Source organism: Longimicrobiaceae bacterium, assembly GCA_035936415.1.
Taxonomy (GTDB): Bacteria; Gemmatimonadota; Gemmatimonadetes; order Longimicrobiales; family Longimicrobiaceae; genus JAFAYN01.
In genome coordinates, this window is the sequence record DASYWD010000226.1 from 1 (window position 1) to 49,013 (window position 49,013).

Genomic DNA, 49,013 nt, shown 5'->3' on the forward strand with positions numbered 1-49,013 from the left:
GCCCACCACCCCCGCACCTCCCGGCAGCCCCGACCCGGCTACGGTGACCGTGAACGTGGGGGACCACTCCTTCTCGCCGTCGGCGGTCACCATCGCGGTGGGAGGGACGGTCACCTGGAACATGGGCGACGACGAGCACGACATCACCTGGGACGGCCCCGCGCCCCCGGGCGGGAACGTCCCCAGGACGGACCGGGGCGTCTCGGTGTCGCGCACCTTCCCCACCCCGGGCACCTACACCTACCGGTGCGCCCGGCACGAGAGCAAGGGAAAGACCGGGACGGTGGTGGTCACCGGCGGCACGCCTCCCGCCAACCCGCCGGCGAACCCGCCCACCACTCCGCCGCCCGCGAGCGTGACCGTCACCACGCCCGGGACCTCCTTCAGCCCCGCGGAGGTGACGGTCGCGGCGGGGACCACGGTGACGTGGCAGATCGGCGGGGCCACGCACAACGTCACTTTCCAGGGCACCGCCCCTCCGGGCGGGAGTATCCCCGACACCCGCGCGGGGACCTCCGTTTCGCGAACCTTCGGCACGGCCGGGAGCTACCCGTACGTCTGCACCCGGCACAGCGGGATGACCGGGCGCGTGGTGGTCCAGTGACCCGCGTCGCGGCGGCGCACGCCCACACCCACTCCAACACCAGCACGGAGGGATGAACGCATGCAGATGATCGGATGGACGCTGATGGCCGGGCTCCTCCTCCCCTTCCCCGTGGCATTCACGCGGATGCTGGCGCCGGAGCCCGCCCCCGCCGTGCACGAGGTCCGCATGGTCCAGGAGGGGAGCGCCTACCGCTTCGTCCCCGCGAAGCTCACGGTGAAGCAGGGCGACCGGGTGAAGTTCGTGATGGTCTCGGGAGGGCCGCACAACGTGGCCTTCGACGCGGAGAAGATCCCCGACCCGGCCGAGCGCGCGCTCGCGGCCGGGATGCCGGAAACCATGTCGCCGCTGGCCGGGCCGCTCCTCACCAAGCCGGGGGAGAGCTACACCGTCTCCTTCGCGAACGTCGCCCCCGGGACCTACCCCTTCTACTGCATGCCGCACATGGCGATGGGGATGCGGGGAACGGTGACCGTCCAATGAGGGCGTGGCGGAGCCGTTCCCGGGCGGGGCTCTGCGCGCTGGCGCTCGCGGCGGGGACGCCCGCGGGCGCGGCGGGGGCCCAGTCGCTGCTGGACCGCCCGCCCAACCTGTCGGGAGCGTGGGTGGGGACGAGCGGGACGCTGTACTTCAACTTCATGCACCGCTTCACCGCGAGCGCCTCGCCGGAGCGGAAGGTGTCCAACACCCCCACCTTCACGGTGGCGGCGGGGCTTCCCTCCCGCACCCTGCTGGGGGTGCACTACGCCACCAACTCGGTGCTGGCGCCGCGCTACCCCAACGAGTGGGAGTTCTTCGCGCGGCACCGCCTCTTCTCACAGGACGACGGGGCGCCGCTGGACGTGGCCGGACAGGTGGGCTACAACCTGGCGGCCGAGGGGGTGGACGGGGAGGTGTCGCTGGCGCGGCGGCTGGGGCCGCTCCGGGTGATCGGCGCGGCGCGGGTCATGTCGGACCCGTTCGAGACCGGGAACACGCGCTTCGCCGCGGCGGGGGGAGCCACCTTCCGCCTGGGGCGGTGGTGGGCGGTGGCGGGGGACGCGGCCACGCTGCTGAACCGGGAGGAGGGGGAGGAGATGGCCTGGAGCGCGGGCCTCCACCTGGCGATCCCGCACACCCCGCACAGCCTCTCCGTGCATGCGTCCAACACCTACACGACCACGCTGCAGGGGATCTCGCGCGGGGGCGAACGGGTCCGCTACGGCTTCGAGTTCACGGTGCCGCTGACGCTGCGGCGCTGGTTCGGGAGCGGCGGCGGGGTGGCCGCCGTGCCGCCGCCTACGGAGGCCGTGCCCGCCGCGGCTGCCACGCCGTCGGCGGAGGCTCCCGCGGCCGGGGGGGCGCTGGTCCGGGCGGGGATGCGGGGCTTCGCGTACACGCCCGCGCGCATCGAGGTGGCGGCGGGCACCACGGTGGAGTGGAAGAACGAGGACCCCATGGCCCACACCGTCACCGCGACCGACGGCGGCTTCGACTCCGGCCTGATCGAGCCCGGCGCCACCTGGCGCCGCACCTTCGACACGCCGGGCACCTACCCCTTCTCCTGCACCCCGCACCCCTTCATGAAGGGGACGGTGGTGGTCCGGGCGCCATGAGAAACAGACCGATCCTCCGCCTCCTGGGCCTGGCGCTCGCCTCGGGCGCCGCGCTCTCCGGGTGCTTCTCCGAGCGGAGCGCCATCACCGAAACGCCCCCGGGCCAGGACCTGTGCGCCTCGCCCACGGCGTCCACCGTGCAGATCCGCAACTTCGCCTTCGGGGGCGGGGAGATCCGCGTGAGCCGGGGGACGCGGGTGACCTGGGTGAACTGCGACACCGAGGCGCACACCAGCACCTCGGACGCCTCCGGGTGGGACTCGGGGCTGCTGGTGCCGAAGGCCACCTACTCGCGCACCTTCGACCAGGCGGGCCGGTTCGCCTACCACTGCGAGCCGCACCCGTTCATGAAGGGGACCGTCGTGGTGGAGTGACGGGGAGCCGACCGGCGGCTCGCGCCCGCGTGCGCACCCGGGGCCTCAGCCGCCGGGCGGGGCCGCGGAATCGAAGAAGAGCCTGGCCAGAAGCGCCTTGCGCCCCCGCGCGCCGACCTTGTCGCCGGCATGGTTCAGGTGGTGCTGAACGGTGTGGACGGACAGGCCGAGCCGTGCGGCGATCTGCTTGGTCGAGTCGCCGCGGGCGGCACGCAGGACCACCTCGCGCTCCCTCGGGGTGAGGCCGTACCGCTGCGCCAGGATCGGCACGGGGTCGCGCGGCGTGGCCGGCTCGATCACCACCACCGTCGCGGATTCGCCGGATTCGTCCGGCTCCGCACGCGAGGCCCGCAGCGCGTACCAGAGCCCGGAGCGGCCCTGCGTGCGGAGCCCCGTGCTCAGGGGGAGCGGGTCCGCCGTGCACGCCCGTTCGGCCCGCAGCTGCGCCAGGACGCTGACGACGGCGCTCGGAAGCGTCTCCGCGGGGTGGCCGACGTCGGCGAGGTCACCCAGCTGCGCCGACGCGGGCCCGCTGCGGAGCACGATGCGGCTCCGGCCGTCCAGCACGATCACGCCCGGCCCGGAGCCCTCCGCCGCGCCCGCGCCCTCCCTCGCCGCCTCGATCGCGGCGGCGGCCTTCAGCCCCCGCGCGACGTGGGGCGCGACGGCGCGGAGGAAGCGCGCCTCCCTCTCACCGAACGACCTGGAGGACGGCTCACGGAACAGGCACCACGACCCCCACATCTCCTCTTCGACGCACAGGGCGGCGTGGAGCGTGTGCTCCAGCCCCTCCGCCCGGAGCAGCTCCATGGACGGCTCGGAGCTGTGCAGCGACGTGGTCAGGCCGGAGCGGGCCAGGTCGATGAATTCGGCGATCTCGGAGGGGTAGACCTCCTCGATGTAGCTCTGCAGGTAGCGCCCCGACAGCCGTTCCGCCCAGCCGTGGGTGAAGAGCCCCGTATCCGGATCGTGGGCCATGAGCCCGTACGCTTCGGCGGGCACGATCGCGGCCGCGCGCCGCCCCACCTCCTGGCGCAGCGTCACCGAGTCCAGCCCCGCATAGCAGGCCCGCTTGATCGAGCGGAGCGTCTCGCGCTCCGCCCGCGTGGTCAGTCGAACGGCTGGTGTCACGGCTCCCCCTGGAAATGGCGATACCCCGGCACGCCGTCCCACCGCATCGTCTATGGGAGCTCGACGGCCGGTGCGGGCCGCCTCCCCTCCCCGCCCCCCCGAGCAATGATGCCGGGGCCGGTTCGTCGCGCAAGCTTTTCGTTCGCGCACCGGGGAGCCCGGAGACGCCGGACCGCCTACGCGAGGAGTGAGAAAGATGACCCAGCAGGATCAAGCCACGAACACGGAGGGATCGCGGACCTGCTCGCCGAGCGGCCGCAGACCGCGGCCGAGCTGGCCTCCCGGACGGACACGCATGCGCTGTCGCTGTACCGGGTGCTCCGCATGCTGGCGGGCGTCGGGATCTTCGCGGAGCGTCCCGACGGGACCTTCGAGCTCACCCCGACCGCCGCGCTGCTCCGGAGCGACGTGCCGGACTCCATGCGCGACATCACCCGGATGATGGGCGGAGAGTGGCACTGGCGCATGTACGGCGAGCTGATGCACAGCGTCCGGACCGGCGGAACGGCGGTCCGGAAGGCGTACGGCATGGAGATCTTCGAGCTGCTGGAACGGGATCCGGCGGCCGGCGAGCTCTTCAACCGCGCCATGACGAGCAACTCCTGGGCTGCGGTGCCGGCGGTCGTCGGGGGCTACGACTTCTCCCGCTTCCGGCGGGTGGTCGACGTGGCCGGCGGCCAAGGGATCCTGCTCGCCGGGATCCTGAAGGCGAACCCCGGGGCGCAGGGCGTCCTGTTCGACCTCCCTCCGGTGGTCGGGGGCGCGGGCGAGCTGCTCGGCAGGGAGGGGGTGGCCGACCGGGTGGAGCTGGTGTCGGGGGACTTCTTCGAGTCCGTTCCACCGGGCGCGGACGCCTACGTGCTCAAGCACGTCGTCCACGACTGGGACGACGAGCGCAGCATCCGGATCCTGCGGAACGTGGCCTCGGCCATGGATGAGAACGGAAGGGTGCTGATCGTCGAGATGGTCGTTCCCGTGGGGAACGAGCCGAGCCCCTCCAAGCTCCTGGACGTGCAGATGCTGATGGGAACCGGCGGCAGGGAGCGCACGGAGGAGGAGTACCGGGCGCTGCTGGAGGCGTCCGGGCTGCGGCTGACGAGAACGGTTCCGACCAGGTCGCCGCTGAGCGTGATCGAGGCTCAAGCTATGTGAGGAGGCCACATCCCTGGTTGTGCAGTGATGCGATTCGCCTGACAGTCGTGCCCGCCGGGGAGTAGAGCGAGCCGCTTGGAGGCTCCACGGTTGACGGGATGGAGGGGTGGGGCAGGCTGTAGTGTCGTACGGCGATAGCTTGTCAGAAGCTATCGCGCTCAGAACTCCAATTCGACTCGATTCTCTCAATCAGCAGGGTGTCATTGATGATCTCCCTGATTGGCGCCTTCTCTTGCTCAGCTGTGAGTTCATCCACAGACCACTCTGTCTCCCCGTCCCAAAGCCACCAGCGCACTCTCCCCGTATATGGATCCTGCACGCCATCTCGAAAGATCGGGAACGCTGCCGCATGCTCGGCTACAGGCACGTTGCTCACGATCTGCACAATGCCGCGGTTCCAAGCGGCCTGGAGTGGGAAGAAGGTTGAAAACTGCGGGTGCTCCTCGGCTAAAGCATGGAAATTTGCAGGTCGTTCACTATGAAGACCACGAAGAACGCGCAGAAGCGCACCAAATTGCGGGTGCTTGTGCGTGTACTGCGCATAGGCCAGCCCCTTTCGAGTGGTAATCTCGACGATGTCGCCGATCCTTACTGTCCCTGCCATGCCGTGTTTGCTCGCTTGGATGAATTGCACCTCCGGAAGCGCCGAAAGCGGGACGAGGCCGAAACCTCGTTCCGCTCCCGTTGCGTCGCGCGTCGAGTAATCTTGAAGGGAGCCTACTCCGTCGGACGTGGCTGAGTCTGGCGCAAGTCGTTCAACCAGCTGCGGAAGTCCTCCTCCCCGTATAGGTATGGACGATCCGTGCTGATTGTATCAGCGCCAGAAAGGCGATCAAGCACGTCCCACACTGCCTCGTCCGAAACGTGCGGATCGTCCATCGCGACCCATTGTGCAGCCCACATACTGATTTCTTCCCGTGAAGCGCGACCTGCAATCAGCTCGAACAGCCGCTGTTCAACTTCTGCTCGGCTTGGGAGTGGCCTTTCGCTAGAACGTTCCAATGTACCTTCCTCCCTCGTCGAACATGTAGTGAATTCGGGATTGGATAGGCCGCACGATGCGTACGCGGCCCGCAGCATCCAAAGTCTCGTGCCATGTCCTCATCGCACCCGTGACGGGGTTCCATTCCCTCGCCTTCCGTCTCCCGATCATGGTGCCCTGCTCTTGCGCGGGGCTCAGCCGCCCATAGTAGCGAATGCGACCATTCTGAAGTACTCTGGAACCACCCTTCCCGTACTTGGCCAAGAGGCGCAAATGCATTGCGACGCGCGGCCCCTCCTGGTCCGATCCAATCCGGGAACGTAGCCGCGACGGTGCAGCGGTTTGGATCAGCCTCGGGGTGCCCGCATATCGAGCTATCTCCGAACATGGCATCGGACCAGAACTCGGAAGAGGTAGCGTTCCTCAGCACTTCCGCCTGCATATCGCGGAACATCTTCTGGAATGCTTCCCAGTCCCTCTCCAGCGCAGCTCCGGCGGACTGCAGGCCCCAAGGCATCTCGGCGCGGTCGTGGAACGGGCACGCAACCGTGTGCACACCTCTGCCCGTACTCCCAACTCCCACACACAGCCCGAAGGGATCGGTGAAGTTGACCGGATCGTTGCCCGCGTAGGCGTACGGGTTGATCCCTCCTTCCAGCCCGATCGGGTCCTCGCTGATGAACCGCGCCAGCGCGGGATCGTAGTAGCGCGCACGGTAGTAGTACAGCCCGGTCTCCGCATCGTACTCCCGGGCGGTGAAGCGCAATGGGTTCTGCACCTGCTCGCGTACGACCTCGGCCTCGCCGAAGGGGCTGTAGCGGTACTGGTTGACCAGCGCCCCCGTGCTGTCGATCAGCCCCGCCACGTGCCCCGGGACTTCGGTCAGGTAGTAGTAGCGCTCACCGCCGCGCTCCATCAGGTAGGGCCGGTTCACCCCCGGGTAGAAGGCGTACCAAGCCCGCACCGCACCTGCGCCGTCCAGTTCCAGCACCGCCTGCTGCCCGTCGTACACGTAGCCCACCGTGCCCCCGTCCGTGCTCTTGCGCACCCGGCGGAGGCAACTGTCAGGGGAACATTATCACTGTACAGGTGGGGAAATCGGGCTGACTTCCCCACCCACACCAGGCATCTATCTCATGTGCCCCACCAAACGCGGGAGTACTGCATATCTAGGTTCCAAGTAGCTCTGCCAACTCCTCCGCTTCAAGAACGTAGCCCTCTGTACCATCTGAGAAGGGGACGTATCGGACAGGTGCGACTGGCTGGATCTGCCTCTCGCCATACGTCATGCGGTTGAGCCATACTGTACATGGCTGAGAGACGTTAACCGCTGTGAGCGCATCCCAGGCGAGACCACCACTTTCCTGGGTGAGCTCATGTACACTGAACGCCACCTCATACAAAAACGGGCCGTAGAAAGCTAACGTAGCGCGATCTGATGGATGTAGCTGACCAGCGCGCAAAACCACCTCTGCGGTTCTTGCGCGAAAAATCGTCACATCGCGTCCTGCCTCGTTCGTCGCCTTCGCCTCAAAGACGTCATAGGCGGCGTCTACTCCCTGTGCAGAATCCAGCACCTGCATTGCTTCGTCATGCGTCGATAGCAGACAGCGGTAGATGGTGCTCATGGTACTCGCACAATTCCATTGATAGGGATGTTCCGACCGGCACTGAAGATTTGGAACCAGTCTGCCTGGCTCGCCCTTTGAAGAGCCTCAGATGGAACGTTGAAGTCCACCCTTATGTTGCCGGTTCCCCCGGGCTTCGGGGCACCCACGGCTGTCACGTACGTTCTTCCGTTTGCCCCGACCTGCAGGGTGCCCGTCTGCCTCATAGCTCTAAACTCGGCCTCACTCATCCAACGGCTGACGCGAGTTTCACCAGCGGCAGGTGCGAACCAGGGCCGCCCACCAGCACTAGTCGCTGCGACAGTGCCTCCGCCACTGCGCACTGTTCCGAATCTGCTCGCGGTCCCAGCAGTACCTGCTACCAGCGAGAACTTTCCAATCCACCATCCGAAACTCCCTCCAGGCGGCGGGTCGGCGAGAGGGTCGGAGATAGCAACATTGTATCCCTCCCACCATGCTAACATCAACGCCTGGAAGTGCTTTGCAAACTCTTCCCAGTCCCGCTCCAGCGCAGCTCCGGCGGACTGCAGGCCCCAGGGGATCTCGGCGCGGTCGTGGAACGGGCACGCAACCGTGTGCACACCTCTGCCCGTACTCCCAACTCCCACACACAGCCCGAAGGGATCGGTGAAGTTGACCGGATCGTTGCCCGCGTAGGCGTACGGGTTGATTCCTCCTTCCAGCCCGATCGGGTCCTCGCTGATGAACCGCGCCAGCGCGGGGTCGTAGTAGCGGGCTCGGTAGTAGTACAGCCCGGTCTCCGCGTCGTACTCCCGTGCGGTGAAGCGCAGCGGGTTCTCCACCTGCTCGCGCACGACCTCCGCCTCGCCGAAGGGGCTGTAGCGGTACTGGTTGACCAGCGCCCCCGTGCTGTCGATCAGCCCCGCTACGTGCCCCGGGACTTCGGTCAGGGAGTAGAACCGCTTGCCGCCGCGCTCCATCAGGTAGGCCCAGTCCACCGGAACCGACCGCCAGTTTGCCATTTGAGGGGCAGCATGGTACACGAGTCCGGCCTCGTTTGGCCGGACCCGCGTATTCCCATAGTCAGCGCTGGATCAGTTCGTCAGGGGCAATAATCACGAAGCCACCATGGCCTCCAGTCTGCCCCGGAGCTCTGCCAGACGGCTGATCTCCCGCGAATCCCAGCCCCGGGCTGCACATTCCTCAAGTATTGTGGTAGCCACATTCAGCAACGCCCTCGCCATGGCTTCGGGTGCTACAAAGCTTTCGTGCATGACCCTGCCTTGGGTACCATTCCTACATTGCACTGCCCAAAGCGCCTCCGATCTCGGCAGCACATCCATCCAGAACGGGCCGTCCATAAATCTCAATCGGACGGATGATTTCTCGCGTGAGAGGAGGTTGAGGACTACCTCTAGCCACCATGTCAAGAGAGTGACGACCGAGTCCGACCAGTGCTGTTCTGGGAATGCACTCTCGCCAATCCTTGCGTGGATTCGGCCACTCACTTGACCGTATGCGGATCGCTCCAAGGATGACCGGTCAGTTACAAAGTTGATGTCTGCTTGCTCGTCGTGTGGTAGCCTGGTCATGTGCGTCCTTTCTACCATACGGGGTATGCGGTCTCGATTCTCTTCGTTGCCCTATTGATCCACATCTGGATCGTGAGGCCACCATATTCGCCTTGCAACAGCACCCTTTCTCCCTGGGATGCGAGCTTGTCTCCTGCGTTTCGGTATGCCTGCCTTACTACTCGTTCCACTGCTCTCGCGGACATCCCTGCTGGGAACAATGTCTTCAGTGGGCTTACCCGGCTCCCTCCCGCCATATGACCGGAAGTGATGTGCTCCATGTCGATACTGATCTTTCGCCAGCCTGGAAGGTTAATGGCTTTCGTCGCACGAGTGGCCTGAACCAAGCCCCTCGACGCCCCTCCCGGTCCGATCCAATCCGCGAACGTAGCCGCGACAACACAGCGGTTCGGATCAGCATTGGGGTGTCCGCATACCGAGCTACCTCCTAATGTGGCATCCGACCAGAACTCGGACGAGCCGGCGTTCCTCAGCACTTCCGCCTGCATGTCGCGGAACATCTTCTGGAATGCTTCCCAGTCCCTCTCCAGCGCAGCTCCGGCGGACTGCAGGCCCCAGGGGATCTCGGCGCGGTCGTGGAACGGGCACGCAACCGTGTGCACACCTCTGCCCGTACTCCCAACTCCCACACACAGCCCGAACGGATCGGTGAAGTTGACCGGGTCGTTGCCCGCGTAGGCGTACGGGTTGATTCCTCCTTCCAGCCCGATCGGGTCCTCGCTGATGAACCGCGCCAGAGCGGGATCGTAGTAGCGCGCACGGTAGTAGTACAGCCCCGTCTCCGGATCGTACTCCCGTGCGGTGAAGCGTAGCGGGTTCTCCACCTGCTTGCGCATGTACATCGAATGGCTCGCCCTGTCTGGGCGAGCCATTCGGAATAGTAAGCTCCTGCGCGCTTACTGCTGAAGGTCCACGATTGTGGTAGTGCCGTCTGGTCCAACCCTTACGGTTCCACTACCTCCTAAGCCGAGCTCTGTGGGTGAAAAGGTGACCAGATGGTCCTCTCCATCTCGACTGTAGTCTGATACCGTGATGGGATACCCGGGAGTTCGGGCTACGAAAGCTCCCCATGCGACAATCACAGCCCACGCACTGTCGCCGCGGGGTGGCGACTGCAGGACCATGTTCTCTACACGTGCCACACCGGTATCGACCTCTGGAGACGGTTCACGCCCGCAAGCAGTCGTGACGGCTCCCATCCCAATCAAGACGATTGCCGCACGAGAGAGCCACTGGATCGCGGAACTGCACGTGTTCCTCATCAATCCTATCCTTCTTATCGTGGACAGTTGTAGATCGGGCCACCGGGTAAGGCCCACGAGATGCTGTCTGGTCCGAAGGCCATTATCCCCTTGTTGGTGGCACGGGCCCAAGCTGTATCGTTTACGCTGAGGCTTTGTCCGGGTACACCGGGAGCCCTGCGATACAGATGCGAATGCACCAGCCACGTGGCGCCGCCTGGCGGCTCACCAGGAGCCATTCGCACATCGGTCAATCCGGGAGCCGAGGGAGCAATCTTGTATCCGCCCTTCGGTGTGGGAATCAGCCAATTTCCCTGCTCCCGCCTTTCGTGCCAAACACGTCCCGACCGGACCGCCCGCGCGTACGCGTCGCTCCCTGCCGCTCTGACAAACGGGTTGTTGATGATTGAGGACGCTGAGCATACGCCAAGAGGCTGCTCTTGTTGCTGCGCCTGCCCCTGAAGCCGATCCCTCTCGGAATCCAGCCCTTGCTCAGCGGGTCGAGGGTCACAGTACAGGAACTCACGGGTCTGGTAAGTATACTGGTCGATGATCCTTCCGCCACGTCGAGTGGTAACCCTCCAAGTCGTCACGAGATAGTAGCATTCTGGAGTCAGGCCACTGGGGTCCGTGCGGTTGACCGGGTCATTCGCGGCATACGCGTACGGGTTGATCCCCCCTTCCAGCCTGATTGGGTCCTCGCTGATGAAGCGCGCCAGAGCAGGATCGTAGTAGCGGGCCCGGTAATAATACAGCCCCGTCTCCGCATCGTACTCCCGGGCGGTGAAGCGCAGCGGGTTCTGCACCTGCTCGCGCACGACCTCCGCCTCGCCGAAGGGGCTGTAGCGGTACTGGTTGACCAGCACCCCCGTGCTGTCGATCAGCCCCGCCACGTGCCCCGGGACTTCGGTCAGGTAGTAGTAGCGTGCGCCGCCGCGCTCCATCAGGTAGGGCCGGTCCACCCCCGGATAGAAGGCATACCACGCCCGTACCGCGCCTGCGCCGTCCAGCTCCAGCACCGCCTGCTGCCCGTCGTACACGTAGCCCGCCGTGCCCGCGTCCGTGCTCTTGCGCACCCGGCGGCCGAGCCCATCATAGCCGAAGCGGACGGTTTCCGCCACACCGGAGCGGGTGGTGCGCACACTGTCCAGCTGCCCCAGCGAGCTCCAGAAGAAGCGCTGCTCGAAGCCCGGCCTGTACTTGCGGGTGACGTTGCCGTCCGCGTCGTACTCCAGCGAGTCGCCCCGCACGTAGCGGAGGCGGTTGCCCGGCTCCACGGCGCCTGCCCCGTCGATGCGGTTCCCCACCGCGTCGTAGGCGTACGTCCGGGTCCGGAGCGTGTCCTGCGTACCGCCGGTGCACAGCTCCGCGTACGACGGATCCCACACGCAGCTCTCCGGGTGATCGAGGAGGTCCACGTGCCCCTTCAGGCGCCCGACCGGATCGTAGCGGTACTCCCGCACGGTGTCGCCCACCGCGCTCCTGCGCTCCAGCACGCGGCGGAGGGGGTCGTGCCGGTACAGCACCCCCGCGGCCTGGTTCAGCGCCACGTCCCGGTAGCGGATGCTCCCCACCGTCCCGGTGGCCGGGTACGACACGTCGACGGTGTCCCCCGTGGGGAGCCGGAACTGGATCGGCTGCCGGTTCGCGTTGTAGCCGATCCGGGTCTCGGAGCCCGAAGCGCTGATCCGATCCAGGCGGTTTACGTCGTCGTAGACGTAATCCACCGACCGGAACGTGGCGTACTCCTCGCCCGGAACGAACAGCAGCACTCCGCCCCGGCGCCCGCGCGAGTCATAGCTTGTCCGCACCGTGTACTTCTTCCCGCTCCGCACCGCGATCTCGTGCGTCACCCGGCCGATCGTGTCCGTGCGGACGGTGTCGATGCTCTCCTCGTTGCTCACCACCACGAAGAAGCCGGCCGGATCGTAGGTGTACCGGGTGCGCTTGCCGTCGGCCCGGCGCTCCTCCAGGCGGTTGAACGCGTCGTAGGAGAACTCCACCGTCTGGCCGCGGCGGTTCGTGTAGGTGCGCACGTTGCCGCTCACGTCGTACGTGGTGTGCTCGCGCGAGCCGCGGGGGTCCACCTGCGCGGTGTCCCATCCCAGCACGTTCTGCTCGAACCCGTACGTCTGCCCCCGGGCGTCACGGACGGCGGTGAGGAAGAGCGGGTCGTACGTGAAGCTCGTGCTGTCCATGAGCGCGTTGACCGAGGCTCTGACGCGGTTCAGGACGTCGTACCGCACCGCGCTCACGTGGTCCAGCGGGTCCCGCGTGGTGGCGAGACGGCCGAACGAGTCGTACGTGAACGCGGTCCTCCCCACCGCGGACCGTACCGAATCGGTGTTCATCCACGCGTTGCCGTCGTAGAAGAACTCGGACCGGTTCTCTTCGGGATCGGTGAGCGTTCTCACCCGCCCGCGCGCGTCGTAGGTGTAGCTGGTCTTCGCCCTGCCTGAGCCCCAGACCAGGGTGCTGTCCACGAGCCCGCGGGAGTTGTAGAAGATCCGGGTAGCCGGAACGCTTCCCCACGCGTAGTGCACCTGGTTGAAGCGGAGGTCGTAGTCGTAGTTGACCGTGTACCCCGTGTTCCGGCCGTGCACCTTGACGAGGTTGGGACCGCTCCAGGTGTAGCTGGTGGTGTCCCCCTTGGGTGTGACCGCCAGCGTGTCCTGGCCTAGTTCGTTGCGCAGCACGGTTCCGATTCGCCCCTCCCGGTCGCGGTACCGCGCCACCGCGCCCCAGCGGTCGAGCACGAAGGTGGCCGAGTCGCCCCGGGGCTCCATGATCCGGGCCCATACGTCATTCGGCAGGAGGCGTCGCGCAGGGTTCAGGAAGGCCCCCTTGCCCGGCTCCGGGAGCATCACCGCTTCCGGCGAGCGGAACCGGGTCTCTGGACGCACCTGCTGCCCCTCCGCGGTGATCTGGGGCGGCGTCAGCGTGGCGAGCTTGCCCGCCGCGTCGTACGTGTAGCTCCATCCGCTCCCGTTCCGGTCCCACTGCGCGCGCATCCGGTGCCGGGCGTCGTAGTGGGCCCGGAGCGCGGCAATTCCGTCCGGCTCCGTGATCCGCACCAGGTCGCCCGCCGCATCCACCTGGAACAGCGTGGCCCTCCCCGTGGGATCCTGGATGCGGGACAGCCTGCCCTTTCCGTCGTACCCGAAGGTGATGGACCTCCCCGCGGGATCCTGGACCGACTCCAGCAGGCCCGAGGTGGTCCAGAAGAGAGCGGTCCGGTTGCCGAGACGGTCCGAAGCTGAAGAGAGCAGCCCGCCGGCTGAAAAGTGGAGATAGGATCCGTCCAGGTAGGTCCGCGTGTACTGGCCGCCCTCGTACCTGAGGGTGGAAAAATCCCCCGCCGGCGAGGTGTAGGTGCACCGCTGCTGCCCGTGCGGATCGGTGTCGCAGGAAGCGACCGCGAAGTACGCGGCCGAGCCGTCGCCTCCGGTGACCACGACGCCCTCCCCCTGCGGGTGGAGGCGCTGCACCCCGGCCAGGCTCCACCCCGCTCCGAAGGGGCTCCGGCGCTCGTTCACCACGAGCACCCGCACGGAATGCCGGGTCTCCAGGGACTGCCTGCCCCACCAGCTGCGGACCACGACCGTGTACGTATGCGCCCCGGTCGTGAGTGCGCCGGCGTCCCAGTGGGCGGCCAGGCGCATGGTCCCGTTCCCGCCGACGTAGAAGTTCTCCTGGGTCCCATTGTCGAGCCACACCGGACGGCCGGCCGCGTCCCGGATCGAGATGGAAACCATCTCCGGCGGCGTGGCCGAGTAGTCCACCGCGTCGACCTGCACGAAGGCCATAGGGGAAGCCTGGCTGCCCGCGTAGAGCAGGGTCGCCGAGCGTGGCACGTCCAGCGTCACGTATGCCGCGGTGCCGTAGCTCGCGCCCGCCTCGAACGCGCTCGCAGCGGTCCAGCTCTCGTTGTGGGGCAGCGCGCTCACGACCGGCGCCACGCGGTCACCGAGGTAGCGCAGGTACGTCACCGTGCTTGTGCTGCAGTTCCCCGCCAGGTCGCAGATCCGCGCCGCCAGCTCGTTGGACCCCGGGGCCAGATTCACCGTGTCGGCGGACTCGGCGCTACCGCTCGTCTCCCCGGCGGTGTAGCTGAAGCTCTCCGTGAGGTCCTGACCGTTCAGGTGGATCGTGCGGCCGTCTCCATTCAGGCCCTGGTCGTCCGCCCAGTCGATCCTGACCGCGAGCGTCGAATCAGGGTACGTGCCCCCGGCCGGTGTGAACGTCGCCTTCGGCGGGGACGTGTCGCTGGTGTACACCGCCTGCACCGTGGTGCACTTCCCCGCCAGGTCGCAGATGGAGGCGGTCAGGGTGTTCCTCCCGACCGCGAGGATGACCGTGTCCTCCGACAGGCCGGCGGTCGCCGATCCGCTGTAGGTGAAGCTCCCTGTGACGTCGATGCCGTTCAGCTTCACGGAGCGGCGGCTCCCGTCCAGCCCCTTGTCGTCGCGCCAGGAGATCGTCACCGGAAGGTGCGAGCTCGTGTATGTTCCCCCCGGCGGCTGGATCTCGATCGTGGGCGGCGAGACGTCCGCGTCGGGATCGTAGGTGTAGACCTCGGTGCGTTCAGCGCAGTTCTCCGCCCGGTCGCAGATCCTCGTCCAGAAGGAGTTGGTGCCCAGGTTCAGGGTAATGCTGCCCACGGAAGCGGCGTAATCCTGGCACCCCGCCTTCGTGCCTCGACCGATTGCGAAGCGGAAGCTCACGTCATGGCCGTTCAGCTGCACCTGGAACGTACCTAGGTCGAGAAGGTCGTTCTCGCACACCTCGGTCCTCACCTCCAGGTCCGCCGAGGTGCGGGTGCTCGTTCCCGGCGTGATCGAGATGTACGGGGGAGTCACGTCGGTGCACTCGCTGCCGCTGCACTGTGCCGCCGCATCCGGTGCAACGCCCGGTGGAGAGCAGATGCCGAGGACGACGGCCGCCATGCCCGCCACCCATCGCAGTAACCGCTTGTTCATTGGAAGTCATCGAAAGGGTTAAAAGACAAGCCCCGCGCCCGGGCACTGTGCCGGGCCGGGGCCTCTCCGGGCCGTTCTCGTGTCGTGGTGCCCCGAAGGGCGGGTACTTCATGCCGTACTGGAACGCACCCGGCGGGATCAGCTCCCGTTCACGTGCGCCACGTGCTCCAGCCTGCGCGCGGCCTCCCCGGTGAAGGCGCCGGTGGGGTTCCAGCGCTTCTGCATCCAGGGGTGGAGCACGGCGTACCCCAGGAAAAGCACCAGCTCGAAGGTGTGCTCCACCCACCCCGCGATCCTGCCCGTGAGCTCGGGCGTGGCTTCCGCGATTCCGTGGTTCACCAGCGCGGCCATGACGAAGCTCGCCAGGATGGCGGCGAGCCGTGCCCGAATTGCTTTCATTCCGACCTCCTTGCCGTATGGTTCTGGGCGACCGTGTGGTCGAGCCACTTCCCGAGGTGCTCCAGCGACGCCGTCTGCGCCGCCTGGATCTCGCTCACGGATTCCAGCTTGTCGGTGATGCGCTCCAGCGGCCGGATGACCTGCTCCGCGATCCGCTCCCACTGGTATTTCTGCTCCGCCTGGACATTGACCGACCGGTCACGCGCCTCGTCGGCGGCCTCGCGCACCTGCAGGTAGAGGCTCTGCAGGGCGTTCAGCCGGTCACCGAAACCGTCGAGGTCCTGCCGGGTGGCGAACGTACGCCGCAGGCGCTCCACGAGGGCCAGCAGGAGGACGCTCACCATCAACCCGCTCCCCGCGATGGCCGGCCAGTCGAGGGTGAGGACTGCGTTGCTGCTCACGAACACGTTCCTTGTTCAGGGTTGCCGTCCACTCGTGCTGACCTGCCCTGCGGGAGCCCTCGGCAGACCGCCACGGGTGCGGGAGAACAGAGGCCCCGTGCTCGGGCGCTGTGCCGAGCCGGGGCCTCTGTCGGCCGTTGTCGCGAATGTCTACCGCACCTGCTTCCTGCCGCTACCTGCTTCAGTTCAGGAGTCCGGCTCCCCGGCCCAGCGGTGGCCGATCAGGACGTCTTCCTCGACCACGTCGGCGCTGGTCACCTCGGCCATCGGGATCCGGAGCGCCTGCGCGGTTGCGGCCCGCGTCACCTTCCCCGTGGCGTCCATCACCGGGGTGGCTCGCCGCCGCGCCTCCTCCAGCACCGACAGCGCGCCGGCAGGGTCAGCGGGCTGGCCGGAGGTCCTCCCCGTCGCCGGGACGCGGGCTCCGAGCTTCGCGGCCACGGCGGTCTCGCAGCCGGAGCGCAGGTTGCTCCCATCCAGCGAGCGGTACACGCGGGCCTGGTAGAACCGGGCCCTGTGCTCCGGCGGCAGCGCCCGGTGCCGCTGGCGCAGGTAGACGTCCGGACCCTCCACCGGCGTGATCGCCTCCCCAGGGAACTCTCCCGGCGCGGGCGGGTCGATCTTCCCGACGTGGAAGAATACGTCGGCCGTAGCGGGATCGGTGTGCGCGACCACCACACCGCGGTTGAGCAGCTCGGGGGTGGCAGCGGGGCGCAGAGCCTGGATGCCGGTGTCCAGGTCCGTATCCATCGTGGTCGCCCATGCCGCCCATTCGGCGGCGGATGCTCTTCGCATGTGATACATGGTTCCCTCCTAGAGTAGGTCCCCCGAGGGACCCAGGACGAGGGCACGCGCCTCGTCCATCCGCCCCTGGTCCGTGCCTGAGAAGAAGTCGGCCAGCTTGAAGATCTTAAGCTCGGCGTACCGTCCGGCCGTGACCTCCGCAGTCCCCACACTGTTCATGTGTACGCGGCCGAACGCCCCGCTCAGTCCCCCTGTGGGCCCCGCAGGCGAGTTGCCCACGACGACGGGTGCGCCGTTCCTGGAGAAGACCCCGCGGGCACTGCCGTCGGCCTGGAGAATGCCCAGGATCTCGAGCGTATCGCCCGACTCGACGGAGATGCCGGAGATGGAGTTGGCCGTATTGCCACCGCTGTTCTGGTAGTAGACCGCCGGATTGCCGGAGCCATTCAGGTAGGCCAGGAAGCGGGGGAGCTCACCGTCAGTGGCCTGTCCGAGGGAGAAGAAGCGTCCGTTGATGCTGCCGCTCGGGATGCTCACGACCAGACGTTGATAGACGGCGAGGGCCTGCGCCGCAGGCGCGGGGCTGAAGTGCACCGTCTCCAGGGTCCGCGACACGGGGGTGCCGCTCGTGGGGATGTACCCGGTCACCCCCGGACCCTCCTCTACCTGGTAGCCGAAGGCGAATACGTCGCCAGCCGCGAGTCCTCCGGAGGGATAGAGGTATGCCCCGTGAGAGCCGGCGGTGCTGGTGGTGGTGAGGAAGCCCAGCCGATACCAGCCCCCACTCCAGTCCTCCACCGGCAGGAGCGTACCGGAGCCGGCCGCGGTGGAAAGGCTGGGCGTACCGCTGCTGTCCCAGCGCACCGTGACGATGCAGCGCCACCCTCCGGGAGAGCCCAGGTCGTACAACCCGAAGTACTGCTGCCCGCTGCTCCTCCGCATGAACACGGACACCGCCACCAGTCCAGCGCTGAGCGTCTGCGCCAGGGAAATCGCCTGGTTGCTGGACGTGCCGACGAGCCGCGCAGCCGTTCCGCCGAAGGGGTCCGTAAACCCCGAGTTGATGGTGACGGAGCCGGTGCTGTACCACTGTTCGAACGCCTCGCTGTAGAGGAGCCTGTTCGTTCGAGCAGGCTCCAGCTGCAGCACCGGGCGCCGCACCCCGTCGAGGGTGGCCCAGCTCTGCCGGGGGGTCCTGGCGACGACGGTGCGCCCCAGGCGCTCGCGCCCCTGGAAGGTGGCGCCGCCGTTACGTGAAAACACCGGGCTGCCGCCCACGATGGGTGTCACCCCGTACAGGGCGTCCCAGTAGTGCAGGATGCTGTGTCGACTCAGTGCCATCTAGACCTCCTCCGGAGGATACGCAACGATGTCCTGGTCCGGCAGCGGCTCGATCCCGAGGCCGCGCAGGAAATCCGGATTGTTCCTGTGCACCCCGCGGAGGATAGCGTGGTGGCGCTCCTGCTCCGCCGCCCTGCGCTCCTCCTCGACGGCGGCGTGGTACGCCTCCCACGCCTGGCGACCGGGCTCGAGCTCGCGCTCCTTCCTCACGCGCTCCGCTCTCGCGCTCGCGTGGCGCTCCTTCAGCCTGGAACTCACCGGCGGCCCGCCAAGGGCGTGAATCTGTTCCGCGGTCTGGATCTCCGAGGCCAGTGTCTCCTCCACGGCGGCGGCCCTGCGGGCCTCGGCGAGGAGCTGCTTCGGGGTTCGGGTCGGTCGAATGGCTTTCGGCATCATCAGTTTTGTGGGGCATGTGTGGGAAGCTCAGCCCGGCGCTTGCCCCGGGCTTTTCGGACCGCTGCCGCGAAGCGCTCCAGGCGCACCGCCGCCTCGTCGGATTCCTGCTCCTCGATGGCTTCCGGGTCCTGAGTGCCTTCGGCGATGGCCGAGGGGTTCAGGTTGATCACCTTGCCCGGTAGCTCGATCCGAGTGCCGTCGGGCTCGGTGATCCACGCCCTCACCAGGAGCGGGAAGCTCGTGTCCGTCGGCTCCGCGGCGAGTAGCACCTCGACGGTGGCTTCCTCCCCGCCCAGGAGGCGGTAGGCGCGGGCACCGGAGGGCAGACCTTTCTTCGTGATTCGCTGTGGCATGATTTCGTCCTGGTTAGAGGGCCTGTATTCCGTCGCCGCCACCCCCACCCCCACCCCCACCACTCGACCCTCCATCCGGCGGAGTGGGTGCCTTCCCGACGAAGTAGCGTGCCTTGGAGGCGAAGATGTCGACGGCGTTCAACGTCGCGTGATACGTCACGTCGTTCCCGCCGAAGTTGTCGTCGTCGGTGTAGACGTAGATCGTCGCTCCGTCTTTGCTGGAAATCACCGAGCATGTGCCGGAGTTGTAAGCGATCCCGACGCCGAGCTGCAGCGTATGCGGCTGCACCGAGATGCTCACCAGGCTGCCGGAGCGGCTCGCCGTGACCAGTGGGCCCACAAACCCCGTCTGGATGCTTTCCCGGTTCGCGACGGAGATCATCACCATCCGGCGGGAATCCACCAGACGACTGTTCGGGTCCAGCGCGTTCCACGCCCGGCTCCCGCCGGTCTTCTCGGCGGCCGTAACCGCCCGGCGGTCGAGGGTGGGGTCGTCCGCAATGTGGGCGAGAGTGCGGTGATCCAGGGTGGTGATGCTGTCCCCATTGCCGAGCGGGTAGGCGGCGAGGCCGGTCTTCGGGTCCGGGTTCAGCATCGGCCGGCCATCGTCCAGGCGGCCGGACGCCGTGTCAATGGCATCCATGTCGGCGGCCGCATGCGCCAGTGGCACCGCGCGGTTCACCCGTCCGTAGTTGGGGCCCGCAGCGGTGTTGAGCCCCGATGCGGCAGCCGCTCCCCCGGTCTTCTCACTCACTGTGGCCGCCCTGCGGTCGCTCGTGGGGTCGTCCGCGATGTAGGCGAGCGAGCGATCTCCGAGATTTGTCAGGCTGTCGCCTGTCTCGATCGGGTAATTGCTCGACCCGCTCATGGTCTGGTTCGGATCGAGCTTCCCGTCCGTCGCGGAAAGGGCGGGCAGTTCCGCACGTGCGTGGGCGCGCGGCACCCCGAGCCTCACCTTCCCGTAGCCGGGACCTGATGTCTCGAGCCCCGAGGCCGCGGTGTTCGCCCCCGTCTCAATGCCCCCTGCCGACGTCCCGCTCGGCCCCAGGAGGGAGCCGCCCATTCTCCGGGTGGCGGGGTCCACCAGCTCCTGCAGCCCCTCGCGGTCCACCAGGGGCACCCCCACCCGGAGCCCTCCCGGCACGCCGCCGAGCCCGCTCCGCTCGTCACCCTCCCGGAGCCCGCGGCCGGCCTGGCCGGCGGACGCCAGCAGCGACTTGCTCGCACTGATCACCGGACGCCGGCCGTCTCCGGTGCGATGGACCGAAAGGCCGCTCTTGATCTCCAGGCTCGTCCCCCGCTCGGTGCCCCCGCCGTGTACGAGCGTGATCGCCATGCCCGTGGTCCGAGGGAAGCTCTGCGCCCCGGGGGTGAGCTTCGTACCGTCGGTGAGTGTCACCTCCGGCTCGATCAGCGTCTCGTTGCTCTCGCTGAGCGCCACGTCCTTTTCATAGACTCCCGGGCTCGGCCTGCGGTCGGCCTCCTGCGCCGCGGAGCGGACGCCGGTGCCGTCCGTGACGTAGAACCTCACCCCGTTCGCGGCCACCTGGCCGTTCGGATCGTGCACGGTGAGCACGAGCGTTCCCACGACTTCGTCGTGGACGCCGTACACGTTGAGCTGCACGCTCACGATGCCACCTCCAGCGGACGTCCACGGGCCAGGGTTGCCGTCCTCTGGACGGCCCTGTCTTCTCGGTCCAGCCTTTTCATTCGTCCTCCTGCGTATGAAGTGTTGCGAGTGTGCGGACTCTCGTCCGCGGATGCGGACTCCCCGTCTTCGCGGGAATCCGGCGAAGCCGGCATGGCTCGCCTCCTGTGTGGGTGGTTCAGGTCCTCGCCGGGCTCTCGAGCGCCGGGCCCGCTGCTTCGATCGGGAAACAAAAAGGCCCCCTTGCCCGGGCGCTGTGCCGAGCGGGGCCTTTGCCGGCCGTTCTCGTGTGGGACGGATCGCCCCTGTGAGGATCCCCTGTCAGGATGCGTTCTGGTAAGCCGCGGCGGGGATGTCGTAAATGGCACCGCACCCTCTCCGGCGGCACTGGTAGGTCCCCACCCGCTCCCCGGGGTCAAGGTCGGCGACCCGCTTCGCCGCCTCTTCACTGATCCGGAGCGCCGGACGGGCCCCGCACCGGGGGCAGCTCACCGCGGGATGGAGCAGCCTCCCGCGGTGCAGCGATTCCGGAGCATCCGCCTCTTCGAACCCTTGCCTCACGGATTCCTCTCTTGGTTTGCTCGGCGAAAAAATAGGCCCCATCGCCCGGACGCTTTGCCGAGCAGGGGCCTGGACCGGCCGATTCTCTGGTTGTACCTCCCTCTTCCCGCTACCGCCTGGGGTCCCCTGAATCCGGAGCCTGGACCAGCGGATCGTGCGTCACGATTCCATCGATTACCTCATCCCCGCGGAGGATCGCGTATCCCGATCTTCCTGAACCCTCTCGCCAGCTCGCTTCCGGTGCACAGAACGTCCAGATCTGGTCCTCTGCGCCCATCCTGGTCCGGATCTCGCGCCAGCATTCGCGGTATCGCCGGATGGTCGCGAGGTCCTCTCCCTCATGGGACGGTGCAGGGGAGACGGGGAAGTCGTCGCAGCGCTCCCGCAGCCACTCACGCGGAGGAATGACGGACTGGTATCCGACTTCCCTGGCATCTCCCCGGAGAACCTCGATCGACCGGATCCTCTTGGGATTTACCCGCACGAGGCCTTTGTTGACCAGGTTGCGGATGTGCTCGTGGACGGTCGACCGCGAACGGTATCCGAACCTCCTGGCGATCTCCTCATACGTGGGGGAGTAGCCGTTATCGCGGATGTACGTTGTCAGGTAGTCGATCAGCTCCCGCTGCTTTCGGGTCAGAGTCATGAACGAGCCTTCCGTTTGGTATCTCTGGCGGCGAAGTAAAACATATCCGAACAAATACCGAATGATAAGCCCCCAACAGATGTCGCAGCACGAGCGGGCGAAAGACGGCCGGGGCGGCCCCATCGTGGGACCGCCCCGGCTCGTTCACACACCGGAACCGGTGGCGCTCACCTCGCCGCCAGCAGCTCCTCCTTCTCCTTCTTCGCGGCCTCCACCAGCTTCTGCACCTCGTGCTGGGGCACCTCCTCGTACGCGTGGAAGGTGCGGGTGTGGGTGGCCCGGCCCTGCGTCAGCGAGCGGAGCGTCGTGGAGTACTTGTACAGCTCCGCCTGCGGCACCAGCGCGCTCACCTTCTGGTTCCGCCCGGCGGAGTCGATCCCCAGGATCTGCCCGCGCCGCTGGTTCAGGTCGCCGATCACGTCGCCCAGGAACTCGTCCGGGGTGTAGACGTCCACCTTCATCACCGGCTCCAGGATCACCGGCTGCGCCTTCTCCGCCGCCTCCTTCAGGGCCATGGACCCAGCCACCTTGAACGCGGCCTCGGAAGAGTCCACGGAGTGGTAGCTGCCGAAGAAGCACTCCGCCTCGAAGTCCACCAGCGGGAAGCCGGCGAGCACCCCGCGCATCGCCGCCTCCTGGATCCCCTTGTCCACGGCCGGGACGTACTTCCCGGGGATCACCCCGCCCACGATGGCGTCGGTGAAGCGGTACCCCTCGCCGCGCCCGAGCGGCTTCAGGCGCACGTGCGCGTCGCCGAACTGGCCGCGCCCGCCCGTCTGCTTCTTGTAGCGGCCGTGGGCCTCCGCGACCGCGCGGATGGTCTCGCGGTAGGGGATGCGCGGCGCCGAGAGCGTCACGTCCACCCCGTACTTCCGCTTGAGGCGCTCCATCTGCACCTCCAGGTGCAGCTCCCCGATCCCGCGGGCGATGGTCTGCCGCAGCTCCGGGACGTACTCCGCCACGAAGCAGGGGTCCTCCTCGTGGAGCTTGTGGAGCCCCATGGAGAGCTTGTCCTCCTCCCCGCGCGTGGCGGCCTCCACCGCGATGGCGATGTCCGCCTCCGGGAACGCCACCCCGTCCAGCGTCAGCGGGATGGAGGGGGAGGAGAGGGTGTCGTTTGTGTGGGTGTCCCTGAGCTTGGCGACCACGCCGATGTCGCCGGCGCGCAGCTCGTCCACCTCCAGCCGCTCCTTCCCCTGGGCGATGGAGATGTGCGCCAGCTTCTCCGTCTTGTCGCGGGTGGCGTTGAGGACCTCGTCGCCGCTCTTCAGCGAGCCGCCGAAGATGCGGAAGAAGGTCAGCTCCCCCACGTGCGGCTCGCTGGTGGTCTTGAACACCAGGGCGCAGAAGGGGTCCGTGTTCAGGCTGCGAAGCTCAACCGTGTTCCCCACCCGGCCGGTGGCGGCCTCGGCGGGGCGCTCCTTGGGGGAGGGCATCAGCTCCACCAGCTTGGTGAGCAGCGCGCGCACGCCCCACGTCTTCGTGGGCGCGCCGCAGAACACCGGGTACAGCTCGCCGCGGAGCATGGCCTGCTTCAGTGCGTGGATCGCCTCGTCGCGGGTGATGACGTCGCCCTCCAGGTAGTGCTCCAGCAGGGTGTCGTCCGTGGCGGCGATGGTCTCGATCAGCTCGTTGTAGTATCTCTGCTCCAGCTCCCGCAGCTCCTCCGGGATCTCCTGCTCCTCGTACTCGCCGGTCTGCGTGTCGGCCTTGTAGATGTGGGCGCGCTCGGAGAACAGGTTGATGATCCCACGGAAGTCGTCCCCGCTCCCGATGGGGATCTCCACGGGGATCGCCTTGGGCGTCAGGTGCTCCTTGATGTCCTGGAAGACGGTCTCGAAGTCGGCGTTCTGCCGGTCCATCATGGAGACGAAGAAGATCGTGGGGAGGTGCCGCTCCTCGAGCAGCTCCCACACCCGCTCAGTCCCCACCTCCACCCCAGCAGGCCCGGAGATGACGCAGATGGCGCCGTCGGCCACGCGGATCCCCGCCTTGGTCTCACCGAGGAAGTCCAGGTAGCCGGGGGTGTCGAGGAAGTTGACCTTGGTGTCCATCCACGTGGCGTGGGCGACCGACACGTTCATGGAGATGCCGTGGGAGATCTCCTCCGGGGTGAACATGGTAAGCGCGGTCCCGTCGGCGCTGGAGCCGTGCCTGCGGGAGCAGCCCGCGGTGTGGCAGCAGGCGTCCACAAGGGTGGTCTTCCCCGCCCCGCCGTGTCCGACGAGCACCACGTTGCGGAGACGGTCCGTTGTGAACGAGGGGGCTGACGCCATGATGCACCTCCTTGCAAAGTGTGGAGGGAACCGCGAAGGGGGGTGTAGCCAAGGTGCCCGGCCGCACGGGGTTGCGTCAAGGGAAACGTTCCGCGGCCGGGGCGCCGCACACCTTTCGCGGGGGCGACGCAAGAAACGTACGGCCGGAGCTCCACCCCGCCCTTCGCACATACCCGGGGTGGATCGCGCCGGGAAGGCGCCCGCTCTTGACCGGGCACGCCGCACCGGTGCAGCTTTCGTGGGCCGCCGACACCCCTCGTCAGGAGCACGCCCGTGAAGCACGCCCGCAGCCTCGTCGCCCTCTGCCTCCTCGCCGCCGGGTGCGCGGCCCCGCAGACCGCCGGCACCCCGCCGGCCCCGCAGCCGAGCGCCGCGGCGGAGGACGCCTCCCGGCGGCTCGACGCGCTGGCCGAGGCCTACTACGAAGAAGTCCTCCGCCTCAACCCGACGGCCGCCACCTCCATCGGCGACGACCGCTACAACCACCTCTACACCGCCTCGTTCAGCGAGGAGAACCGGGCGAAGGCGCAGGAGCTGGACACCCGCTACCTGGCGGAGCTCCGGCGGATCGACCGGGCCGCGCTGGGCGAGGAGCAGCGGCTCACCTACGACGTCTTCCTCCGCAACCTGGAGAGCTCCATCGCCGGCCGCCGCTTCCCCTCGCACCTGGCGCCGGTGAACCAGTTCACCAGCTTCGCGTCGTCGTTCGCGCAGCTGGGCTCGGGGAGCGGGATCCACCCGTTCCGCACCCCAAAGGACTACGACGACTTCCTCTCCCGGATGCGCGGCTTCGAGGAAGCGGTGGACGCCGCCATCGGCAACATGCGCCAGGGGATCCGCGCGGGGGTGGTGCAGCCCCGCGTGCTGGTGGAGCGGATGCTCCCGCAGCTCGCCGCCCACGTGGTGGACGACGTCTGGAGCAGCATCTTCTACCAGCCCGTCAAGAACATGCCGGCGGAGTTCGCGCCGGAGGAGCGCGCCCGGCTCACGGCGGCGTACGAGGCCGCCATCCGCGACCGGGTGGTCCCCGCGTACCGGAAGCTGCACGACTTCGTCCGCGACGAGTACCTCCCGGCCGCGCGCACCAGCGCCGGCCTTTCCGCGCTCCCGGAGGGGCGCGCCTGGTACGAGCACCTGGCCCGCACCAGCACCACCACCGACCTCACCCCCGAGCAGATCCACCAGATCGGCCTGGCCGAGGTCGCGCGGATCCACCGGGAGATGGACCGCGTCCGCGAGCAGGTCGGCTTCCAGGGGACGCTCCCCGAGTTCCTGCGCCACCTGCAGACCGACCCCAAGTTCCGCTACGAGACGCGCGAGGAGATGCTCGCCGACTACCGCGCCGCCAAGGCGCGGATCGACGCGTCCACGGACCGGCTGTTCGACATCCGCCCGAAGGCCGACTACGAGATCCGCCCCGTGGAGGCGTTCCGCGAGCGGAGCGCCGCCGGGGGCTCGTACATGGCGGCGAGCCCGGACGGGTCGCGGCCGGGGGTGTTCTACCTGAACACCTACGACCCGCAGAGCCGCCCGCGGTACGGGATGGAGTCGCTGCTGCTGCACGAGGGCTCGCCGGGGCACCACTTCCAGATCTCCGTGCAGCGCGAGCTGGAGCACCTGCCCCGCATCCGCCGCTTCGGGGGCTTCACCGCGTACTCGGAGGGCTGGGGGCTCTACGCCGAGTCGCTGGGGAAGGAGCTGGGGCTCTACACCGACCCGTACCAGTACTACGGGGCCCTCTCCGGCGAGCTGTGGCGCGCCATCCGCCTGGTGCTCGACACCGGCCTGCACGCCAAGGGGTGGACGCGCGAGCAGGCGATCGACTACGCGCGGCAGAACTCCTCGCAGTCGGAGACGAGCATCGTGAGCGAGGTGGAGCGCTTCATGGCGATCCCGGGGCAGGCGCTCGCCTACAAGATCGGCCAGATGAAGATCAGCGAGCTGCGCCGCCGCGCCGAGAGCGAGCTGGGCCCGCGCTTCGACCCCAAGGCGTTCCACCGGGTGATCCTCGCGGACGGCGCGCTCCCGCTGGAGGTGCTGGAGGCCAAGGTCGAGCGCTGGATCGCCTCGCAGAAGGGCTGAGGGCGCACCCTGGAGCCCCACTGGCTGCGGTGGGCGCGGCGCGCCCGCGCCCTGGCGCAGAACGGCCTGGCGTACACCGAGGGCGTCTTCGACCGGGAGCGCTACACGGAGCTGCTCCGCATCTCCACGGAGATGCTGGCTGCGTACGGCGGCCGCGAGCCGGAGCAGGTGCTGGAGCTGTTCTCGGGGGAGGTGGGGTACGCCACGCCCAAGGTGGACGTGCGGGCGGCGGTCTTCCGCGGGGACGGCGCGCTCCTCCTGGTGCGGGAGCGCGCGGACGGCCGCTGGACCCTCCCGGGCGGGTGGGCCGACGTGGGGGACTCGCCGGCGGAGTGCGTGGAGCGCGAGGTGCGGGAGGAGGCCGGCCTCGCCGTCCGCGCGACCAAGCTGCTGGCGCTGTGGGACGGGAGGCGCCACGGGCAGCCCCCGCGCCCGAGCTCCGTCTACAAGCTGTGCTTCCGCTGCGAGGTGCTGGGCGGCGAGGCCGCGGTGGGGACGGAAACGGCGGAGGTGGGCTTCTTCCGGGAGGGGGAGGTCCCGGAGCTGTCGCTCTCACGCGCCACGCCGGCGCAGGTGGCGCGGGTCTTCGAGCACCTGCGCCACCCGGAGTGGCCCACGGACTTCGACTGAGCGCGGCGCGAGCCGCAGGGGATCTTACGTGAGCACCTCGATCGCTTCCACCCGTTCCCTCCGGAGACACCGTATGAAACGACTGCTCCTGGTTCCACTCCTCCTGGCTGCGTCCGCCCTCCCCGCGGCGGCGCAGTCTGGGCCGACGGCGGAGAGCGTACGCCTCGACTACGTGGAGGAGACGCTCCCCAACGGGCTCAAGGTGATCTACCACGTGGACCGCTCGGCCCCGGTGGCGGCGGCCGTCGTCTGGTACGACGTGGCTTCCAAGCACGAGCCGCCCGGGCGCACCGGGTTCGCGCACCTCTTCGAGCACCTGATGCTCTTCACCGGGTCGCGCAACGTCCCCGAGGGGAAGGGATGGGCCCTGCTCGAGGCGGCGGGGGGACGCGCGGGGCCGGACCTCAACGGGACCACCTCGGCGGACCGGACCAACTACTTCTCGCAGGTGCCGTCGAACGCCCTGGAGGTCGCGCTCTGGATCGAGGCCGACCGGATGGCCACGCTGGACGAGGCGCTCACCCAGGCCAAGCTCGACAACCAGCGCGAGGTGGTGAAGAACGAGCGGCGCCAGGGGATGGACAACCAGCCCTACGGCCTCTGGCTCCAGAAGATGCTGGGGCACCTCTTCCCCGAGGGGCACCCGTACCACCACCCGGTGATCGGCTCGCTGGAGGACCTGAACAACGCCTCCCTGGAAGACGTACGCGAGTTCTTCCGGACGTACTACGTCCCCAACAACGCCGTGCTGGTGGTCGCGGGCGACATCGAGGTCGAGGAGGCGCGCGCCATGGTGCGCCGCTACTTCGCGGGGATCCCCCGCGGTCCCGAGCCGCCGCCGCTGCGCGACGCCGGGCTTCCGCCCCGGCTCGGCGCCCCGGTGCGCGAGGTGGTCGAGGACGCCAACGCCCCGGCCCCGGCCGTCTACGTGGGCTACCGCATGCCGAACGCACGTGACCCGCGGGCTCCCGTGGTGCGCACCCTGTCGAGCCTGCTCGCCAGCGGCCGCTCCAGCCCGCTGTACGAGGCGCTGGTGCGCCGCCAGCAGGTGGCCACCAACGTCTTCGCGTTCAACCTCGGCTTCGTGGACGGCGCGGACGTCCTGGTGGTGGCCGCCACGGGGAAGCCCGGCGCGAGCCCCGACTCCCTGGAGCGGGCGCTCCTCGGGGAGCTGGACGGGATCCAGGCGTCCATCGACGAGGCGGGGCTCCGCCGCGTGCAGGCCACCACCCGCTACGGGCTGCTCAACCAGCTGCAGACGATGGGCGGGTTCGGCGGCCGGGGCGACATGCTGGCGCAGGGGTGGGTGTTCCACCAGGACCCGGGCTGGGTCAACCGCTGGCTGGAGGCGCTCGGCACGGTCACCGTTCCCGCGCTGCGGGAGCTGGCAGCCGAGCGGGTGGTGCCCGACAACCGCGCGGTCCTCGTCTTCGTCCCGCGCCCGCGGGCAACCCCGACCCCGACGCAGCCATGATCCGCAGAAACACGATTCCGCTCGGCGCCCTGGCCGTCCTGGCGGCCTGCGCGGCGCCCGTCCAGCAGCCCGCTCCCGCCCCCGCCCCCGAGGCGGGCGTGGCGGAGGCGCAGCCTCCCGCGCTCGGCCCGATTCGTCCGTACCAGCTTCCCCCCATCCAGGAGTTCCGGCTGGACAACGGGATGCGCGTCATCCTGCTGGAGCAGCACTCCATGCCGCTGGTGACGGCGCGCGCGATCGTGGACGCCGGGGCCATCTACGAGCCGGGCGAGAAGAACGGGCTCGCGGTGCTGACCGGCTCGCTCCTCGCCGAGGGGAGCCGGACGCTCGGCGGACCGGAGCTCGCGGAGCGGATGGAGCAGCTCGGTGCGCAGTTCCAGACCGGCGCCAGCCTGAACCTCGCCTTCGCCGCCGTCACGTCCGTCCGGTCCGCCTTCCCGGAAGCCCTTCGCCTGGCGGCGGGCGCGCTCACCGAGCCCGGCTTCCCCGCGAGCGAGTTCGACCGCGTCCGCACGCAGGCCGTAAGCTCGTGGAAGCAGAGCCAGGCCACCGTGGAGGGGCTGGCCTCCGCCGCCTTCTCCCGCGCGGTCTTCGAGCCTGCCGCACCGTACAGCCGCCCCCCGGGAGGCACCGCGGCCACGCTGGAGCGTGTCACCCGCGCGGACGTGGTGGACTGGCACCGCCGCATGTACGCCCCGGCGAACACGACGCTCCTGCTGGTGGGCGACCTCTCCGCCCCGGAGGCACGCCGCATCGCGCAGGATGCGTTCGGCGGCTGGAGGGCGGCCGCGCCGAGCCCGCCGCGGGTCGCCAACCCCGCCCGCCCGGTCACCGGCACGCGCGTGATCCTCGTCGACCGTCCCGGGTCGGTGCAGTCGGCGATCCGGGTGGGGCAGGTCGGCGTCGGCGCCAACGACCCCGACTTCCTCCGGCTGACCGCCCTCTCCCAGGTGCTGGGCGGCGCGTTCAACGCCCGCATCAACCAGAACCTGCGCGAGCGCCACGGCTGGACCTACGGCGCCTTCACCAACTTCGAGGCCCTTCGCGGCACGGGCACCTTCGCGATCACCTCGTCGGTGCGCACCAGCGCCACCGACTCCGCCCTGGTGGAGTCGGTGCGCGAGTATCGGACGATCGCGAGCGAGCCGGTTCCGCCGGACGAGCTGCGGGGCGCGCTGAACAACCTGGTCGGCAGCTTCCCCACCTCGGTGCAGACCGTGCAGGGGCTGGCGCAGCGGATGCAGACGGTGCTCCTGTACGGTCTGCCTCTCGACTACTACTCGAGCTACCGGGAGCGGCTGGCGGGCGTGGGCTCCGAAGACGTGCTGGACGCGGCGCGCCGGAGGCTCACCCCGGACGCGCTCACGATCGTGGTGGCCGGGGACCTCGCGACCATCGAGCAGCCGATCCGCGCCCTCAACCTGGGAAGCGTCGAGGTGTGGAGCCCGGAGGGAGCACGCCTGCGGTAGCCCGTCTCACGCGGAGGGGGCCGGGGCGTAGAGGTCCGCGCGGGTGAGGGGGACGTCCACCCGGCCGCCCTCGTGCCGCCCGAAGAGCGTCTGGTTGACGCTGATGCGGCCGTTCTCGAAGCGGTGGGCGGAGGCCGCGAAGTAGATCATCCAGGCGCGGTACGTCGGCCTGCCGACCAGCCGCACCGCCTCGGCCTCGTTCGCCTCCAGCCGCGTGATCCAGTGGCGGAGCGTGAGCGCGTAGTGCTCGCGGAGGTTCTCCACGTCGCGGACCTCCAGGCCGGCCCTTTCCCCCGCGAGGTTCACATCGCTCAGCGCGATCAGCTCCGTGTCGGGAAAGACGGAGCTCGTCATCGGCGAGGTCCCCACCACCAGGTGGTTGAGCGGATCCAGGAGCACCGAGAGGAGGGTCTTCCGGGGCGCGGTGGCCTCCCGGGAGATCCCGTGGTTCAGGAAGAGGCCGCCCGGCCGGAGCACGGCGCGGATGCGGGCGAAGTACTCCGGGAGCCGTGCCCTCCCCACGTGCTCGAACATCCCGATGCTCGCCACCTTGTCGAAGCTCTCCCCCTCCAGCTCCCGGTAGTCCTGCAGCCGGATCTGGATGCGGGCGTCGAGCCCGGCCCCGGCCACCCTCCGGACGGCGAGCTCCCGCTGCCGCTCGCTGAGCGTGATCCCCACCCCTTCCACCCCGTACCGCTCCGCGGCGTGGATCAGCAGCGCGCCCCAGCCGCACCCCACGTCCAGGAGCCGCTCCCCGGGCCGGAGGCGGAGCTTGCGGCAGACGTGGTCCAGCTTGAGCTCCTGCGCGGTCGCCAGGTCTTCCTCACCGGTGGGGAAGTAGCCGCACGAGTACACCATGCGCGGGTCGAGGAAGAGCTGGTAGAAGTCGTTCCCCAGGTCGTAGTGGTACTGCACGGCGGCGCGGTCGCGGTCCTTCGTGTGCGTCGCTCCCGCGAGCCGGGCCGGCGCCCTGCCGGGCCCGGCGCTCCCCGCGCCTTCGCGCGGAAGGGCGCGCCAGAGCCGCACGAGCGCCAGGAGATCCCCCGGCGAGCGCGCCGCCGTCCGGCACGCCTCCACCACCGGGAACGCCTGGCACAGGTCGCCCTCCACCTCCAGGTCGCCGCTCAGGTACGCCTCCCCCAGTGAGGTCTCCACCGGGGGGCGGAACATGCGCCGGAGCGCGCCCGGGGAGCCGATCACCAGCGTGCAGGCGGGGCTTCCGTCCGCGGGAAGGACGGTCCCGTCCGGGAGCCGGATCTGCACGTTGCGGGGCGGGGGGAAGAGCCGGTCCAGAAAGCGCGTGGCCGCCACGACGTCGGGATCGGGGGCGCGGGAGGTGCCCGGCGTCGCAGCAGGCATGGTGGACCTCCGGAACGAGGGACGGAGAATGGCGCGTCCGGCTGCGGCTCAGCAGCCGGACCGCTCGGTGGATCCCTTCGGCTTCCGTGCACGTGCGCCCCACCCGGCAGTTCGCCGCCGGAGCCGGCCGGCGCCTCCGGGGTCATTCCCCCGGCGTGACGAACTGCCGGTAGTGCTCGAACCGCTCCAGCACGCGCGCCACGTACAGCACCGGCTCCAGCCCGCGCGAGAAGCCGTGCTTCACCACCGGGTCGGTGTACACCTCCCGCTTGGACTTCTGCAGCAGCCACTTCGAGACGTCCTCCCACGACTGCGGGTCGCCGCCGTTCTTCTCCGTGAGCCGCTGCGCGTCCTCCACGTGGCCGGTCCCGGTGTTGTACGCGGCCAGGATGAACTTGAGGCGCTCCGCGGGATCGGGGATCTTCGGGGTCCAGTGCTCGCGCAGGTCGCGCAGGAAGCGCACGGCGCCCGTGACGTTCTGCTCCGGGTCGCGCGAGTTGCTGACCCCCACTGCCCGCGCGGTCCGCGGCATGAGCTGCAGGAGCCCCTCCGCCCCCGCCCAGGAGCGCGCGTCCGGGTCGAAGCGCGACTCCTGGAACGCCTGCGAAGCCAGCAGCCGCCAGTCCCACCCCAGCTCCGAGGCGGCGCGCCGGAAGAGCGGGTCGTACTCGGAAAGGCGGCTCGTCTCCGAGGTCAGGTACTCGCTCTCCACCCGCTCGCGGTACCCCTCCCGGTCCACGAAGTACTTCCGGTACAGGGCGCGGACCTGCTTCGCGTTCTTCTCGTCGGCCAGCCACGCGTCCAGCGCCGCGCGCAGCTCGGGCGAGCCCTCCCGCACCGCCAGGGCCACGGGGTGCGGCGGCCCCAGCGTGGGGCGCAGCACCAGGTTGCCGTAGTACGATGCGGTGAGGTCGGCCAGGTTCTCGGACGCCACGGCCAGGCCGACGCGCCCCCGCGCCACGGCGCGGACCAGCGCCTCGGTACGGGTGCCGGGCTCCGCCTCCACCACGTGGATGTCGCCGGTAATGCTGTCGGAGATCTCCATCAGCCGCTCGGCGTAGCGCGAGTCGGCGGGGAGGTGGACGCGCTTCCCTGCGAGCTGCCCCGGGGCGGTCACCAGCCGCGCGCGCACCGGGACGGTCCCGCCGGTCCGGGCCGCCTGCAGCAGGGTGTCCACGGCGGTGGGGACGCCCCCGGCGGCCGGGGGCGCGCCGCGCTGCACCAGCGTGGGCTGTGTCTCGTAGAGCGGCTGCGTGAAGGCGAGCCCCTCGCCCGCGTACTCGCCCGGGGCCAGGCGCGCGGCGCCCACGTCGCCCACGCCGGCGCGGAGCAGCTCCGGGATGCTGTCCCGGTCGCGGACCACCACCGCGTTCAGCTTCACGCCCAGGTCCTCGGCGAACTCCCGCAGGAGCTCGTACTCGAAGCCCATGGGCTCGCCGCGGTAGAGGAAGTAGCTCGTGGAGTTGAAGGTGGTGACCACCGTCAGGGTGTCGCGCGCCCGCACCTCGGCGAGGTCGGCGGTGGAGGCGGCGCGCTCCGGCCCGGATTCGCCCTCGCGCCCGCAGGCCGGGACCAGGAAGAGCAGGAGCAGTGCGAGGAGCGGGGTCGGTACGGGTCTCCGGCGTTGCATGGTCCTGTGGGATCGGGGGAGCGTGCGCCCATCGTCGGGCGCACGCGTGGACCCCGATCCCCGCCGCAGGATGCGTTCCGGCCGTCCGCGGCACGCCCATACGATGACCCCTGCGATCACGGGGAGTGACCGCCGGGGCGTTTCGCCGCGTCCGCGGCTGCCTGCCGGGACGCCGTCCTACATGACCTTGTACGCGGGTCCGCTTCCTCCCTCCCGCGGAGTCCAGCGGGGGCCGATCACGTCGGTCGCCTTGCAGTCGATGCAGTTCGGCGCGTTCACCACCAGCCGGTCGCCCTGCAGCTCGTAGACGCCCGCCGGGCACATGTGCACGTAGAGCTGCGCCACCTCGGGTGGGATGTCCTCTCCCACGATCAGGTGGGACGGGATGTCGTCGCGCGTCTGGTTCCCCGACTTGAAGACGGCGTCCACCTTGCTGAAGGTGAGCCTGCCGTCCGGCGTGAACGGCGTCTCCGGCGCGGGCTGGCGCGGCGCCCGGTTGTCCGCCTCCATGTCGATCTTCCCGCCCGGGAAGGCGCCCCCGGTGAGCGTCATCAGCGCCGCCTTCGCGCCTCCCACGAAGAAGCCGTCCTGGAACGCCAGCCGCATGTTGCGGGTCCTGCGCATGTCCTGGACGATGTAGCTCCCGTCCACCATCCGGTCGTAGGGGGCGAGGCTCGCGGCGGACACGTCGCCCTTCTTGAGCGCGTCGAAGATCGCCCGCGCGGCATAGATCCCGGACTGCATGGCGTAGTGGATCCCCTTGAGCGAGGGGACGTCCACGAAGCCCACGGTGTCGCCCACCATGAGGAGCCCGTCGCCGTGCCGGCGCTCCGGGAGCGCGTAGAAGCCACCCTCCGGGATCGTCTTGGCGCCCCACTCGATCATCTCGCCGCCCTCCAGGTGCTTCCGGAAGAGGGGGTGCAGCTTCATCCGCTGGAGCATCTCGTGCACGTCCAGCGTCGTCTGCCGGTAGTCGAGGCCGACCACCAGCCCGATGGCGAGCTGGTTCCCACCGAGGGGGTACATGAAGCTCCCGCCGAAGGCGTCGCGGGGGAGCGGCCAGCCCAGCGTGTGGACCACCGTGTCCAGCGGCACGCGGGTCTCCCACACCTCCTTGACCCCGAGCGCGAAGATCTGCGGGTTCTCCGAGGCGATCCCCTGCCACTGGAGGTACGCCTGCGACAGGGTGCCCCGGGAGCCGTCGGCGAGGACGGTCACCCGGGCGGTGATGTCGGTGGGGGGCTCGTAGCGGCCCCCCGGCTCCCCGCTCCGGTCGAGGCCCGAGGGGGTGGTGCGGATCCCGACCACCCGGCTTCCGTCCACCAGCAGCGACTCGGCCGGGAAGCCGGGGAGGACGTTGACTCCCAGCTCCTCGGCCTTCTCCCCCATCCAGCGGACGATCTCGGAGATCGAGGCCGTGAAGTACCCGTGGTTCTTCATGGTGGGCGGTGTCGGGACCCGGACGGCTCGATTCTCCGTCAGGACGTGCACCGCCTCCCGGGCGACGGGGGCGCGGAAGGGGAAGTCCTCGTCCTTGAGCTCCGGGAACAGCTCCCGGAAGGCGCGGGGATTCACCACCGCGCCCGAGAGGTTGTGCTCGCCCAGGGAGGAAGCCTTGTCGAGCACCGCAATCTGGACCTCGCCCAGCTCGCCGCCGCTTTCGGCGTCCTTTTGGATGAGCCGCGCCAGCTCGATGGCCCCCGCCAGCCCGGCCGGGCCCGCCCCGACGAAGACCACGTCCATCTCAATCGCCTCGGCGTCCGGCGCCTCAGAGAGGACCATCCGGTCCGTCGGCAGGCCGGGCTGGTAACGGACCGGGATGATGGGACCGCCTGCGCTGTTTGCCATTCTTCGTCCTGTAAGCCGAAGACCGCGCCGCTCCGAGACGACGGAGCGCGCACGGCCGTTCCGGGAATGCGGGCCGCAGCCGGAGGGCGGTCCCAACGCCGGAGACACACTGCCCGCCGGCCGACCGCCAACCTACGTAGCGCCCGATTCCACGTCAAATCCGGGGCGGCGCCCCGCGGTCCCCTCCCCCGGTCAGAGCCGGGGGAGCTGCCGCACCACCACCCGCTGCACCCCCAGGTCGTCCGTCTCCACGTACGCCGCGCGTCCCGAGGCGCTGAACGCCGCCGGGAGCCGCTGCCCCGTCACGGTGCCCAGGTAGCGCCCGTCCGCACCGACCACGTCGATGGGCCCCGGCTCGCCCCAGGCCTCCCCGGTGCGCTCCACCCAGAGCCGCCCGGCCCCGTCCACCCGCAGGTTCTGGATGGCCGGGATCGTCTCGGCGAACTCCAGGGTGCGGACCATCTCCTCGATCTCTTCCTTGGAGATCCCCGGCACCCGCGGCGCCGCCCCGCCGGACCCCCCGACGACGGTCACCCGCATCCCCTCGCCGGAGAGCATGGACTGCCGGCGCCGCTCCCGCTCGCGGCTGCGGTCTCGCTCGGTGACCTTGCGCGTCCGCACGGGCCGCTGGACGTAGCGCTCCACGCGCCCCTCCGCGTCCAGCACCTTGAGCGTGTACCCCGGCGTGTGGGAGACCACGAGCCCGCCGCCCGGGCGGACGCCCCAGTTTACCCGCGGGGAGAAGACGGGGACGCTCGTCCGGAACGACACCCGCTGGCCCCCGCCGGGCTGCTGGCTGGCCTGGGACTGGACGTTGAGCTCGGTGGGCGCGTCGAAGAGCCGGACCGGCTCCGCGCCCGCGGTGAAGGGCTGCCAGAAGATGGGGGTGGACCGGACGTCCGCCCGGCGCGCGGCGCCGTCGAGCCGCATCGCCGGGGCCGGGCGGACCGCCGCGACCACGCCGCCCCGCGGGTGCGCCGCCATGGCGCCGCTCCCCACCGCCATCGGCATCCACTCCTCCGCGAAGGGGACGCTGCGCAGGTACTTGCCGTCCGGCCCGAAGAGGGAGTAGGAGCGCCGGGCCAGGTCCGCCACCGCCAGCGCCCCGTCGGACTGGACCGCCAGCCCCACCGGTGCCTGGAACTCCCCGGGGCCGCCGCCCTTCTTTCCGACCTGCCTCACGAAGCGGCCGGCCGGGTCGAACACCAGGACCCGGTTCCCCCCGCCGTCGAGCACGTACAGGTTGTCGTTCCGGTCGAACGCCACCTGGTCCACGCGGGTGAACATCTCGTGGTCGCGCCCCTCCGCGGTTCCCACGGCGAAGACCGGGGTCGTGCGGAGGGCGAGGGGACGGTCCTTTTCGGGGAGCCGCACGTTCTGCTGGGCCTGCGCCGCGGGGGCGGCGAGGAGCCCCGCCGCGAGCGCGGCCAGGATGGAGGTACGGAGCACGGCACTGGGCATCGTTCACCCGCCTTCGGACGTGGATGGGGGCCGGCCGGGGTCCCGGCCGGCGGGGAACCTTCCTGCCGGTTCGATGCTGCGGAACGGGCCAGGGTTGCCCGGCGGGTGGCACGTCGCCTGCCGGGGGGGTGGGGGGCGGCGGAAACCAGCAACGGGAGAGCGACGGTTGGCGGAGCACGAGAAGGGCTGGCAGGAGTACCCGCAGGAGAACGACGGGGCGCACCACACCGTCGTGGGGACGGTCCGGGTGTTCCGCGACTTCCACTCACCGGAGCTGGACAACCGGCGCGACATCCTGGTGTACCTCCCCCCGTCGTACGGGGACGGCGACCGCCGCTACCCGGTGCTCTACATGCACGACGGACAGAACCTCTTCGACGAGGCCACCAGCTTCGGCGCGGAGTGGGGGGTGGACAAGACGCTGGAGGCGGGGGCGGAGCACGGGCTGGAGGCCATCGTGGTGGGGATCCCCAACATGGGTGCGGCCCGCCTGGACGAGTACAGCCCCTGGGTGGAGCCGCGGCACGAGGCCGGCGGGAGCGGCGACGCCTACCTGGACTTCATCGTACAGACGCTGAAGCCGGCGGTGGACCGCGACTTCCGCACCCTCCCGGACCGGGAGAGCACCGGGATCGCGGGGTCGAGCATGGGCGGGCTGATCTCGCTCTATGCCTTCTTCCGCCACCCGGACACCTTCGGCTTCGCGGGGGTGATGAGCCCCGCCCTCTGGTTCGGGGGGAGGAAGATCTACGGCTTCGTGGAGGAGGCCCCCTTCGTCCCCGGCAAGCTGTACCTGGACGTGGGGACGCAGGAGGGGGCGGCGGAGCTGGCGGACGTGCGGCGCCTCCGCGACCTGCTGGTCGCCAAGGGGTACGAGAAGGGGCGGAACTTCCTCTACGTGGTGGAGATGGGCGGCGCGCACGAGGAGCGCGCCTGGGCCCGCCGGCTCCGCCGGGAGCTGCACTTCCTCCTGGACGTCCCGCTGCGGCGCACCCGCGCGGCGGGGTAGCAGGCTGAACCGTGCCGCCTCCTCAGGCGGGCGGGCGACTCTGGTACATCTCTTCGGCCCACTCGCAGAACTTCTCCGCCCGGCGAAGGACCATGACCGCATCTTCCATCGTGTAGTACTCACCCCGGTACGAGGCCGAATCCTTTTTCTTCACGACCGCCCGGAGCAGGTCGACCTGTGCCGGTGATGGATTCTTCAGCGCCGCGATCAGCGCGTCGGGAGCCTTCTCGTGGTCGCCCTCCGTGGACTTGGACCCCCCGTACGCAATAGTGACGGCGTCGTTGTACGCGATCGCCGCGTGAATGGCGATGACGGCGATGGCGTTCCCATAGCGGGCGTCTTCATCAGCCACATCCATCAGAGCACGGGAACTCTCAAGGAGTGCCGAGCCGACGTTTCGGTACTTCCCTGCCTGGTTACGGTCCGTAGGCTTACGATGTCCGCGTTTTACCATAAAGGAGATCATCGAGATCGGTTCCACAGACCCTGCGGCCCTCACGAGCCGCGTTCCGGAGGAAGTTATCCTCGCTGGCCGCTTGTCGGCGAGCCGTTGCTTCATCCAGCACTACCGGGGACAGCACGATCCCAAAGCGTTCACGGAGTTGGGGGGCATGCGCAGAAAGGAGATCGTGCACCGCTTCCGCTGTTCGTGTGTCTGGCGTGATCACGAGCAGGTCGAAATCGCTTCCAGGGGCGTCATCGCCGCGAGCGGCGCTCCCGAAAACGTACGCCGTCAGAGAGTCGAGTCCCTCCGTCAGGACTTGCCTCAGCTCCGCGAAAATCTCCGTGGCTCGCTGTCGCTCGGCTCGAAAGAGCGGAAGGATGCCATCGCGAACCAGCTGGTGGCTCTCGTTGAGCCGGTAGAGGTGCTGCGCCGACGTCGGCTGCACGAGCACGACACCCAGGGCTACGAGTTCCCCCAGCACGCGCTGAGTCATCGATTTGCCCGCACCTGCCTGGCGGGCGACCTCTCGTCCGGACATGGGGTACCGCGCATCGGCGAGACTGCGAAGCACGCGTACGCGTACCCCCGAAGAGAAGATGCTGTCGAGGGGCGTAAAGAACATGTCCGGCCGTGGCGGTAAGGGTAGAGTCCAGCGGCCACGGGCGAAACGCCACTATCCGAGAGCGATGCCCACGCGTCCGCTGTCCGGGTCCATCTGTCCGCTATGTGAGCCCACGCGTCCGCAAAATGGAACTACCACCGCCCGTACGCAAGGAGGGGCGGGTAGGCAGGCCCCCTCACCCCCCGGCCCCCTCTCCCCCGCAAGCGGGAGAAAGGGGGAGAACGACAGAAGCCCCTCCCCCGGAATCAGGGAGGGGCTTGGGGTGGGGCCGTGGGGACCCCGTCCTCAGGCCGCCGCGAACATCCGCGAGGCGTGGAACTCGCGCGACGCCTCGATGAACTCCTCGAACAGGCGGAGCGTCCCCGCGTCGTGCTCGATCAGCATCTCCGGGTGCCACTGCACCCCCACCAGGAAGGCGCCGCCCGTCCCCTCCAGCGCCTCCAGCAGTCCGTCCGGCGACACCGCCGCGGCCACGAGGCCCTCGCCCACCCTGCGGATCCCCTGGTGGTGCATGCTGTTGACCATCACCCGCTCCGCCCCGAAGATGCGGCGCAGCCGGGTGTTCTCCGGGAACGTCACGTCGTGCGCCAGGTGGTCGCGCGCCCACCCCGCGCCGGGGAAGTAGTCGTGCTTGATGGACTCCGGGAGCTGGTCCGCGCAGTCCTGCCAGAGCGTCCCCCCGGCGGCCACGTTGATCACCTGCATCCCGCGGCACACCCCCATCACCGGCTTCCCCTCCTCCATGGCCCACTTCGCGAAGAGCAGCTCCACCCGGTCGCGCGCAAGGTCCGTGCGCCCGCAGAGGTCGTGGCGGTCGTCGCCGTACGAGCTGGGGTCCATGTCCACGCCCCCGGCCAGGAAGACGCCGTCCAGGTGGTCGTAGATGGCGCGCAGCGTGTCCTCGTCCCCGTCCAGGAGCGGCACCATCCAGGGCACCCCGCCGACGTGGGTCACGGCCGTGTAGTAGCGGCTGTTCATCACCCACGAATGCGGCAGGTCGTCCGGGATCCGGTCGATGGACTGCAGGGTCTGGGTAGGGATGCCGATTACGGGACGGTGCTGCATCGCTGCTCCTTCGCAGGGAAATGGTACGCCGGGGATTTTCCGGGAGGGGGGTACGCACAAAGTAAGCCGCCCGCCCGGCCCGCACAACGGGGCCGGTGGCGGGCTCGTACCCTCCTGGGCCGCCGCTACTTACACCGTGACCCCCTCCGCGGTTTCCCGGACGAGATGGTCCACCACATCGTTGAGGTCGCCGGTCCGCCCGAAGGTGGCGAGCTGCCGGTCGGCGCTCGCCCCCTCCTCCAGGATGCGGTAGGCGTACTCCACCTCCGCGCGGCTCCCCAGCTCGTCCACCACGTCCCCGATGAACCAGTCCAGCAGCTCGCGGATCAGGTCGCGGGCGGGGAGCTCCGCCTGCTTCCCCAGGTCCAGGAGCTGCCCGTCCAGCCCGTAGCGCACCGCGCGCCACTTGTTCTCCTCGATCAGGTCGGGCGGGTAGACGCGGAAGGTGGTGTTGTCGCGCCGCAGCTTCCAGAGCTTGGCAATGATGGCCTGCAGGATGGCCGCGATGCACACCGCCTCGTCGATGCGGGTGCAGACGTCCAGGAAGCGGAACTCCAGCGTCGGGTACAGGTGGTGCGGCCGCACGTCCCAGTAGATCTTGGATCCGTCCGGGATGCAGCGGGTGCGCACCAGCGTGTCCATGAGGTACTGGTAGTCGGCCCAGCCGCGCATGATGCGGGGGACCCCGGTCCGCGGGAAGTTGCGGAAGACCACGCTCCGGTACGACTTGAGCCCGGTGTTGCGCCCCTGCCAGAAGGGCGAGGAGGAGGTGAGGCAGAGCAGGTGCGGCATGAAGTACCGCGACACGTTCATGGCGTCGATCAGGAACTCCCGGTCCTCGATCCCGATGTGCACGTGCGTGCCGAAGATGAGGAGCTGCTGCGCCAGGTCCTGCATGTCCTGCTTCACCCCCATGTAGCGCTCCAGCGGGGTGATCTCCTGCGTGGTCCAGTGCGTGAACGGGTGCGTCCCGGCGGCCGCCACCCTGAGGTCCTTCCGCGCCGCCAGCCCGATCACCATCCCCCGCAGCCGCTTCAGCTCCGCGCACGCCTCGGCGGGCGTCTGGCAGACGCGCGTGCCGATCTCCACGATGGACTGGTGCAGCTCCGGCTTGATCTCCCCCAGGATCAGGTGGTCGTCGTGCAGGATCTCGGTGATGTAGGAGCGCAGCTCCCGCGTGTTCGGGTCGATGATCTGGTACTCTTCCTCGATCCCGATGGTGAGCGTCGGCGGCTTCATAAGCCTCACAGAGTGCGAAAGTGCGAAGTGCTGAGTGCGAAGTGCGAACCTGCCGGGATGGGTGGAGCGCGAGGTGCGGGAGTGCGTACGCTCGCACCTCGCACCTCGCACTCTCGCACTTTCACCTCCGCTCCACCACGAAGGTGGGGACGCTCGACCCGCCGCCGGCGGTGACGTTGAGGAGCGCGGCGGTGGAGAGGCGGGTCAGGCACCCGTCCATGTACTCGCCGTGGAAGATGAAGGGCGCCGTGTCCAGCATCCGGTCCGCGAGCTCCACCCGGCCGTCCACCAGGCTGGGGTAGGGCACCTTGGGGAGCTCCACCCGCTCCTGGACGATGTGCGGCGAGTCCAGCGCGGTGCGGAGCGCGGCGTCCCACCCGTCATCGTCCGTCTCCCACCCCAGCACGATCCCCTTCCCGCCGTACTCGTCGTTGGGCTTGATCACCATCCGCTCGCGGTTCTCGCGCACGTAGGGGAGCAGGTCCACCTCCCGCCCGTCGTGCAGGGTGCGGCGCTCCTCCAGGTTGCGGGTCCAGGGGACGTTGGCGTGGATGGCGTCGCGCTCGTCGTCGGTGAACAGGTGCGCGTTGCGCTCGTCGCTGAGCACCGAGAGCGAGGCCTTCTTGTGCAGCAGCTTGCAGCGGAAGGGGTTCACCATGCACACCGCCCGGTCGCGCACGGCGCGCACCACCGGGTGGTCCAGCCCGCCCTGCTGCACCAGCTCGGTGATGAGCACGCGCTTGTAGATCAGCGTGACGTGGAAGTCGCCTGCCATGAGCTTCCCGTCGCGGTACTCCACCTCGCGCGGGTCGGCGATCACGCACGGGATCCCCTGCGAGTGGAAGTAGTCGCGGAACAGCACGAACTCGCTGTAGGTGGGGACCTCCTTCCAGTCCAGGATCGCCACCCGCGGCGCCTCGCGCCGCCCGGCGAACTGGACGTAGGCGTCCACCAGCGCGTGCATCACGTTGTGCCGCGCCGGAAGCGGCCGCACCTGGAAGGCGCGCAGGAACTCGCGCATCACCGGGAGCCCCAGGAACATCTCGGAGAGGGCGTCGTTGTACGCCGGGGCGGCGGGGGTCTCCGCGTTGTACTCGGTGAACTTGAGCCCCCCCTTGCCCGAGACGAAGAAGGCGTCCAGGCGCGAGGTGGGGCTCGGGTCGCGGAACCCCGGGTCGTGGTGGATCAGCTCCTCCTCCCACCCCTCCAGGCCGAACTGCCGGCGGAACTCGGCGTCCGCCATAGCCGCCCGATACGCCTTGCCGAAGGCGCGCATCACCACCGCCACCCGCGCCTGGAGGAAGCGGTACATCTCCGGCGTCAGGAAGCGCGGGCGGAGCACGGTGGTGAGCGGCTTATCGCCGAAGAAGAGCCCTCGCCGCCGCTGCTGGTCGTCGAGCTGCGCCTGCGTCTCGGCGGCCAGCGTGTCGTCGAGGAGGTCGTGGTAGCGGCGGATCGCTTCCTGGAGCATGGACCGGGCCTGGTGTACGTGGGGGAGCGCGCGGCTCCGGCTACTCGGCGGAGGTGGGGTCCGTCTCGTGCGCCGGGTCGGCCACGGAGGGCGTCCCCGGGGCGTCCGGGCTGAGCGCGGGCGGGACCGGGTTGGTGGGCTTCGCCCCGCCGCCGAAGCGGTCCAGCTCCCGCTCCTCCGTGTCCGGGAGGGCGTCCCCGTCCCCGTCGCCGCCCCCGGTGCCCTGCGGCCGCGGGCGGGCGGCGCCGGTCAACCCCTGCGCCAGGCTGGGGAGCTCCTCGGCCAGGTCGCCGGCTCCGTCCAGGTCCGAGCCGCCGGTGAGCCGCCCGCCGGTGTGGCGGGTCGCGGAGAAGAGACGGTCCCAGCGCAGCTCCCTCACCTGGGGGCGCGGCTCCCGGGCCAGGCGGATCGCCATGTCGGCCATGCGGGTGACCACCCAGTCGAAGTAGTGCGGCGTCAGCGAGTTGACGTCCATGTCCGGGGCCGGGTTCATGAAGTCGATGGCGTAGGGGACGCCGTCCTTGACCGCCCACTCCAGCGAGCACATGTCGTAGCCCAGGGCGCGCATCAGCGTGAGCGAGTCGTCCACGATGCGCCGCCCCAGCTCGGGCGACAGGTGCTCGTGCTCCACGTGGTAGCGCCGCTCCCGGGGGTCGTACTTGATGGGGAGCACCTCCTCCTGCCCCAGCGCGATGCAGCGGACGAAGTGGTCCCAATGGATGAACTCCTGCACCACCATGGTCATCCGCCCGGACTCGTCGTAGCTGTGGATCAGCTCCTCCAGCGAGTGGCAGATGTACACGTCGCGCCAGCCGCCGCCGTGCGCGTCCTTGAGCACGCAGGGGAGCCCCACGTAGTCCACCACGCCCTGCCAGTCGATGGGGTACCGCAGGTTGCGGAGGCTCTTCTCGTGGTCGATCCCGGGGATGTACTCGCGGTTGGGGAGCACCACCGTCCTGGGGTGCGCCACTCCCAGCTTCGAGGCGAGCCCCGCCCCGAAGAACTTGTCGTCCGCCGTCCACATGAACGGGTTGTTGACCACGTGGCACCCCTGGAGCACCGCGTGCTTCAGGTAGGTGCGGTAGAAGGGCACCTCGTGCGAGATGCGGTCGATGATGACGGCGTAGGGGACCGGCTCGTCCATGCGGATCGCGTCCAGCGACACGAACTCGGCCTCCACGCCCTCGCCCCGGCGGTTCACCTCCTCGATGAAGGCGGGGGGGAACGACCATTCCATCCCGACGATCAGGCCGACTTTGAGCGCCATGGCTTCCTCGAAGTGCGAAAGTGCGTGAGTGCGACGGTGCGCGCGGTTCGACTGTGCGCTCAGTCGTGCCCGCCGATGTACTGCACGAGCATCTGCCTCCACCAGGGCCAGTCGTGCGCCCAGCCGTCCCAGATCCGCAGGGCGTTCCCGATCCCCTTGTCCCACAGGATCCCGGACAGGTAGCGGTTGTTCTCCACGAAGGCGTCGTCGCTCCCGGTGGCGAGGACGATGTCCATGCGGCGCAGCGCCTCCAGCCGACCCACGTCGTGCAGGTGCGACACGTAGTGCGACGGGTTGTTGGTGAAGACGTTGGCGTCCTCCTCCCCGTCGGTGAAGCGGCGGACGTCGTACAGCCCGCTCATCCCGACCACCCGCCCCACCAGGTGCGGGTGGCGGAAGGCGAAGTTCACCGCGTGGTAGGCCCCGAAGCTGGCCCCGGTGGTGATCAGGAACGGGTTCGGGTTCCGGTGCGCCGAGAAGGGGAGCACCTCCCTCAGCAGGTAGTGCTCGTACTGGATGTGGCGGATGGCGCGGTCGCCGGGCGCCTTCCAGGTGGCGTACCAGCTCTCCTGGTCCACGCTGTCCACGCAGAAGAGCTGCACCCACCCGTTGCGCAGGTGCTCGCCCAGGGCGTCCGGCATCCCGCGGTCCTCCCACTCGTAGAAGCGCCCCATGGAGGTGGGGAACACCAGCACGCGCGCGCCGCCGTGCCCCAGCACGAGGAGCTCCATGTCGCGGGAGAGCGAGGGGCTGTACCAGCGCTGGTGCTCACGATTCCACAAGGCTTCCTCCGGGAGTCGAGTCGGTCGGTCGGGAACGGGAGACGAGATCGGGCGGGCCGCACCCCGGGGGACGCGCAGGCAACATTTGCGCCGCGGCGCCCTCTCCGGGGGGCGCCACGGGGCCTCAGGCCGGCACCTGGAATCGTACCTCGCCGTCCTCCACGTCGGCTTCGGCGAGGCGGACGGTGACGTGCTCCCCCGGCTCCAGGCGCGGCTCGCCGCCCTCGCGCGCGGCGAGGGCGCGCACCGGCGGCTCCTCGACCTGCACCTCCACGGCGGCGCCGCGGAAGCCGAGCACCACCGCGGGGTAGGTGCGCCCCTCGCACCCGCGCAGCGTCCACGCCTCGGCGATGTCCACCGCGCGCCGCTCCAGCCTGCCGGCGCGCGCCTGCGCGCCGTCCATGACCGGTGGGAGCTTCCGCAGCGCGGCCACCTCGGCGGGGCCGGGGCGGCGGCCTGCCTCCAGGCCCGCGAGGAGGTCCAGGGCGTAGCGGTCGCAGAGGCGGCGCAGGGGGGCGGTGACGTGGGCGTACGGCATCGCCAGCGCGGCGTGCTCCGGCGCGTCCGGGAGCTCCCCGTCGAAGGCGAGGTAGTCCGCGCCGCGGTTCAGGCGGCGCGCCTGCCACACCAGGGCGGCCACGTGCGGGCGTCCCACGTCCAGGGAGCGCATGAACTCCGCGTAGGTGGCTTCCTTCGGCCAGTCGAAGCCCAGCGCCCGCGCGGCCACGTGGAAGCGCTGCACCTCCTCCGGCTCCGCGGGCGGCATGACGCGGAGGATCCCGGTCCGCGCCTCCAGCATCCGCCGCGCGGCCACGTGCCCGGTCAGGAGCGAGACCTGCTCGTTCCACCGCTCGGAGGGGCGCGGCACCTCGTACTCCAGCGCGTACCCCAGCCGGGTGGCGGCGTCCTGCTGCACGTGCTGGGCGACGATGGGGAGCGAGGTGCCGCCCCGCTCCGCCTCGCGCTCCCGCCTGCGCTCCCCGAACTCGCGCAGGAGCAGGAGAGACTCGCTCCAGGGCTCGCCCCGACTCCCGCCTCCTTCCCCTTCCGCGTGCGCCTGGGCGTCCGCGTAGGTGAGCTGCGCCCGGGAGAGCACGCGCGCCCGCTCTACGCGCACCTCCACGGGCTCGGCGCGGGCATCGGTCCGGATGGTGAAGACGACGGCGGGACGGACCCCGTCCGGGAGGAGGCTGGCGGCCTCCTCGCCGAGCACGGGCGGGTAGAGCGGCACCCTCCGGTCCGGGGCGTAGAAGGTCACCCCGCGGCGCCACGCCTCGCGCTCCACGGCGCCGCCGCGGTCCACCCAGAAGCCCACGTTGGCGATGGCGTAGCGCAGGCGCAGCCCTTCCCCGGCGCGCTCCAGGTGCAGCGCCTGGTCCAGGTCGCGGCTCCCCGGCGGGTCGATGGTGACGAAGGGGACGCCGGTCAGGTCGGCGTAGCCCGGGGCGGCGGAGGGGTCCCGCTCGCGCGCGGCACGCTCCGCCTCCGCCAGCGCCTCGGGCGGGAACTCCGTGCGCACCTCCAGCTCCTCCCGCGCCCGATCGAAGGCGCGTTCGATGCGCCGCCGGTCAGCGGGCATGCGCGCTCAACAGGTTCAAATCCGCCATCCCTTGACACTCCTTTAACTTGTGGGTATCATCCGCGACAAATGTTTCACGACATGGTGCGCGAGCACGCCGGGCACGGTGCCCGGACCCGCCACGTCCCACCTCCGAGAAGGTGCCCACCCACAGAAAGCCCCTGCACCGCCCGTTCCACCACTTCCACGCTTCTCCAAACAACCCGTAGGAAAACCCATGTCATCCCGTTCCTTCCGTTCCCGGCTCCCGCTTTCCGCCGGGATGATCCTCGTGCTCGCCGCCTGCGGCGACGCCACCCTTCCGGGCGACCGCTCCGAGCCCGGCCTGCGGGTCCCCGGCGGGGCCCCGTTCTCGGCGGCCCTGATGCTCCAGGACCCGGCCATCGACCCCAACGACACCTACGTGGTGTCCGACGCGACGCTCCGCTACACCACCTACGTGGAGACGGCGGTGCCGGTCACCGATCCCGTGACGGGCCAGAGCACCCACCAGCTCGTCCTTACCGCGCCGGAGGAGACCGTGCGCCTGGAAGCGGGCTACGACGTGTACGACCGCGCCATCTTCAACACCTACGAGCTCAGCTCCACGCCCGATCCCATCACGGACCTGGCGGACGAGGCGCGCACCATCAAGGCGCTGGGGGCGCAGCACAACATCCACGACGGAAACGGCTACAGGCTTCCGGTCGAGATCCCGGCGGGGGCGCCGGCCAACAGCCCCATGGAAGGGCTGGCCTACCAGGGCGCCCAGGTGACGGACGGGGTGCTGCTGGACGCGAGCTCCCGCGAGATCATCCACGCGTACGGTCTGCGTCCGCGCCTGAGCGTCGCGGGGCAGCCGGGCACGGCGGAGCCCCTGGGCACGGACCGCATCCGGATCACGGCCACCTTCGCCGAGACCGCCCGCGCCGCCGCCAATGGGCACGGGATGGCGCAGCGCTTCGCCGCGGGGGCGCCGCAGGGCGAAGGGAAGATCACCCGCACGTACCGCAGGCGCGACGACAAGTACGTCCTGGAGGAGGTGCTGATCGAGTCCGAGGAGAAGACCGAGAAGGGGACCATCCGCGGCCGGCAGGAGGTCCGCTTCACGGATGTGAAGTGGAAGGAGAACCGGGCCGAGGACGCGAAGCGCAAGGAGCTGCGTGACAGGGCGAAGGGATCTCCCGCCCCGATCCGGCTCCCCGGGGAGCAGGGCGCGAGCTTCCAGCGCGAGGCCATCTGCCTCATGAGCATGGACGGCACCTCCTCCTGCGACGGCGGCGGTGGGGACGGCGGCGGCGGCGGGGGCACCTACACCGACCCGTGCGGGCCCGTGGCCGGCGGCCAGAACATTGTGCTCCAGCACGGGATCCTCAGCAACGCCGACACCTGGAAGTCCACCGCGCCCTGGCTCCGCTGCCGCTACCAGACGGCCACGGAGGTGATCCCCAGCCTCTCGTCGCTGGCCAGCCACTCCAACCAGAGCTACGACCAGATGAACCGCGTGGATGCCACCGGGGAGAGCGGCTTCGTCTTCATCGGGCACAGCCAGGGCGGGCTGGTCTCCCGCTACACGGCCCAGCGCTACGCCGGCCAGGGCCGCGCGCACATGGTGGAGGGCGTGGTGTCGCTGGGCACCCCGCACCAGGGGGCCCTCCTCGCGCGGAACATGAAGCAGGGTGGGGTGGACGGGCTGCGCCAGCTCCTGGGGACGGCCGGCCGCTGCGGCACCGTTTTCCTGGACGCCTCCTGCCACCTCACCTCGCTGGTGACGCAGCGCTTCCTGGACGCGTGGCTGTCGGGGATGCTCGACGCCTTCGCCCCTGCCGCGATGGACCTGCAGCCGAACAGCCCGTCGGTGAGCCACCTGAACTCGCAGCACGAGGGCTTCGCCCGCTACGGGATCCAGCACTACCCGAAGAAGCGGTGGATGCCCATGCGGCTGATGGGGGACATGGGGGACCACGTGAACGGCCCGAGCTGGGTGCGCTACACGGAGTGGACGTACCAGGGGCTCAGGGTTTGCAACTACGCCTCCATCTTCTTCGGCCAGTTCTGGCTGACGCAGGCGTGCGGCACCGCCCACCGCACCATGGACTCGACCGACCGGTGGTGGGACCGGATGACCGCGCCGGGGATGAAGTCGGACGGGATCGTGCAGGGACCGTCGCAGGTCTACCCGAACGCGCTGGAGCAGCTCCCCATCGACGGCGGAGAGTCGCACGTGGGCGAGACCAAGAGCACCAAGACCCGCGATCGGCTGGACTACCTCCTGCCGAACAAGTTCAACGTCGCGCGGAGGCAGTAGTGGCGGATCTGCGTTCCACCCGGTCGGGGCGCCTCGGCGCCCCGGCCATCCTGGCCTCCTGCCTCGCGCTGACCGGGGCTGGGTGCCAGGAGGTGACCGGCGGGGGGCGCGGAGGCCCCCCCGAGATCCTCTGGCGGACACCGGTGCAGGAGAGGTTCGCGGGGACCACCAGCGTCCCCGAGACGGACGGCCAGCGGGTCTACGTGACCGGCACCGGCGTGGCCGCCTTCGACGTGCAGAGCGGCGCCCGGGTGTGGCAGACCCCGCGCTTCACCGAGTCCATCCCCACCCACCTTGCGGTGCGGGACGGGCGCGTCTTCGCGGCCGAGGCCACGGCGTTCGCCTTCGACGCCGCGACGGGGAGGGAGATCTGGCGCTTCAGCCCCGACTCGGACGCGTCGCTCAGCCAGAGCACCGCCGACGAGCGCGCGGTCTACTTCGGGACGCGCTCGCGGCGGGTGTATGCCCTGGACGCCGCGGACGGCAGCCCGCTCTGGACGGTCCGCCTGGGCGCGGACTGGCCGCACGACAGCCCGGTCAAGGGGGTCGCGGCCAGCGGCGACACCGTTTACGCCTCCATCGACCGGCACTACTCTCCCAACGGGTTCTACTCCGCGGGGGTGATCGCGGCGCTGGACCGCGCCACCGGCCGGGAGCTCTGGCGCCACCAGAACGGGACGGGGACCGACTCGCGGGGGATCATCCGCGCTCCCACGGTCGCCGGCCGGCTCCTGCTGGCCGCCGACCACAAGGGGAGCGCCTTCTACGCGGTGGACCGCTTCACCGGCGAGACGGTCTGGCGCACCCCCACGGAGCCGGGCTTCGCCGGGCCGGATTCGCCGCCGGTGGTGGCGGGCGGGGTGGCGTACGCGTCCGGGAACGACGCCTACGTCTACGCGCTGGATCTCGCCACGGGACGGGTCCTCTGGAGGACGCGCCCCGCGATGGGCGGGAGCGTGTACCACGCCGTCTGCGGCGGCGCGGTCTTCAACAACTTCCAGGGGCTCGGAATCGTGGACCGCGAGCGCGGGACGGTGCTGGGCCGGATGTTCGACCAGGAGGAGCGGGTGACCTCCGGCTTCGCGGTGCACGGCGGCAGGATCTTCTTTCTCACGCACAGGGCCGCCTACGCGCTCCGCTGCCCGTAGGCAGAGGCCCGGCCCTCCCTCTCGACACAGGCGACATGAGCCGCATCCTCCTCCTGCTGTGCACCTGCACGCTCCTCGCGGCCCCGGCCCCGGCCGCGTCGGCGCAGCGCCGGGCGGATGCCGGCTTCGCGCTTCCGTACGC

Annotated in this window: 40 protein-coding genes; 13 read left to right on the forward strand and 27 right to left on the reverse strand. The window is 69.6% G+C overall.

Going from position 1 to position 49,013, the window contains the following annotated elements:
- The 4 genes from VGR37_08950 to VGR37_08965 form a co-directional block, all read left to right on the forward strand.
- Positions 1-604 (forward strand): plastocyanin/azurin family copper-binding protein (locus VGR37_08950; GenBank protein ID HEV2147513.1); only part of this gene is annotated, 604 nt, incomplete at its 5' end.
- Positions 605-664: 60 nt separating this feature from the next.
- The gene (petE, locus tag VGR37_08955) at positions 665-1,087 is read left to right on the forward strand and encodes a plastocyanin (GenBank protein ID HEV2147514.1); all 423 of its coding nucleotides are present in this window, start codon (positions 665-667) and stop codon (positions 1,085-1,087) included.
- Complete coding sequence (locus VGR37_08960) at positions 1,084-2,199, forward strand: cupredoxin family copper-binding protein (GenBank protein ID HEV2147515.1); 1,116 nt, start codon at positions 1,084-1,086, stop codon at positions 2,197-2,199. Before petE ends, VGR37_08960 begins: the two co-directional genes overlap by 4 nt.
- Positions 2,196-2,573 (forward strand): cupredoxin family copper-binding protein, encoded by a 378-nt coding sequence (locus VGR37_08965; protein HEV2147516.1) that lies wholly within the window; start codon positions 2,196-2,198, stop codon positions 2,571-2,573. Before VGR37_08960 ends, VGR37_08965 begins: the two co-directional genes overlap by 4 nt.
- A 45-nt stretch (positions 2,574-2,618) precedes the next feature.
- Here the strand turns inward: VGR37_08965 and VGR37_08970 are convergent, their stop codons facing one another.
- Complete coding sequence (locus VGR37_08970) at positions 2,619-3,704, reverse strand: helix-turn-helix transcriptional regulator (GenBank protein ID HEV2147517.1); 1,086 nt, start codon at positions 3,702-3,704, stop codon at positions 2,619-2,621.
- A gap of 324 nt (positions 3,705-4,028) precedes the next feature.
- Between VGR37_08970 and VGR37_08975 the strand changes: the two genes are divergently transcribed.
- Entirely contained in the window at positions 4,029-4,856 is an 828-nt protein-coding gene (locus VGR37_08975; protein HEV2147518.1) for a methyltransferase, read from the forward strand.
- Positions 4,857-4,998: 142 nt separating this feature from the next.
- Here VGR37_08975 and VGR37_08980 read toward each other — a convergent pair whose 3' ends face one another.
- From VGR37_08980 to fusA, 15 genes are all read right to left on the reverse strand, one after another.
- Complete coding sequence (locus VGR37_08980; protein ID HEV2147519.1) at positions 4,999-5,490, reverse strand: hypothetical protein; 492 nt, start codon at positions 5,488-5,490, stop codon at positions 4,999-5,001.
- Between the two features lie 301 nt (positions 5,491-5,791).
- Positions 5,792-6,859, reverse strand: coding sequence for an RHS repeat-associated core domain-containing protein (locus VGR37_08985; protein ID HEV2147520.1), 1,068 nt, complete (start codon positions 6,857-6,859; stop codon positions 5,792-5,794).
- 148 nt (positions 6,860-7,007) lie between these two features.
- Positions 7,008-7,466, reverse strand: coding sequence for a hypothetical protein (locus VGR37_08990; GenBank protein HEV2147521.1), 459 nt, complete (start codon positions 7,464-7,466; stop codon positions 7,008-7,010).
- Complete coding sequence (locus tag VGR37_08995; GenBank protein ID HEV2147522.1) at positions 7,463-8,425, reverse strand: RHS repeat-associated core domain-containing protein; 963 nt, start codon at positions 8,423-8,425, stop codon at positions 7,463-7,465. Before VGR37_08995 ends, VGR37_08990 begins: the two co-directional genes overlap by 4 nt.
- A gap of 605 nt (positions 8,426-9,030) precedes the next feature.
- Positions 9,031-9,861 carry an RHS repeat-associated core domain-containing protein gene (locus tag VGR37_09000; GenBank protein ID HEV2147523.1) on the reverse strand — a complete coding sequence of 277 codons (831 nt, stop codon included), beginning with the start codon at positions 9,859-9,861 and terminating at the stop codon, positions 9,031-9,033.
- A 434-nt stretch (positions 9,862-10,295) separates the two neighbouring features.
- The gene (locus tag VGR37_09005; protein HEV2147524.1) at positions 10,296-15,119 is read right to left on the reverse strand and encodes an RHS repeat-associated core domain-containing protein; all 4,824 of its coding nucleotides are present in this window, start codon (positions 15,117-15,119) and stop codon (positions 10,296-10,298) included.
- A 258-nt stretch (positions 15,120-15,377) separates the two neighbouring features.
- Complete coding sequence (locus tag VGR37_09010; protein HEV2147525.1) at positions 15,378-15,638, reverse strand: hypothetical protein; 261 nt, start codon at positions 15,636-15,638, stop codon at positions 15,378-15,380.
- On the reverse strand, positions 15,635-16,039 hold the full coding sequence (locus tag VGR37_09015) for a hypothetical protein (GenBank protein ID HEV2147526.1): 405 nt from the start codon (positions 16,037-16,039) through the stop codon (positions 15,635-15,637). Before VGR37_09015 ends, VGR37_09010 begins: the two co-directional genes overlap by 4 nt.
- 186 nt (positions 16,040-16,225) lie before the next feature.
- Positions 16,226-16,834 carry a hypothetical protein gene (locus tag VGR37_09020; GenBank protein ID HEV2147527.1) on the reverse strand — a complete coding sequence of 203 codons (609 nt, stop codon included), beginning with the start codon at positions 16,832-16,834 and terminating at the stop codon, positions 16,226-16,228.
- An 18-nt stretch (positions 16,835-16,852) separates the two neighbouring features.
- Positions 16,853-18,124 carry a hypothetical protein gene (locus tag VGR37_09025; GenBank protein HEV2147528.1) on the reverse strand — a complete coding sequence of 424 codons (1,272 nt, stop codon included), beginning with the start codon at positions 18,122-18,124 and terminating at the stop codon, positions 16,853-16,855.
- Positions 18,125-18,334 (reverse strand): hypothetical protein, encoded by a 210-nt coding sequence (locus VGR37_09030; protein HEV2147529.1) that lies wholly within the window; start codon positions 18,332-18,334, stop codon positions 18,125-18,127. It abuts the gene before it with no gap.
- A 185-nt stretch (positions 18,335-18,519) separates the two neighbouring features.
- Positions 18,520-18,873, reverse strand: a complete 354-nt coding sequence (locus VGR37_09035) for a hypothetical protein (protein ID HEV2147530.1) — start codon at positions 18,871-18,873, stop codon at positions 18,520-18,522.
- A gap of 13 nt (positions 18,874-18,886) precedes the next feature.
- A complete protein-coding gene (locus VGR37_09040; GenBank protein HEV2147531.1) occupies positions 18,887-20,503 on the reverse strand; it encodes a hypothetical protein in 1,617 nt (538 codons plus the stop codon).
- A gap of 688 nt (positions 20,504-21,191) precedes the next feature.
- The gene (locus tag VGR37_09045; GenBank protein HEV2147532.1) at positions 21,192-21,728 is read right to left on the reverse strand and encodes a hypothetical protein; all 537 of its coding nucleotides are present in this window, start codon (positions 21,726-21,728) and stop codon (positions 21,192-21,194) included.
- Positions 21,729-21,895: 167 nt separating this feature from the next.
- Entirely contained in the window at positions 21,896-24,004 is a 2,109-nt protein-coding gene (fusA, locus tag VGR37_09050; protein ID HEV2147533.1) for an elongation factor G, read from the reverse strand.
- 273 nt (positions 24,005-24,277) lie between these two features.
- Between fusA and VGR37_09055 the strand changes: the two genes are divergently transcribed.
- The 4 genes from VGR37_09055 (at position 24,278) to VGR37_09070 (ending at position 29,659) form a co-directional block, all read left to right on the forward strand.
- The gene (locus VGR37_09055) at positions 24,278-26,086 is read left to right on the forward strand and encodes a DUF885 domain-containing protein (protein HEV2147534.1); all 1,809 of its coding nucleotides are present in this window, start codon (positions 24,278-24,280) and stop codon (positions 26,084-26,086) included.
- 24 nt (positions 26,087-26,110) lie between these two features.
- Positions 26,111-26,716: an NUDIX hydrolase N-terminal domain-containing protein gene (locus VGR37_09060; GenBank protein ID HEV2147535.1), complete on the forward strand. Its 606-nt coding sequence runs from the start codon at positions 26,111-26,113 to the stop codon at positions 26,714-26,716.
- A 73-nt stretch (positions 26,717-26,789) separates the two neighbouring features.
- Positions 26,790-28,190, forward strand: a complete 1,401-nt coding sequence (locus VGR37_09065) for a pitrilysin family protein (GenBank protein ID HEV2147536.1) — start codon at positions 26,790-26,792, stop codon at positions 28,188-28,190.
- Complete coding sequence (locus VGR37_09070) at positions 28,187-29,659, forward strand: pitrilysin family protein (protein HEV2147537.1); 1,473 nt, start codon at positions 28,187-28,189, stop codon at positions 29,657-29,659. Before VGR37_09065 ends, VGR37_09070 begins: the two co-directional genes overlap by 4 nt.
- A gap of 6 nt (positions 29,660-29,665) precedes the next feature.
- On the opposite strand, the gene VGR37_09075 is transcribed toward VGR37_09070, so the two are convergent.
- The 4 genes from VGR37_09075 to VGR37_09090 all read right to left on the reverse strand — a co-directional run bounded on the left by VGR37_09075 (position 29,666) and on the right by VGR37_09090 (position 35,957).
- Positions 29,666-31,018, reverse strand: coding sequence for a cyclopropane-fatty-acyl-phospholipid synthase family protein (locus VGR37_09075; GenBank protein ID HEV2147538.1), 1,353 nt, complete (start codon positions 31,016-31,018; stop codon positions 29,666-29,668).
- A 142-nt stretch (positions 31,019-31,160) separates the two neighbouring features.
- On the reverse strand, positions 31,161-32,648 hold the full coding sequence (locus VGR37_09080) for a transporter substrate-binding domain-containing protein (GenBank protein ID HEV2147539.1): 1,488 nt from the start codon (positions 32,646-32,648) through the stop codon (positions 31,161-31,163).
- 177 nt (positions 32,649-32,825) lie between these two features.
- The gene (locus tag VGR37_09085; GenBank protein HEV2147540.1) at positions 32,826-34,496 is read right to left on the reverse strand and encodes an electron-transfer flavoprotein:ubiquinone oxidoreductase; all 1,671 of its coding nucleotides are present in this window, start codon (positions 34,494-34,496) and stop codon (positions 32,826-32,828) included.
- 192 nt (positions 34,497-34,688) lie between these two features.
- Entirely contained in the window at positions 34,689-35,957 is a 1,269-nt protein-coding gene (locus VGR37_09090; protein ID HEV2147541.1) for a 6-bladed beta-propeller, read from the reverse strand.
- Between the two features lie 166 nt (positions 35,958-36,123).
- Between VGR37_09090 and VGR37_09095 the strand changes: the two genes are divergently transcribed.
- Positions 36,124-36,966: an alpha/beta hydrolase-fold protein gene (locus VGR37_09095; protein ID HEV2147542.1), complete on the forward strand. Its 843-nt coding sequence runs from the start codon at positions 36,124-36,126 to the stop codon at positions 36,964-36,966.
- Between the two features lie 22 nt (positions 36,967-36,988).
- Here VGR37_09095 and VGR37_09100 read toward each other — a convergent pair whose 3' ends face one another.
- Positions 36,989-37,525, reverse strand: a complete 537-nt coding sequence (locus tag VGR37_09100; GenBank protein ID HEV2147543.1) for a hypothetical protein — start codon at positions 37,523-37,525, stop codon at positions 36,989-36,991.
- A gap of 52 nt (positions 37,526-37,577) precedes the next feature.
- Here VGR37_09100 and VGR37_09105 point away from each other — a divergent pair, with 52 nt between their 5' ends.
- Entirely contained in the window at positions 37,578-38,051 is a 474-nt protein-coding gene (locus tag VGR37_09105) for a hypothetical protein (protein HEV2147544.1), read from the forward strand.
- A 267-nt stretch (positions 38,052-38,318) separates the two neighbouring features.
- On the opposite strand, the gene VGR37_09110 is transcribed toward VGR37_09105, so the two are convergent.
- The 6 genes from VGR37_09110 to VGR37_09135 form a co-directional block, all read right to left on the reverse strand.
- A complete protein-coding gene (locus tag VGR37_09110; protein HEV2147545.1) occupies positions 38,319-39,098 on the reverse strand; it encodes a gamma-glutamyl-gamma-aminobutyrate hydrolase family protein in 780 nt (259 codons plus the stop codon).
- Between the two features lie 129 nt (positions 39,099-39,227).
- A complete protein-coding gene (locus tag VGR37_09115; protein HEV2147546.1) occupies positions 39,228-40,337 on the reverse strand; it encodes a carboxylate-amine ligase in 1,110 nt (369 codons plus the stop codon).
- Positions 40,338-40,458: 121 nt separating this feature from the next.
- A complete protein-coding gene (locus tag VGR37_09120; protein ID HEV2147547.1) occupies positions 40,459-41,808 on the reverse strand; it encodes a hypothetical protein in 1,350 nt (449 codons plus the stop codon).
- Between the two features lie 40 nt (positions 41,809-41,848).
- The gene (locus tag VGR37_09125; protein HEV2147548.1) at positions 41,849-43,075 is read right to left on the reverse strand and encodes a hypothetical protein; all 1,227 of its coding nucleotides are present in this window, start codon (positions 43,073-43,075) and stop codon (positions 41,849-41,851) included.
- 59 nt (positions 43,076-43,134) lie between these two features.
- Positions 43,135-43,857, reverse strand: a complete 723-nt coding sequence (locus VGR37_09130; protein HEV2147549.1) for an alpha/beta hydrolase-fold protein — start codon at positions 43,855-43,857, stop codon at positions 43,135-43,137.
- A 124-nt stretch (positions 43,858-43,981) separates the two neighbouring features.
- Complete coding sequence (locus VGR37_09135) at positions 43,982-45,436, reverse strand: RNB domain-containing ribonuclease (GenBank protein ID HEV2147550.1); 1,455 nt, start codon at positions 45,434-45,436, stop codon at positions 43,982-43,984.
- A gap of 217 nt (positions 45,437-45,653) precedes the next feature.
- Here VGR37_09135 and VGR37_09140 point away from each other — a divergent pair, with 217 nt between their 5' ends.
- Both VGR37_09140 and VGR37_09145 read left to right on the forward strand, forming a co-directional pair.
- Positions 45,654-47,723, forward strand: coding sequence for a hypothetical protein (locus tag VGR37_09140; protein ID HEV2147551.1), 2,070 nt, complete (start codon positions 45,654-45,656; stop codon positions 47,721-47,723).
- Positions 47,723-48,871, forward strand: a complete 1,149-nt coding sequence (locus VGR37_09145) for a PQQ-binding-like beta-propeller repeat protein (GenBank protein ID HEV2147552.1) — start codon at positions 47,723-47,725, stop codon at positions 48,869-48,871. The genes VGR37_09140 and VGR37_09145 overlap by 1 nt, the downstream gene beginning before the upstream one ends.
- The last annotated feature ends 142 nt before the right edge of the window (positions 48,872-49,013 follow it).

Coding starts and splice junctions, on each gene's coding strand:
- petE (HEV2147514.1), top strand. CDS start 665: ATGCAGATGATCGGATGGACGCTGATGGCCGGGCTCCTCCTCCCCTTC.
- VGR37_08960 (HEV2147515.1), top strand. CDS start 1,084: ATGAGGGCGTGGCGGAGCCGTTCCCGGGCGGGGCTCTGCGCGCTGGCG.
- VGR37_08965 (HEV2147516.1), top strand. CDS start 2,196: ATGAGAAACAGACCGATCCTCCGCCTCCTGGGCCTGGCGCTCGCCTCG.
- VGR37_08975 (HEV2147518.1), top strand. CDS start 4,029: ATGCTGGCGGGCGTCGGGATCTTCGCGGAGCGTCCCGACGGGACCTTC.
- VGR37_08990 (HEV2147521.1), bottom strand. CDS start 7,466: ATGAGCACCATCTACCGCTGTCTGCTATCGACGCATGACGAAGCAATG.
- VGR37_09000 (HEV2147523.1), bottom strand. CDS start 9,861: ATGTACATGCGCAAGCAGGTGGAGAACCCGCTACGCTTCACCGCACGG.
- VGR37_09010 (HEV2147525.1), bottom strand. CDS start 15,638: ATGAAAGCAATTCGGGCACGGCTCGCCGCCATCCTGGCGAGCTTCGTC.
- VGR37_09020 (HEV2147527.1), bottom strand. CDS start 16,834: ATGCGAAGAGCATCCGCCGCCGAATGGGCGGCATGGGCGACCACGATG.
- VGR37_09025 (HEV2147528.1), bottom strand. CDS start 18,124: ATGGCACTGAGTCGACACAGCATCCTGCACTACTGGGACGCCCTGTAC.
- VGR37_09035 (HEV2147530.1), bottom strand. CDS start 18,873: ATGCCACAGCGAATCACGAAGAAAGGTCTGCCCTCCGGTGCCCGCGCC.
- VGR37_09045 (HEV2147532.1), bottom strand. CDS start 21,728: ATGACTCTGACCCGAAAGCAGCGGGAGCTGATCGACTACCTGACAACG.
- fusA (HEV2147533.1), bottom strand. CDS start 24,004: ATGGCGTCAGCCCCCTCGTTCACAACGGACCGTCTCCGCAACGTGGTG.
- VGR37_09065 (HEV2147536.1), top strand. CDS start 26,790: ATGAAACGACTGCTCCTGGTTCCACTCCTCCTGGCTGCGTCCGCCCTC.
- VGR37_09070 (HEV2147537.1), top strand. CDS start 28,187: ATGATCCGCAGAAACACGATTCCGCTCGGCGCCCTGGCCGTCCTGGCG.
- VGR37_09075 (HEV2147538.1), bottom strand. CDS start 31,018: ATGCCTGCTGCGACGCCGGGCACCTCCCGCGCCCCCGATCCCGACGTC.
- VGR37_09080 (HEV2147539.1), bottom strand. CDS start 32,648: ATGCAACGCCGGAGACCCGTACCGACCCCGCTCCTCGCACTGCTCCTG.
- VGR37_09085 (HEV2147540.1), bottom strand. CDS start 34,496: ATGGCAAACAGCGCAGGCGGTCCCATCATCCCGGTCCGTTACCAGCCC.
- VGR37_09090 (HEV2147541.1), bottom strand. CDS start 35,957: ATGCCCAGTGCCGTGCTCCGTACCTCCATCCTGGCCGCGCTCGCGGCG.
- VGR37_09100 (HEV2147543.1), bottom strand. CDS start 37,525: ATGAAGCAACGGCTCGCCGACAAGCGGCCAGCGAGGATAACTTCCTCC.
- VGR37_09105 (HEV2147544.1), top strand. CDS start 37,578: ATGCGCAGAAAGGAGATCGTGCACCGCTTCCGCTGTTCGTGTGTCTGG.
- VGR37_09110 (HEV2147545.1), bottom strand. CDS start 39,098: ATGCAGCACCGTCCCGTAATCGGCATCCCTACCCAGACCCTGCAGTCC.
- VGR37_09115 (HEV2147546.1), bottom strand. CDS start 40,337: ATGAAGCCGCCGACGCTCACCATCGGGATCGAGGAAGAGTACCAGATC.
- VGR37_09120 (HEV2147547.1), bottom strand. CDS start 41,808: ATGCTCCAGGAAGCGATCCGCCGCTACCACGACCTCCTCGACGACACG.
- VGR37_09125 (HEV2147548.1), bottom strand. CDS start 43,075: ATGGCGCTCAAAGTCGGCCTGATCGTCGGGATGGAATGGTCGTTCCCC.
- VGR37_09135 (HEV2147550.1), bottom strand. CDS start 45,436: ATGCCCGCTGACCGGCGGCGCATCGAACGCGCCTTCGATCGGGCGCGG.
- VGR37_09140 (HEV2147551.1), top strand. CDS start 45,654: ATGTCATCCCGTTCCTTCCGTTCCCGGCTCCCGCTTTCCGCCGGGATG.